The sequence below is a fragment of the Parabacteroides sp. ASF519 genome, assembly GCF_000364265.2.
GTDB lineage: Bacteria > Bacteroidota > Bacteroidia > Bacteroidales > Tannerellaceae > Parabacteroides > Parabacteroides goldsteinii.
Window position 1 is genome coordinate 2,076,173 of the sequence record NZ_AQFV02000006.1, and the last position, 57,671, is coordinate 2,133,843.

Below are 57,671 nucleotides of genomic sequence, written 5' to 3' on the forward strand. Positions count from 1 at the left end.
TGACTGAGAAAAAACTACGAAAGACGGAGGAAAGATATGCGATCTTTGAATGCATCTGTCGCTTCGCCGGTCATTTCGATATGTACTCCCTTCAGGAAAAGCTGGAAGAGGCGAATTTCCATGTGAGTAGGGCAACGCTTTACAACACGTTGGATGTGCTGGAAGACGGCGGCCTGATCGTGCGGCATCAACTCAACGCCCAGTCGGTTCAGTACGAACTGCGGGCATTGGCAGAAACGCACCTGCACCTGGTTTGCATGAAGTGCGGGGCCATTCGGGAAATGAAAGACAGCGTGCTGAAAAAGGAGGTCAACAATCTGAAGATATCCCGTTTCACACAGGAATTTCATGCGCTGTATATCTACGGGATATGCAGTAAATGCAAGTTCAAGCTTCAGCAGAAGAATAGTAAAAAAGAATATTAACAGCCTATTATAAAGATAAAATGAAAGTAGATGTTTTATTAGGATTGCAATGGGGTGACGAAGGCAAAGGAAAAGTTGTCGACGTGCTGACTCCTAACTACGATGTGATCACTCGTTTTCAAGGAGGTCCCAATGCAGGACACACACTGGAATTTAACGGAGAAAAGTATATCCTGCGTTCTATTCCGTCAGGTATTTTCCAGGGTGGAAAAGTGAATGTTATCGGTAATGGAGTCGTTCTCGACCCGTTATTGTTCAAACAGGAAGCCGAAGCGCTTGCTGCCAGTGGTCACGACCTGACCAAACAACTTTGTATTTCCAAGAAGGCACACCTGATCCTGCCTACCCACCGTATGCTGGATGCTGCCTACGAAGCTGCCAAAGGTTCCGGAAAGATCGGTACGACTGGTAAAGGTATCGGCCCGACATATACAGACAAGATCAGCCGTAACGGTCTCCGTGTAGGTGACTTGCTGCACAACTTCGATGAAAAGTATGCTGCCGCCAAGGCACGCCACGAAGCAATCCTGAAATCACTGAACTATTCGTATGATATCAAGGAACTCGAAGCCCAGTGGTTTGAAGCATTGGAATACTTGAAGCAATTCAACCTGATCGACAGCGAACATGTGGTAAACAACTTCCTGAAAGACGGTAAGTCTGTCCTGGCGGAAGGTGCACAGGGCACTATGCTGGACATCGACTTCGGTTCTTATCCGTTCGTGACATCTTCCAACACGATCTGTGCCGGATGCTGTACGGGACTGGGTGTCTCTCCGCGTAATATCGGTGAGGTATACGGTATCTTCAAGGCATATTGTACACGTGTCGGTAGCGGTCCGTTCCCGACAGAGTTGTTTGATGAAACAGGCGACAAACTGTGTACGGTAGGACATGAGTTCGGTTCCGTAACAGGACGTAAACGTCGTTGCGGCTGGATCGACCTGGTTGCCTTGAAATATGCCGTTATGATCAACGGTGTAAGCCAGCTGATCATGATGAAGAGTGACGTGCTCGACAGCTTCGAGACCATCAAGGCTTGCGTAGCCTACAAGATCAATGGCGAAGAAGTGACGGAATTCCCGTTCGAGATCGACGATACGATCGAACCTGTATACGTTGAACTGCCGGGTTGGAAGACTGACATGACAAAGATGCAGAGCGAAGACGAATTCCCCGAAGAGTTTAACGCATATCTCTCATTCCTTGAAGAAGAGCTGGGAGTACCTGTTAAAATCGTATCGGTAGGACCTGACCGCGAACAGACAATCATCCGGTATACAGAAGAATAAACCTCACATACTAATACAAAATGGCAGAAGACCACCTCTAATCAGGCTAATCTTCTGCCATTTTTGTTTTTGGCAGACTTTTTGTAAGAGATATCTTGTATAACAATTAATTATTTGGAACATTATGAGCATGTATTGGATCATATTTATTGGTTTTGCCTTGTTAAGCTGGCTGGTATCTTCCCGACTGAAGAACAAGTTTGAGAAGTATTCTAAGATTCCTATGCCTAACGGTATGACCGGAAAGGATGTGGCTGAAAAGATGTTGCGCGATAACGGCATCTACGACGTGAAGGTGATCTCTACTCCCGGACATTTGACAGACCATTACAATCCAGCCAATCAAACGGTGAATCTGAGCGAATCTGTATATTATAGTAATAGTATCGCTGCCGCCGCTGTAGCTGCCCATGAATGTGGTCACGCAGTACAGCATGCAACGTCTTATGCCCCGCTGAAGATGCGGTCGGCGTTGGTACCGGTGGTTAGCTTTGCTTCGAATATCATGACCTGGGTGTTGCTGGGCGGTATGTTGCTGATCAACCAGTTCCCGCAGTTGCTGTTGTTCGGTATCATCCTGTTTGCATCGACAACGTTGTTTAGTTTCATTACGTTGCCGGTCGAAATCAATGCCAGCCAGCGTGCGTTGGTATGGTTGAGCCGTGCCGGGATAACGAATGTCTCTACGCATGGTATGGCCGAAGATGCTTTGCGCTCTGCCGCTTATACTTATGTGGTGGCTGCCTTAGGTTCGCTGGCTACATTATTATATTATATAATGATCTTCCTGGGAGGAAGAAGCCGCGACTAAGCGAGTACCGTATCAGATAAAAAAAGCAGCCCGGGTCGTTCTGAATGACTCGGGCTGCTTTTTTATTTCTTCTTTTTCTTCGTTCTGTGAAATTTGCCTTCCATATAAAGTGCCCAGATTAAAAATCCGAGTCCCATTCCCATAAACAGTAAACAAACAAATATAAAATCAGGCATAACTAATCCTCCTTCAGTTTAATGAATAATAAGCCTAAAAACAAAAATCCTGAAACTAAAACAAATCCACCCGAATAAATAAGCGCATTATGTCCCTCAAGATCTTTTAATAATGTTGTGATGACAACTCCTGTTGCCATGTATTTGGCGAAGTCGATGCAAAAACTACCAAGTTCACCGTACAATACTTTCTTTTGTCTTGTCTTTTTCTTTCTCATAGCTATACGTTTTGTTAAATATGTTGCAAACATAACAAAAAGAAACAGACAAAACAATGAACCTATCCAATAAATAACGAATTTGAAACAAAATACCTACCTTTGCATTCCGAATAATAATTTAATATATAAAAGTCGGTTAGCTCCGACGATAAAGAAGAGCAAACAGTATATGCAGAAGCCGTCTATACCAAAAGGTACCAGAGATTTTTCGCCCGAAGAAATGGCGAAACGTAATTATATATTCAATACGATTCGTGAAGTATATCATCTGTACGGATTTCAGCAAATAGAAACTCCGGCCATGGAGAACCTGTCGACCTTGATGGGCAAGTATGGCGAAGAAGGTGATAAATTACTTTTCAAGATATTAAACTCGGGAGATTGTTTCTCAAGCATTACCGATGAAGAACTGCTGGAACGTAATCCGGTAAGATTCGGCGTGAAAGCCTGTGAGAAAGGATTGCGTTACGACCTGACCGTTCCTTTTGCCCGTTATGTGGTGCAGCACCGCAACGATATAACATTCCCTTTCAAACGTTATCAGATACAACCCGTATGGCGTGCCGACCGTCCGCAGAAAGGACGTTACCGTGAGTTCTACCAGTGCGACGGTGACGTGGTAGGCTCCGATTCACTGATTAACGAAGTGGAACTGATTCAGATTATGGATGAGGTGTTCCACCGTTTCGGTATCCGCGTTTGCATCAAGATGAACAACCGTAAGATATTGTCGGGTATTGCCGAAATTATCGGTGAAGCGGATAAGATTGTTGATATAACAGTGGCTATCGATAAATTGGATAAGATCGGCCTGGATAATGTAAATGAAGAGTTGCGTTCCAAAGGCCTTTCCGAAGAGGCGATTGCCCGTTTGCAACCGATCATCATGCTGTCGGGTAGCAATCGTGAAAAACTGGCCGTCCTGAAAGAACAGTTGGCAACTTCCGAAATAGCCGTGAAGGGTATCGAAGAAATGACCTTCATCCTCGACCGTATCGACCAGCTGCCTATGCATTCGGAACTGGAACTCGACCTGACACTGGCCCGCGGTCTGAACTATTATACCGGTGCCATCTTCGAAGTAAAAGCGCTGGATGTCCAGATAGGAAGTATCACCGGTGGCGGACGATATGACAACTTGACCGGCGTATTTGGCATGGATGGCGTTTCGGGTGTCGGTATCTCTTTTGGGGCAGACCGTATCTTCGACGTGCTGAATCAGTTGGACCTGTATCCGGCCGATTCGTTGAAGACAACACAGTTACTGTTTGTCAACTTCGGTGAGAAGGAAGAAAGTTATCTGTTACCGATTATCGCCCGGGTTCGTGCCGCCGGTATCCGTACCGAACTTTTCCCCGAATCCGCCAAGATGAAGAAGCAGATGGGGTATGCCGATACGAAGAAAATCCCGTATGTCGCTATCGTTGGCGAAACGGAGATGAGCGAAGGCAAGATTAACCTGAAGAATATGATTACAGGCGAACAAACACCTGTCACTGTAGAAGAACTGATTGCAAAGTTCTGATATAAATAAGCACCTTTGCGGCCCCGTGCTTGACACGGGGCCGCAAAGGTGCTGCCTGAATAAATAGGCATATGACCTGTTCTTTTGCGATCCCGTGTCAAGCACGGGAACGGGTTTGTGTCATCCTTAATATTAGTCTCATGAAAACATCTCTTTTAATTCTCGCATTCGCTTTAGTCCTCTCTTCCTGTTCTGTTCAGCCAAGAGCATCCTGGATAATAACTACGGAAAACGAACCGTGGCAGGAGCAATCCGACCTGGTCTCTGCCTCTTCGGATACGATTCCGACGATCGACGCGGTTATCCATACCCATAAGAAAGGACAGAAGATAGACGGTTTCGGTGCCTGCTTCAACGAGCTGGGCTGGATTTCCCTGAGCAAACTCGATCCGACAGTCCGCGAAGAGATCATGGAAGAACTCTTCTTTCCGGAGATAGGGGCGAATTTCACCATCTGCCGTATGCCGGTGGGTGCCAACGATTTCTCCCGTGACTGGTATTCCTATAATGAGACCGAAGGCGATTTCGAAATGGAATACTTCACCATCGCCAACGACCAGCAGACATTGATCCCCTTTATTAAAGGCGCACAGAAATACAATTCCGACCTGCGTATCTGGGCCTCTCCCTGGTGTCCTCCTGCCTGGATGAAATATAATAAGCATTATGCCTCCGCCTATACCGGCGAAGCCTACAACGAGAAGTACCGCAACGGCCTGCCTGCCGATAAGGTCGGTTATGAAGGAACGGATATGTTTATCCAGGACTCCCTTTACCTGCAATCGTATGCCCTTTACTTCTCCAAATTTATCGAAGCCTATCGTGAACAGGGCATCGACATCTTTGCCGTCATGCCGCAGAATGAGTTCAATTCGGCACAGATATTCCCTAGTTGTTGCTGGACGGCTGCTTCCCTGGCTAACTTCGTCGGCAACTATCTAGGTCCGGCTATGAAGGAACAGGACGTGAAAGTGATGTTCGGCACCATGGAACGTGCCAACGAAGCATTGGTGGATACCATCCTGACCGACCCGGTAAGCGGCAAGTATATCAGCGCAGTCGGTTTCCAATGGGCGGGAAAAGGAGCGATCAAAGGTATACACGAACGTTATCCCGATATGAAACTCTATCAGACCGAGCAGGAATGCGGAGACGGAAAGAATGACTGGAGCGGTGCCGTTTACTCCTGGAACCTGATGCGTCATTACCTGGATAATGGTGCGTCGGCCTATATGTATTGGAATATCTCGCTGGATAAAGGCGGTATCAGCCGTTGGGGATGGGCGCAAAACTCCCTTGTGGTTGTCGATCCCGATACAAAAACCTTCCATTACACTCCCGAATATTATGTAATGAAACATTTGAGCCATTACGTCCAGCCCGGTGCCCGTAAACTGGAAACCTCCGGCCAGTTCAGCAATCTCATGGCCTTCGTCAACCCCGACAAAAGTATTGTTGTCGCTTTGGCAAACGAAGGAAATGAGGACCGCCAGGTATCTGTTGAAATCGACGGTCGCGTCTACCAGCCTGTACTACCGGCTCATTCCATCGCAACACTGCTGATAGACTAATTTGAAATATACTATATATTAATGTAAGGGACGGCAGATTCTAACTCTTTCGTCCCTTATTTTTTTACTTTTGAGCATGCTCGGAATTGATTTTTAGCATGGTCGAAATCTATTTTTAGCTAGCTGAAAATTAAATTAAGGCATGCTCAAAAGAATAAAAGTTTAGGACTTATCAGTTAAAAGACCGTGACTTATGAACTACTTTCCCGTTACTTTTGTTCTAGTCGGGAAGCATGTGAGGCGGAATGTATAGTCATCCTGTCAGTCATGTCGGCGCATCTAAACGTCTGTTTATGCAAAATTGGCAGTCTTTTCCCTGCCAATTAATTTGGCACAGATTTCGCATAGGAATAAGCGTGAATTAGAAAAACACATGTAAACATAATATTATTAACAATTAAAAATATAGTAAGATGAACATTAGACCATTAGCAGACAGAGTGCTTATTAAGCCGGCTGCAGCAGAAGAAAAGACACTTGGCGGAATCATTATCCCGGATTCAGCAAAAGAAAAACCTTTAAAAGGTGAAGTTGTTGCCGTGGGTAACGGAACAAAGGATGAAGAAATGGTTGTGAAAGGTGGCGATACTGTACTGTACGGAAAATATGCAGGAACAGAAATCGAACTGGATGGTGAGAAATATCTTATCATGCGTCAGTCTGACATTTTAGCTATTATCTAATTCATTAAACGGAAATAATAAAACAATATAATCATGGCAAAAGAAATTAAGTACGATATGGATGCCCGCGACCTTTTGAAGAAAGGTGTGGACGAATTGGCAAATGCTGTAAAAGTAACATTAGGCCCGAAAGGCCGTAACGTGATCATCGAAAAGAAATTCGGTGCTCCTCACATCACTAAAGACGGTGTAACGGTAGCTAAAGAAGTGGAACTGGCTTGCCCGTTCGAAAACATGGGTGCTCAGCTGGTAAAGGAAGTGGCTTCCAAAACAAACGACAATGCAGGTGACGGTACAACTACTGCTACTGTATTGGCACAGTCTATCATCGGTGTTGGTTTGAAGAACGTTACAGCAGGTGCTAACCCGATGGACCTGAAACGCGGTATCGACAAAGCCGTTGCCAAAGTGGTTGAAAAGATCGCTGACCAGGCTGAAGAAGTAGGCGACCAGTTCGAAAAGATCGAACACGTAGCTAAGATCTCTGCTAACGGTGACGAAATGATCGGTAAACTGATTGCTGAAGCTATGCAGAAAGTGAAGAAAGAAGGCGTTATCACAGTGGAAGAAGCAAAAGGTACTGAAACTACAGTTGACGTAGTAGAAGGTATGCAGTTCGACCGTGGTTACATCTCTCCGTACTTCGTAACCAACACAGAAAAGATGGAATGCGAGATGGAAAATCCGTATATCCTGATCTACGACAAGAAGATCTCTGTATTGAAGGACTTGCTTCCTATCCTGGAACCGGCTGTTCAGAGCGGTCGTCCGCTGTTGATCATCGCAGAAGATATCGACAGCGAAGCATTGGCTACATTGGTTGTAAACCGTCTGCGTGGTTCTTTGAAGATCTGTGCAGTGAAGGCTCCGGGCTTCGGCGACCGTCGTAAAGCTATGTTGGAAGATATCGCAGTGCTGACTGGCGGTGTGGTTATCTCTGAAGAAAAAGGTTTGAAGCTGGAAGGTGCTACAATGGATATGCTGGGTACTGCCGAAAAGATCACTGTAGACAAAGATACTACAACTATCGTTAACGGTGCCGGCGACAAAGCTGCTATCCAGGCTCGTATCGGTCAGATCAAAACTCAGATCGAAAACACTACTTCTGACTACGACAAAGAAAAACTACAGGAACGTCTGGCTAAGATGGCTGGCGGTGTAGCTGTTCTTTACGTAGGTGCTCCTTCTGAAGTGGAAATGAAAGAAAAGAAAGACCGTGTGGATGATGCTTTGCATGCAACCCGCGCTGCTATCGAAGAAGGTACAGTTCCTGGTGGTGGTGTAGCTTACATCCGTGCTATCGAAGTACTGGAAGGCATGAAGGGTGAAAACGAAGACGAAACAACAGGTATCGAAATCGTAAAACGTGCTATCGAAGAACCGTTGCGTCAGATCGTTGCTAACGCAGGTAAGGAAGGTGCCGTTATCGTTCAGAAAGTAAAAGAAGGTAAAGGTGACTTCGGTTACAATGCTCGTACAGACAAGTATGAAAACCTGTGCGCTGCCGGTGTAATCGACCCTGCTAAGGTAACTCGTGTTGCTTTGGAAAACGCAGCTTCTATCGCTGGTATGTTCCTGACAACAGAATGTGTAATCGCAGAGAAGAAAGAAGATACTCCTGCTATGCCTCCGATGAACCCGGGTATGGGTGGCGGCATGGGTGGCATGATGTAATATCTTCCCATCAAGATAAAACCGGAAACGGCTGCTTCCTGAAAAGGAGGTGGCCGTTTTTTGTTATATATAATAATGTATAGGGAATATTGCAGGAAATGAAGTGCTAATGGTTGGATATGTCCTTAAAACCGTCCCCTTTGTACGATTTAAGGTAAGAATCGGATAAGAAAGCATGGTTAAAGGGAAAAAAATATAACAAAAAAATAGTGCAACAAAAAAAGATATGTATATTTGCATAAGAATTTAGGTGCAAGGTATGCACAGATGAATGCGACGGTAAGTAGTCGTCAGAACTTTATTTTGATAGAAAGATTTATTTGAACTTTATATTTTATTACTAATTAAATTATTTGATTATGAACAAAAAGTTTTCTACTTTGTTCGCCGCGTTCCTTGTGGCAAGCAGTAGTTTTTCAATTTTTGCTCAAAATGCGGTCCCAGCCTGGTACAAGACAGGTGATGCTTATAAGGCTGCATTTGAAGATCCTACTGAAGCACAATTGAAAGCCGCTGCGAAATTTAACCTTCTCGATGGAGATGCGTTAGTAAATAAAACTCATCCGGTTAATATTTGGAAGTATACTTTACCTTTGAATAAGGTGGCTGATGCTACTCTTCTTCCTGGTATGTTTGTTTCTTTCGATTCTGAGGCTAGCCCTGTTGCAGGAGGTGATTTCCTGTCAACTGGTGAGTTTTATGACAATGTCAATAAACCTCATTACGGTATTACAACAGTAAAGGATTTTAACTATCTGGGTGTTAGACCAACCAGAGAAGTTAAGAGTCGTGTTGAATTCGTATTTGATACAAGAGGCTTAACAGATGCAACAAGTTTCCATTTCTGGATTAGCCGTTTAGAAAACGCTAATGTAAACCGTAATCTGTTATGGAAGATTGAAACAGCTGAAGTTTTAGAACTGGATGGAACTACTCGTGGTGAACTTCCTTATGACGAAGTTTATGACGATGGTTTTAAAATTGACAAGAATGGTGTAACTGTAGGTGCTAATACAACACCGGAAGCTTACCAAGTTATGTTCAATGCAACTGGTGCAGGTAAAATTAATATTGATAATGCTATTATCCGTGTTGTTCTTGAATCAGAATACTCTAAAGCTGATGACAGCGAAACATCTGATACTTTGGAACCTGTAACTTTGTTCGGTGACATTAATCTTGATTTCATTCGTCCTCACGTAGAAATAGATTATGAAACAGAAAAAGAATTCCGTGTAGGTGTTAACCGTTCTACTGAATGCGAAGCATCTGAAATGGATGTTAAGATCTGGAAGTTCAATGATAAGATGGCTGGTGCTGAAACTCCTCATCATGTTCAGGCTACTTATTTGAAGCTGAATGTGAAAGCTCCTATCGTTCTTGAAAAGATTGGTAATGTTGCTGTAACTGAAGGTAACTTCTCTCAGGCAACAGAAGCTGACGGAAGTAGAAGTTTCTATGTACGTGCAGGTTTGTTCAATGAATACAATCCGGTTGACTGGTCAAATGTAAAGGTTGTTTATCATGTAGAGCCGGGTACTGTGAAAGACCAGTGGGCTTTGGCTGACTATGTATTTGCTACGACTACTGCATCCAGTACGGATACAGCGTTTGTAAGACATAGCGTAGATGCTCGCGGTACATTCAAATTCGGTGACGACTTAGTCTTTACAAAATACGAAGAAGTTCTTGAAACATCTATTGATTTCACATATCTGCCTAAGTTTATTTTAGATTGTGCAGAAGGTCCTGGCCCTGCACCTGCGAATGCTGTAAGAATGGCAATTGATAACTCTTGTGATGGTGGTGCATTAAATCTTGAATTATTAACTCCGGCTGATCCGGGTTCTACCGACAGATGGGAAGATAAGATTGAATTCTTGGGATTCAACTGGTACTTCGAAGGTGAATTAGTTGAAGGATTTAAACATACAAGATGTATTCCGGAAGCTGCTATCGATTGTTTAGGTAATCTGAATGAAGGTTGGACAGTGAAAGCTGCTTTCCACTTTGCATCAGGTAACATGAACATCGATCAGGATGGTGCTTATAATATCGAAGAAAAATGGGGCTTGTCAGCAACATTGAATACTCAGGATGATTGCGAAGGTTATTCAGGACAGGATTTGATCAATCTGGGTGAAGCTTATTATCCGGGTGTTCTGACTACATCTGCTCGTACTCAGCACGTATGGACTAACTGGAGAGGTATTGAAACAGATAAGGGTGTTGTTGGTTCTGTAACCGGAACATTGGCAAACATTATGAATATTTCTGCTGGTTTGATCTCTGCTGCTCAGGATTGCGAATGTCCTGTAGGTGAAGCTGTAAAGGGTGGTGCTGAAGTATTTGCAGCTCCTTACTTTACTAATAAGGATTCTTATGTATGGGGTATCGGTGGCTCTTCTCGTAACCATGTTGTTCATGTTTACGCAACAGGTTTGAAACCGGATGCTGACGACGCTAACTATACGACTATCCGTCTGTACAAACAGGCTATGAGAATTGGTGAAGCGAAAGTAAAACAGGATAAGAACTTTTATTTCTCAACAGAATATGCAAATGCTGTTTGGAATCGTGGTGATGTTGGTGGTCTTGAACCGCAACCTGGTTCTGTATGGCGTGGTGAAAGTGCTGGTGACACATTGTATATCCGTGTTCCCTACAAACAAGCTAATCTGGATGACCTGAAAAATAATGGTATTCCTGTTAAGGTTAGATATACACCTCAGTCCAGAACCGATTGGGTTCCGACAGAAGAAATCCTTACAGATATGGCTCAGTTCGGCCTGTTGACAAATGATTCAGGTGATGGTAAAGCTACTCACGAAGATTGGGAAAAAGAATTGACAGGTTTCAACCAATTCAACGTAGTTGGTACTGTATTCAAAGGTCTTATCTCTACATTGACAGGTGACAAACCGGTAGGTGCTTATACCAGCTTCCTGGGTAATATCCAGAATCTTGACCAATTTGAATGGGGCGAATATGACTCTAACGTATTCCGTGATCTGTATACTAAGAACTATGGTACTTATTACCTGGGTCAGGATCAGTGTTATGAAGTGAAAGATGGTACTTTCGTTATCGCAGGTTTGAACCTTGTAGCTCCGGTAACTGTAGAAACAAGCAAATCTAACAAGATTGGTGCATTCGATCACGATACAACTGTTGTTATCGGTACTTTGGACGGTGGCAAATTGATTCCTAACAAATACGGTGAGTTACTTGCTTACGTTAAGTCTACATTCAAACCGTCTGACAAGGCTGGTATCGTTCCTGATACAATTCATTCAGCAGTTGATAACAAAGACTTCATCTATAATTATGTAAATGACACGGTTCGTCTGTATCCGATGCAGATCAAAGACCAGATCAGCTGGACTTATGTATACGGTTTGGATGAAAAGTATGCTTACAAAGAAGTAGAAAACAATAATGGTCAGAGCAATGGCTATATCAGCCTGTTCGATATCTACGGAGCTTACCGTAATGATACAGTAGCTGCTAACATCTATGGTGATGTTAAACAACCTGAACTGTATTTCGCTGCAACTCCTGATACAAAAGCTGCTAAGTTGGCTAAGTTAGACTTCGGCGCTGTTACATTCATCGATGCAGACATTGCTGCAACGAAGGAAATCTATTTGATCGGTAAAGATCTGCCTTCAATCGATCCTACTGAAGAGGTATCTAAAGTAATTGCTATCTCTCCTGCTGGTGCATTGATCGCTTCTACTGAAGGTAAGAACCAGGCTGAATATGTAAGCGAAGCTATTATTCCGGTTTCTGTTGATCTGTTGGCTGATAAGAGCGATCATGATCTGGTTACGGATGTATTAGCAGCAAGCACATTGTGCAACTGTACAGTAGATCTTCCGGTTAATTATTCTCCGGTTCTGGCTGCTCCTGTAGTTGATACTAAATATTTGTCTGACAACATTAACGGTAGCAAGGCTGAATTCAGATGGTCTGCAGTTCCGGGTGCTCACTACTACAAAGTAGAACTTGGTCAGTACGAAAAGCAGAACACTTCTAAGAATATCTTTATCTCTGAAGTGAAAGCTGAAGAAGGTACAATCATGGTTGAATTGTTCAACGGAACAGGTGAAGTTATCAATCCGTTGCTGCACCACAACTATAAGCTGACTATCATGAAGAATGGCGCTGAATATAACACTATGGATGTTATTTCAACAAATACTCAGTTGAATGAGGCTTATAAGGCTGAAGCATTTAGCGTTGACGCTGATTTGAACCCGGCTAACACTTATACAGTTCTGTTGAAAGAAGGTGGCAAGCAGATCGATATCTTCGAATTCACTAACACAACTCGTTTGTCTCGTGACGAAAAAGACGGTCTTGAAGAAAACACTGGTGCATTCAATAAGAATGACTGGAATCCTGACTTCGGTTCTCTGCCGGTAGCTAGCTACATGGAAGAATCTGACAAATGGGACTTCCTCTTTGTTCAGGGTATTGAATCAGAAGAAGTAGGTCCTACTTCAACTTCAATCAGAGCAATCAACTTGCAGCCGAAGACTGAATATGCAGTACGCGTAACAGCTTATAGCTATTCTCCTTCAATTGTAAAATCTGCTTCATCTGACATCGCTGAGTTCGGTACTTCAATCTTTACTGAACCTGTTACAGGTGACATGCAGTTTGACGAAGATTCTTACAGTCCGCCAGTAGGCAACGAAGACATCACAGTTGATGGATTCAACGTATTCGGTGGCGTAGGTTCTGTAACAATCCAGGGTGCTGCTAATAAGACAGTTGTTGTAACAAATGTATTAGGACAGACAATCGCAAGAACAGTTCTTTCTTCTGACAATGCTACAATCTCTGCTCCGGCAGGTATCGTTGTAGTAGCTGTTGAAGGCGAAAGCGCAGTTAAAACTGTTGTTAAGTAAATAAGATACCCGAAAGACTGAAAAGTCCGAAAGTATTAAAGATAGAAACTCCGTCGGGAAACCGGCGGAGTTTTTTTGTATCTTCGCATCGTAAACCGATCGTAAGTTCCCGGTTAGAGAAAGCGAAGGTTTTCTTTATTGGAACAGGTCTTATGATTAAAGCCATGATAAAGATTAAGGAAGGATTCAAAGGAGAACGTTTTGTTTCCCTGCCGGACGAATTACTGGATTCGTACAGCAGCGAACCGCTTATCGGAAATTTGTATGTTAGGAAAATCGGTTTCTTTCCGAAGGTAAAGTATCATTATGTACAAAAGGACCAGGGCTCTAAATATGCGATGCTGATCTATTGTACGGAAGGGAAGGGTTGGTATACTATTTATGGAAAGACTTATACGGTCGTTGAAAACCAGTATATCATTATCCCCCCCGATGTTCCCTATTCGTTTGGAGCGGACGAGCATGATCCGTGGACCATCTATTTCCTTCATTTTAAAGGAAAACTGTGTAAAGAGTTTGTCCCGTCCTACAACATGCCCAAAGATATTTTGCCGGGAGAACATTCGCGGCTTCAGGACAGACTTCAGCTTTTTGAGGAGATTTACAGTTGTTTTTCAATGGGATATATAAAAGAATATATGACTTATTCTTCTATGTGTCTTTATATGCTCCTGAGTTCGTTCGTGTATCTGGAGCAGTTCCGTTATTATAACCTTACGACACATAAAGAGTATTCATTTTCTTCGAAAGTGATTCATTATATGCAGGAAAATGTGGAACGCAGTCTGTCTCTTGAGCAGTTGGCTAATTATTTTAAATATTCTCCTTCTCATTTCTCCATGCTTTTTCAAAAGGAGACGAAGATGTCGCCAATCAATTATTTTATCCGTCTGAAGATACAGAAAGCCTGTCAGTATATAGAACTTACCAGTTTAAAGGTTAATGAGATTGCGATGAAACTCGGGTTTGAGGAGGCAGCCTATTTTTCCCGTATTTTTACGCGGGTTATGGGAGTATCCCCTTCCGTTTACCGGAAGAAAGAATCGATAAAGAGAGACAGGCCCGAAATATGAAGGGTGGAATTTTGAAGAAATATTGTAAAAACAATACCTGAATATTTTGCAGTATAAAAAAAAACACTACCTTTGCACCGCAATCACGAGAGATTGCTTACCTGAAAGTAATGAAATGCCCAGGTGGCGGAATTGGTAGACGCGCACGTTTCAGGTGCGTGTGTCGCGAGGCGTGCAGGTTCGAGTCCTGTTCTGGGCACTTCCGAAAAGCGGACAACTGTAAAGTTGCCCGCTTTTTTTATATCCGTACTTTTTTGTATATTTGAGCCAAATATGGAGAGGATGCAGCAATATACGGAAGATGAAATCGTAGAACAACTACGGGATCCGGCCCGGCAAAGGGATGCTTTTGCCTGGGTGGTGAATCTTTATGGGGAAAAGTTATATTGGCAGATACGAAAGATGGTACTGAGCCATGACGATGCAAATGATCTTTTGCAGAATACTTTTCTGAAGGCCTGGACGAATATCGATTATTTCCGGGGAGAGGCGAAGTTGTCTACCTGGCTGTATAAGATTGCCATCAATGAATGTATTACTTTCCTGAACCGCCAGCGGAATATGAATAACGTCTCGATCGACGATACCGATGTCTTTTTGCTGGAACGTCTGAAGGGAGATGACTATTTTGACGGTGACGAGGCACAGCTGAAATTGCAGAATGCCATCCTCACTTTACCGGAGAAACAACGTTTGGTGTTTACCATGAAATACTTTGACGAGATGAAGTATGAAGATATGTCGGATATTCTGGGAACCTCTGTCGGCGCCCTCAAAGCCTCTTATCATCATGCAGTCAAAAAAGTCGAGGAGTTTTTAACAAAAGACATTTAAACCTTTTGGGGCGAAGCTCGTCAAAGGTGTATTAAAACGGAAGTGTATGGAAAAAGAACAAAACAATCTGGAACGTTTTAAAGGAAAGAATCCTTTTACTGTGCCCGACGGGTATATGAAGGATCTCACGGCTAATATAATGAGCCAGTTACCTGATAAACCGAAGGCTGAGGCGAAAAAGGTCTCCATGATGGACCGTGCCCGTCCGTGGTTGTATATGGCTGCTGTATTTGCCGGACTGGGGTTGTTCTTTAAAGCAATAGTCGGTTTCGACGGTGAAAAGAGCCAGTCTGATACATTGTTAGTACAGTCTAAAGATGCATCGGAAGTAAAAACTGCTATCATGGAAGCAGAGAATGAAGAATACCTGGAGTATCTGGAGGCCCAATATACGGATTATCTTTTAGCAGAAGAATTGGGCAATTACGAATAAATTGACGAAAAAAAGAAGTTATTAGCATATTTTTGTAATAATAGTTGTATGAGCAAAATATTTTTTATTACATTTGTGGCGATTTCAGTTTTGTTCTCTTCGAAAGTGTTGGCGCAGGGAGAAAAACAACAACATCGACATTTTGATAAGGAGGCCTTTCAGGCAAAGCGAAATGCTTTCATTACAGCTGAAGTAGGCTTGACACCGGAAGAAGCAGCAGCTTTTATACCGTTGTGTAATGAGTTACAACAAAAAATGTTCGAAGTTGGCCGTGAATGCCGTAAGCTGACGAAGGATCTGAAGCATAAGAATCCACCGACTGAATCCGATTATTCGAAAGTGAATGATGAATGTCTCGGAGTGAAGATGAAGGAAGCGGCTTTGGAAAAAGAATATTACGAGAAATTCAAAAAGATATTATCGCCTGAGAAACTTTATAAATACCGGCGGGCAGAATATAAGTTTGCACGGAATTTTATGAAAGGACCGGACGATAGGAAAGATGAAAACAAGAAAAAATAAAATATTATCATTATTTGTGTTTTTTGTTTAGATTTAGTTTTGGCGTTTAAGTTAAGGGAGGGGTGGCGACGTGATGTCGGTTCCCCTTTTGTTTTTTATAAACCTTTCGATTTGGCTTCATCCCATATCTTATCCATCTCTTCCAAAGACATTTCTTTCAGTGAACGTCCTTCTTTGATGGTATGATCTTCCAGATAGTTGAAACGGCGGATAAACTTCTGGTTCGTGCGTTCCAATGCGTTATCCGGGTTGATCTTATATAAGCGGGCGGCATTAATAAGGCTGAAGAACAGGTCTCCGAATTCACCTTCCATCTTATCTGCATCCATTTTGTCGATCTCGGCCTTCAGTTCGGTAAACTCTTCATGAACTTTATCCCATACCTGGTCGCGCTGTTCCCAATCGAAACCTACGTTGCGGGCTTTATCCTGGATACGGTGGGCTTTTACGACAGACGGGAGGGAAGCTGGGACGCCTTCCAGTACGGTTTTGTTGCCACCTTTTTCTTTCAGTTTTATCTGTTCCCAACTCTGTTCTACTTTCTGGGCCGTATCGGCGGATGCGTCACCAAATACATGCGGATGGCGGAAGATGAGCTTCTGGCAAAGGCTGTCGCATACGTCTTTGATGTCGAAGGCTTCTTTCTCTTCGCCTATTTTTGCATAGAAGACGATATGCAGGAGCAGGTCGCCTAACTCTTTTTTGATGTTGTTATTATCGTCTTTCATGATTGCGTCGCACAATTCGTATGTTTCTTCGATTGTGTTGGTGCGCAGACTTTCGTTTGTTTGCTTCCTGTCCCAGGGACATTTCACCCGGAGCTCGTCCAGAATGTCGAGCAGTTGCCCGAAGGCTTCCATTTTTTCTTGTTTCGTAGACATTGTAATAATATGCCAATAAGTTAATGTGCCGATATGCCAATGTGAAAATGAAGAAACTCTGTCGGTACAGGAGCTTTCTTAATTGGCACATTGGCATATCGGCACATTGATTAATTATTTATTTTGTTCTTTGAACGTTTTCAATCCGTTTTCAAGGAATTGTATGTATTTCGATACATCTTCGTTGAAGGCATAAGACGGGCCGAGCGGTTTGCCTTCGTCATTCAGCAGAATGTAGAAAGGCTGTGCGTTGGCTCCGAACTTACTGCGCTGGAGATAACTCCATTTATCGCCGATTGTTTTCAGTTTGCGGACTTTGCCATGTTCTTCGATTTCGATCGGATGCGGCAGTTTAGTCTTGTCGTCTACCATCAAGGTGATTAGTACATAATCGTTTTCGAGTATCTGTTTCACCTTCGGATCTGTCCAGACGGATGCTTCCATCTTGCGGCAGTTTACACAACCGAAGCCGGAAAAGTCGATCATCACCGGTTTATTTAGGAGTTTGGCTTTGGCCATGCCGCTTTCATAATCGTCGTAGGCTGCATGGACTTCGTCATCATACAGGCTGAAATCCTGTGTGTACAAAGGAGGAGCGAAGGCGCTGATCGATTTCAGCGGAGCACCCCAAAGCCCCGGAACCATATAAACGGCGAAGCCGAATGAAATGATTGCCATAAACAGACGCGGAACAGATACATATTTCACATCGCTGTCGTGGCTGAATTTGATTTTGCCCAGCAGATAGAAACCTAACAGAACGAATATCACAATCCATAACACGATAAATACTTCACGATCCAGCAAACGCCAGCCGTAAGCCAGGTCGGCTACGGAAAGGAACTTCAAAGCCAAAGCCAGTTCAAGGAAACCTAGTACTACTTTTACGGAGTTCAGCCAACCGCCTGATTTAGGCATACTTTGCAACATATTCGGGAAGATGGCGAACAGGCTGAACGGAATAGAGAGTGCCAATGCAAACCCGAACATTCCGATAGCCGGACCGACTGCCGTTCCCATGGATGCAGCCTGAACCAACAATGTTCCGATAATCGGACCGGTACAGGAGAAAGATACCAGTACCAGGGTGAACGACATAAAGAAGATACTCAATATACCAGTGGTAGAATCCGCTTTGCTATCCAGTTTCGTTGTCCATGAAGCAGGTAGAACCATTTCAAATGCTCCGAAGAACGAAATGGCAAATACAACCAGCAACAGGAAGAATATAATATTGAATATAGCGTTCGTCGATAAGTCATTCAGTGCGCTAGCCCCGAAAATACCCGTGATAAGTAATCCCATCACCAGGTAGATTACAATAATGGACAAGCCGTATGTCAGTGCATCGCGAATCGCTTTCTTCCGGTCTTTCGTACGTTTCAGGAAGAAACTAACCGTCATCGGGATCATCGGCCACACGCAAGGTGTCAGCAAGGCGATCAATCCGCCGAGGAATCCGGCGAAGAAGATGAACAGCCAGGAGGTATCGGTTGCCGTAACGGTCGTATCGCCAAAGGCCTTCAACTCGTCGATAACCGGTGTCCATAAAGCAGCATCGTTCGTTAATGCGTTGGTTATCTTTTCCGGATTGACGATTACTTTTTCTTCTTTTGCAACCGGGTCGGGTGTTGTCAGGGTTTTTCCTTCTTCCACTACGAGGTTCGTATCCGGCTGTTCTTTTGTAACATCCTCTTTTTCCACGACAGGCGCTTCGGCAGGCAATGTCAGTTTCGTGTTTTTACTGTCGAAAGCAAAACTCTCACGGTCGGGCGGTAAACAGGTTTCGTCGTTGCAGACCATGAATTCGACTTCCCCTTCGATTTTAAACTTCTTCGGGTCGAGTATTTTTACCTTTTGTGTAAAGGTTACGGCACCGGGGAACCAACGGAGGTCCATGGCAAACTGTTCGTCGTAAACGACGGTCGGCTTGATGTTGGATACCGGTTGTCCGATCAGTTCGGCCCCCTGGAGTGTCTCAAAAGTAAACGAGGTTGAAACAGGCCCTCCCTCGGGCAGGTTCATATCGTACAGATGCCAGCCTTTTTCAATGGTGGCGGTGAATACGATTTCTTTTTCGGCAGTTTTGGAGTCCTCCAGTTTTATTTTCCACTTGACAGGCTGATGAATTTGAGCCTGTACGGCCAGTGTTACGAACACCAGCAATAAGATACTAAAGAGTTTCTTCATACTATGTCTATATTTCTGTCTTAGTTTATTTAGCTAATGAAACGAAAGCATCCGGGATACGTGTTTCGAAACGCATTTCTTCCCCTGTCTCCGGATGAATAAAGAAGAGCCGTCGGGCATGAAGCATCAGCCGTCCGGCGGGATCAGTATCTGCGCCGTACTTATAATCGCCGGCGATGGGATGTCCGATAGATTCCATCTGGACACGTATCTGGTTTTTACGTCCTGTCTCCAGGTCGAGTTCCAGTAAAGAATAATGGCCGTTGCTGTGCAGCACATGGTAACGGGTGATGGCTTCCTTTCCGTCGCCTTCGGCTGTTACATATACCTGCATCTTGGCATTTTCAACCAGGTTCGAGACGATCAGGTCATGGTCTTTCTCTGGGCGGCCTTCTACTACGGCAACGTAAGAACGTTGGGTGATGGCCGAGTTCCAGTTCGACTGCAATGCTTTCTGCACCCGTTGGTTCTTGGCAAACATCATCAGTCCCGAAGTATCCCGGTCGAGCCGGTGGAGGACAAAAATCTTGCTCCGGGGATCATTCTTCTTGACGTAATCGCTGAGCAGATGATAAGCGGTACGTTCCTTTACACGGTCGCTGGAAACGGACATGAGCCCGCTTTTCTTATTGACAACGATCAGGTCGTCATCTTCCCAGACAATATGTAACAAGGGGTTGCTGAATTCCACCTTTCCCCGTTCGTAACTGATCTCGACTTCGTCTCCCGGCACTAAAGGAGCGTTGAACTGGGAGGTAACCTTCCCGTTTATCAAGATTTGTCCGTGGCTGAGTAAAGCCTTGACGGAACTTTTGCTCTGTTCACTTAGCAATGCGAACAGGAAAGGGAGCAATGTATTCTCTTCCTTCACCGTTACTTTGCGTCCGCGAGGGCTTTTTTGAGATTTGTGTCTTTGTAACCTGAGCGTCTTCCCATTTTATTTAATAAATAATTTACAAAGATACTGGCATTTGCGGAATGTTGCAAGCCGTGTTTGTATATCTTAGTTATTAATATGTAAGGGATACCTTATTTTGTGATTTTTTTCACAGTCAGCACGTGTTTGTTCGCGTCTTTCCTCCCGTCCTAAAATAAGTTGACAAAAAGATAAATAAGGCTGGACTTCTCTATTATAATACCAGATTTCCATTATTTGTGAATTTAATTTTAAAATATGTACATTTGTTTCACCAAACAAAATATTGACAATGATTACAAATGATGTTATTGGGATTTTTATAGAAGATACTAGTTTATGTTAACTTTATGAATATTATCTTTTCTACTGCGATAGCTAGGAAAGAATACCATGAATGCTAATTAGTTTGTAGTAAATAGAATGTAATTTGTTTCTACAGGTTAGTTATATAAAGAAAGGCGTTGCTTGTGAAAGCAGTGCCTTTTTTTAATAAAGAAGTGATAATAACTGAATGTTTGTAATGCTTAAAAATCAATATTTATGTGATGTGGTTGTTGTAATAATAATTTTACATATTTTAAATGTCGGGTTATGTATTATGTTAAGATTGTATTAGTTGTTATTTTATTTTTATTGGAAGGGATGTTTGCCCCTCTTATGTCGTAAGGTGTGGAACATGATGTATTGCTGGATAAGTTAGAGATTTCCCCACCATAGTGGGGACTTTTCCCCATACTGGTGGGGCATATTCCCCATGCTTGTGGGGAAAAATCCCCATAGGCATGGGAAAAGTGGGGAAATGCATATTTTCCACTCCTTTCTTTCGTAATCGTGCAATATATTCTCGCCTGGATAGCCAGGAACTCATCCCTCCTAAACTGGTATGATGCTCGTGACAAACATCTCCGTTTTTTCACCCCTCACTCTTCCTTCACTGCAATTTCCTGCTTTATAATATGTTATAGACGGTGAAAGGTGAAAGTAAATTTATAAAACTCCATTGGGAGATAGATTTTTCAAAAACGAGGGCTTTTCGGATCTCCAAAAGTCTTTGCTGTTGGCTTTTCAAACAATTTGGTGCGGTTGCCCCGAAATTTCAAGAGATAGAATATAATAAGGAATACCATAGTTCTGGTAGAACTATTTTTGTTTTCGGTGCAAATATATATATTATTTTTAAATATATCACATTTTAACCTTTCAAATATTTAAAAAATAAAATAGCAACAGAAGGTATATTTAAAAAGTAAAAATGAAATCAGCTTTTATAATAAAATCTAATCTTCTGTTTTTAAAGTAAATGAAACAGGCTTGTAAACTTTATGGGTATTGAAAAATAAGGACTGAGTTCTACCAGAACTAATATAAAAACAAATATAAATATGATTGGCGTCAAAGTTTATAATCTTTTGATTAACATAAGTTATTCCTTATAGTTAACCTAGTTTTAATAATTAAAAGTAATGCTATGCTAAAAAAAATGCAAACCGTTGGTGTTTTGTTGCTTTCGTTAGCCTTTTCTTATGGAGGGCAACTTCATGCTATGGAAGTGAGTGCAGCAACAACTATTACTCAACAAACAGACAAACTTACAGGGACTATTGAAGATGAGTTTGGGCCTGTAACCGGTGCTTCTGTTGTCGTAAAAGGAACTACAAATGGAACTGTTACGGACATGAATGGTAATTTTGAACTATCTCATGTTAAAAAAGGGGACTTGATCCAAATTTCTTTTATCGGTTATGTTACCCAAGAAGTGAAGTACACAGGACAAAGCCCTATTAAAATTGTACTTAAGGAAGATACACAAACACTTGATGAAGTGGTAGTTGTAGGTTTTGGTACACAGAAAAAGGTTAATTTAACTGGGTCGGTCAGTATGGTGGATGCAGAAGTGCTCGAATCTCGTCCGGTTCAGAATGTTTCGCAAGCTTTGCAAGGTGTAGTTCCCGGTTTGAACTTTTCTGTAAATTCAGGTGGTGGTACGCTTGATAATGAAATGAATTTCAATATTCGTGGTGCTGGTACTATCGGTGACGGTTCCGGTTCGAAACCATTAGTATTGATTGATGGTATTGAAGGTAATATGAATACTGTCAATCCGAATGATATCGAATCGGTTTCTGTTTTGAAAGACGCTGCAGCGTCTTCTATTTATGGTTCGCGTGCATCGTTTGGTGTGATTTTGATTAAGACAAAAGGTGGAAAAGCAGGTAAAACCAACGTAAGTTATTCTGGTAATGTTCGTTTCACAGATGCTTTGCAGATACCGGAAATGATGGATTCTTATCAGTTTGCACAATATTTTAATGCAGCAGCTGCCAATGCTGGTCAGAGTCCGGTATTTAGTGCTGATGTCATGCAGCGTATTCAGGATTATCAGGCTGGTAAGATAACAACCGTTTCTACTCCCAATTCTCAAAATAAGTGGGAAATGTATAGTGGGGCTAATGCTAATACAGACTGGTTTGCTGAAGTATATCGTAATTGGGCGCCTTCACACGAGCATAATTTAAGTGTAAGTGGCGGTACGGAAAAACTGACTTACCGTGTCAGTGGTAGTTTCTTGGATCAGAATGGTTTGATACGCCATGGATCGGATAATTTCCAGCGATACACATTGGATGCTAAAATAACAGCTCAATTGGCAAAATGGGTTACTTTAAATTATACAAGTAAATGGACACGTGAAGATTACGATCGTCCGACTTATATGACGGGATTGTTCTTCCATAATATTGCTCGCCGCTGGCCGACCTGTCCGGTATATGATGATAATGGACATTTAACCGAAGGTATGGAGTTGACCCAGATGGAAGAAGGTGGTGTACAGACACAGCAAAAGAATTATTACACTCAACAAATGGGTTTAAGATTCGAACCGATCAAAGATTGGACAATCAATATTGATGGGAATATGCGTACGCATACAAACAATCAGCACTGGGCAGTGTTGCCAGTTTATGCATACGATGCTAATAACCAACCTTATGCCATAAGCTGGGATGGCGGAGCTTCTTATTCACCGGGAGCCAGTCGCATTTCGGAAAGCAGGTATACAGAAGATTATTTTACAACAAATATTTATACGGATTACCAGAAAACAATCAATGATCACTTCTTCAAAGTGATGGTTGGGTTTAATGCCGAATTAACGAGAACAGATAATCTTTATGGACAAGGAGATAAGATCATCTCTCCGGAAGTACCTACAATAAATCAAACTACATCTGAACAAAAAGTGGGTGGCGGTAAGGCCGAAAATTCAGTTGCCGGTTTCTTCGGACGTATCAACTACAATTACAAAGATCGTTACATGGTTGAGTTGAACGGGCGTTATGACGGATCTTCCCGTTTTATCGGTGATCAGCGCTGGGGATTCTTCCCTTCTGTATCAGCCGGATGGAATATTGCCCGTGAAGAATTCTTTGGTGATCTGTCTGATATTTTCAGCACATTAAAAGTAAGAGGTTCTTGGGGACAGTTGGGTAATACGGATACAAATGATGCTTGGTATCCATTCTATCAAACTATGCCGGTTGGAACAGCCAATGGCCGTTGGTTGGTAAATGGTTTGAAACCGAATGTAGCCGGATTACCATCAATCGTAAGTTCATTGAAGACTTGGGAAACAGTTGAAACCTGGGACGTTGGTTTGGATTGGTCTTTACTGAATAACCGTTTGACCGGATCATTCGATTACTTTACACGTTATACGTATGATATGATCGGACCGGCTCCTGAATTACCAAGTGTTTTAGGGACAACTCCTCCGAAAATCAATAACTCAGATATGAAATCATACGGTTTTGAGCTGGAACTCTCATGGAGAGATCGTATAGGTGATGTTAGTTATGGAGCTAAATTTGTTTTGTCTGATGCAAGACAGAAGATAACTAGATATCCGAATGAATCAAGATCATTAGATATCGCTCATTACAGCGGTAAAATGTTGAATGAAATCTGGGGATATACGACTGTGGGTATTGCTCAAACTCAGGAACAGATGGATGCTCATTTGGCTAACAATAAACCGAGTTGGGGATCGAGCTGGAGCCCAGGTGATGTGATGTATAAAGATTTAAACGGTGATGGTGTTGTTAACACAGGCGGTAATACGGTAGATAATCCGGGTGACCGTTCTATCATCGGTAATAGTACACCACGTTACAATTTCGGTTTAACTTTGGATGCAGCTTGGAAAGGTTTTGACTTCTCTGTATTCTTCCAAGGTATCGGTAAACGTGATTATTGGTTGGATGGTCCGTATTTCTGGGGGGCAAACGGTGGTATGTGGCAATCAGCCGGTTTCAAAGAACACTGGGATTTCTGGCGTGGTGAAAATGATCCGTTGGGTGCTAATTTGAACGCTTATTATCCGCGTGCCAGCTTTGATGGAGGTAAGAACCAACAACGTCAAAGTGGATACTTACAGAATGCGGCTTATATCCGTATGAAAAATATACAGTTAGGTTATACATTACCTCAACAGTGGATTTCTAAGGCCGGTATGTCTTCTGTCAGATTATATATTTCAGGAGATAACTTACTGACTATTTCTGATATTACCGGTGTATTTGACCCTGAAACATTAGGTGGAGATTGGGGAGACGGTAAATTGTATCCGCTGTGTAAAACGATTTCTGTAGGTCTGAATGTTAATTTCTAAATAATGAGGATTATGAAACTGAATTTAAAAAAAATATATATTTTTCCTATAGTGGCAGCTTGCGGTATACTGACATCGTCATGTAACGATTTTTTGGATAGGGAACCGATTTCAAGCATTACTCCTGCACAATATTTTAATTCTGCTGAAGAATTGGGAGCTTATGCTATCAATTATTACACCTCTCTTATTGCAACAAATGATGCAGCCTATAATGCCGGACCTTTGAATGTTGACGGTGATACGGACAATATGGTAGTAGGTGAAGCCAACACAGGCTATTTTGCAGCAGATCGTTGGTTGGTTCCTTCTTCTGGTGGCCCTGATTTTAGTCTGATCCGTGCTATGAATTACTTCCTTGAACAAGTATTGCCGAAGAAGGAAGCTGGTGTTATCTCCGGTGCAACGGAAGATATCAACCATTATATAGGTGAAATTTATTTCTTGCGAGCTACTGCTTATTTCGACCGTCTGTGCACCTATGGTGACTTCCCCATCGTTACAACTGTACCGGAAGATAAAACAGAAGAACTGGTGGAATTCAGCAAACGTGCCCCCCGCAATGAAGTAGCCCGTTTTATTCTGGAAGATTTGGACAGAGCCATCTCTTTGTTAAAACCGGGTACGGCATTCAACAAGGTGCGTATCGGTAAAGAAATGGCACTTTTGGTGAAATCGCGCGTAGCTTTATACGAAGCGACATTCGAGAAATACCACAAAGGTACGCCGCGTGTACCGGGTGAATCCGGATGGCCGGGAGCGAACATGGCTTACAATGCAGGCAAAACATTTAACATCGACAGTGAAATCGACTTTTTCCTGACTGAAGCAATGAGTGCAGCGAAAGAAGTAGCAGACAATCATAGTCTGGTACAAAATACAAAAGTGTTGAATCCTGCAATCAATCAGATTTACGGTTGGAATCCTTATTTTGAAATGTTTTCAATGCCTGATCCAAGTTCTTTAGATGAAGTCTTGATGTGGCGTCAGTTTGATTCAGACTTAAGTATAACACATGGTTTCATGGCTTATATCATGGAAGGTGGTAATAACGGTATGACAAAAAGTTATGTAGATGCATTCCTGATGGAAAACGGTTTACCGATCTATGCTGTCAATTCCGGATATAAAGGTGACGTAACAATTGATTTGCAAAAAGAAGGACGCGACGGACGTTTACAGTTGTTCGTGTTTGGTGAATCAACTGTTGTAGTCAATGAAGATTCATTAAATCTTTTTGAAGCACCGACAGTTGTGGCATTGACCGAACACCGCGACCGTACTGGGTTCCGTCAGCGTAAACACTATTGCTATGATTTTTCACAGATTCGTAATGGCGTACGCGGAACTAACGGTATTGTAGTAGCTCGTGCTGCTGAAGCGTATTTGAACTATCTGGAAGCTTCTTATTTGAAAAACGGATCAATTGATGGGACGGCAGCATCTTATTGGAGACAGTTGCGTGAACGTGCTGGTATAGATCCTGATTTTAATAAGACTATTGCAGCAACCGATCTTTCAAAAGAACCGGACTGGGCAGTTTATTCCGGTTCCGAAAAAGTGGATGCGACTATGTATAACATTCGCCGTGAACGTCGTTGTGAATTTATCGGCGAAGGAAGAAGAAAGGGCGACTTGATCCGTTGGAGAGCATTTGATGCCTTATTCCCTGAAAATATGGGTAAATATATTCCTGAAGGTGTCAATTTCTGGACGCAAATGTATAAGGATGAAGCTTATTTGAAAGTCGATGAGAAAGGTAACGTGACTGACGAATCCGCCTTGATCGAACAGGCTGAAGGCAAGGGGGATGCCAATATCTCAAACAGAAAGGACAGCAAATACATCCGCCCATACCGTGTAATCAAAGAAAACAATGAAGTTTGGGATGGATATCAGTGGAGAAAAGCTTATTACTTATCACCATATTCTGTTCTTGAGTTGACATTAGCTTCTCCTGATTCAAAATTGGAAACGTCTAATTTGTATCAGAATCCTTACTGGCCGACAAAGGCAAGTGCACCGGCTTTGGAATAGTATATTCAACATAATTTAAATAGACCTTAATTACCCTGCAAGTATTCGGGAGAACTCTTGCAGGGTTTTCTTGCATTTAATTTAAAACTATATATCATGAAACATTTTACTTATTATCTGCTTTGTATACTTTTTTTTTCATGTGTGGAAGATTCAGACACTAGAGATTGTGTTAGTTTTTCACAAGTAGATCCTTTTCTAAAAGTATTTAGAGAATCAAACTTTTTTCCGGAATACAACGAAACAGAAGAAGTGGCGGCAGGCGAACATGCCACATTTCAGTTTGTTGTCCGTAGTTCTGAAACGTTGAAGGAGTTGTCAATCGAAGTGTCTCTTTTTACAAATGAGCAAGGAAAGACGTTGCCGGCTGTACGTTCAGGATTCGTTGATTATGTAAGGGTAAGCCGTCAGACTCCTGACCGGGCAAAAGATGCGCTAACCTCTTTTTCCCATTATTATCCGGATCCTATCATTGAAAAAGACCAATGGAATGTCGCACGGGATATAGCGCAACCTATCTGGCTGACAGCAAGTGTTCCGGCCAATACTACTCCCGGCAATTATAAGGCAACTTTTCGTTTAACCGGAAGGGCAGGGAACAAACGAATCAAATTGGAAAAAGAGATCCGGATAAAAGTGCATCCGGTCGTTTTGGAAGAACCCTCCTTGTGGGTAACCAATTGGTTTAGTACCTCTTCTGATAAAATGAAGGTATTTAATGGAGGAAAAGAAGTAGAACTTTATTCTCAAGAATACTGGAATATGGTTGAAAAATTAGCTTTGAAACTAAAAGAATGCTATTCAAATGTAATACTGATTTCTCCTTTACAATATATTGAATGTATAGAAAAAGATGGCATTTATTCATTTGACTATACGCAATTTGATAAAATAATTTCGATATTCAAAAAAGCAGGCGTATTAAAAATGATCGAAGGAGGACATATTGCAGGACGTTCCGGTAATTGGGATAGCCAGTTTGAACCCTATGTGCCTGAATATGAAGATGGGAAAAAAAAGATGATCCAATATCCGATTTCATCTAAAAATGCGCAAAATTTTTATAAGCAATTCATTCCTAGCTTGATGTCCCATTTAAAAGAACTGAAAGTAGGAGAAATATATGCACAACATATTGCAGACGAACCTATTAGTTCAAACATAAAAAGTTACGTAGAAATAGCTCGTTTTATTAAGCAGCTGGCTCCGGAAATTAAAATTATCGAAGCTTGCCATTCACATGATTTGGAAAATACGTTAGATATATGGGTCCCACAGTTGAATTTCTACAAAGACGGTTATGACTTTTATTGCGACCGTCAGAGGAAAGGTGACGAAGTATGGTTTTATACTTGCCTGGCTCCTCAGGGAGATTTTGTCAATCGCTTCTTGGAGCAGCCTCTCATTAAAACTCGTTTGATTCATTGGCTTAATTACAAATACGGAGCAACCGGTTATTTGCATTGGGGATTCAATCAGTGGTTTTCCGATAACGATCCTTATAAAGAAACAACTACAATGAATATGGAAAGCGGAAATACCTTACCAGGAGGAGACAGTTGGATTGTTTATCCGGATAACGGCAAACTGTATGGTTCAATTCGTCTGGAAGCCATGCGTGGTGGAATTGCAGATTATACTTTATTAAAGATGTTGGAAAAGAAAGATCCCGAACTGGCTAAAGAGCTTTGCCGTTTGACTGTATTCCATTGGACTCTTTATGACACCGATGGAGATCATTTTCGTAAAACCAGAAAACAAATATTGGAGGCATTGTCAAAGTAGTTAGAAACATTACAAAAATTATAGATCATGAAACTGTTGAAACTTATTTTCTCTCTGCTATTGTTGGTAATGGTGGCAGGGTGCGGTGAAGAAGAAGAGTGCCAAAATAAGGTATTACCTTTTTTTGATGGTGAAGAGTATGTGACAGAAACGTTGGTGGATCGAATTTGCTTTTACGAACGGACTTATTATTGTAAAGGGGAAGATGTGGAGTATTTGTTTTTTTGTTATTCGTATGATGCAGAAGAGTGGTTTAGTATTCCTGAATTAATTGAGGATAAAAATGGAGATGGCAAGATAAGTTCCGAAGAAAGTATTGCTTGTAATGATTATCTTAGAACATTGGTGGATAAAAATCAAGATGGAATAATTGATGCAGCCGAATCACAAAGGTTAAGTGATATTCAGCGCCATTATGCCGAATATACATTTGCAATCAATAAGGCTGATTATATTCGAATGGGAGGAAAAGATCTGAAGCAGGGACAAAAAGTTACAATGACTGTCGATTTGACGAATGTTAAAGGCTATTATAAGGTTGATTATTGTGGAGATGTGGCACCGACGATAGGTTATATGTTATGGTCGTCTCATTTAGGAATTTATGTGGGTTCTCATGTGAAAAAGGCTTATTTGAAAACAATCCATAAATAGCAAAAGATATGAAGAATTTAATTTTAATATTAGCCTTGTTACTGACATTACAAGGGTATGCTCAGCAACGTATTATTGGAGGAAATGAAATTAGTATAACAGAACGTCCTTTTCAGGTTCATATTGAAAAAAAAGATATTGAAAATACTTATTATGGTGGCGGTTGTATAATAGCTCCTCAATGGATTCTTACAGCTGCACATGTTGTCTGTTTTGATGATACTGAACAAAAGGTTGGAGTGGAAGATTTGAAAATTCGATATGGCTCAAGTAGATGGACAGAGGGTAATATAATGTTTGTTGATCAGATAATTATACATCCAGAATATAATAAAACATCATTGAAAAATGATATTGCTTTAGTTCATTTGTCTTCTCCTTTATCATTTTTTTCAACTTGCCAACCTATTGTAATGTCTGATGTCGTGGGATTAACTTCGGGAGAAGCTATTGTTTCTGGATGGGGAAATATTACTACAGTTGGAAATTCAGGTAGTTTATCATTAAAAGCGACAACTGTTTCTTTAATACCTTATACGCATAGCTCAATTAAATTTAAAGATATAATTCTTGGTCCTTGGCATTTGTTTGCTGCTGCATCTTTGACGATGCATGCAGGTGGAGATAGTGGTGGTCCTTTGACTGTATCTTCTGAAAAGTACGGAAGAATTCTTGCTGGAGTAGTGAGTTTCAGTGCTAAAACGGATCAGCAAAGTCACCCCAGTGGTTATGCCAATGTCGGTTATTATCGTGAATGGATTCGTCAACAAACAGGTATCGGTATGCCTACCATTACTGGAAATGATATTATTCATACAGAAGGGTATTATGGTTTTTCCGGATTATTTTGTCCGTCAATAAATGCTAGCTGGAATATTTCCAATAGAGGTATTGCAACGATTAATTCTTCCGGACAGGTAATTCGTCAAGGTACAGCTTCTGGACAGGTCAAACTGACTTCCGTAATAAATAATTTTGGTATCCCTATTACATTGACACGCGACATTCTTATCGGTCTTCCCCCTTTCGATATCTCCTGTTTGCAACAATCGGTAATGGAGAATTACCGGGTAGGAACTACCTATAACTTCTTTGCCGATCCGCAATGGGGAGATGGGATTTTGGCAAACAACAGACTTACGTACGATTGGGGATATTCGAAACTTAGCTCTACCGGGCAAGCCGGAGAATGGATTCGGGTAAATACTTATAATAACGCTTCTTTTGTTGATATGCAACCGGCTTTCAGGTTCACAGAACCGGGTACTTACCGCATCGAAATGTATGTACGCGATGGTTCTGTGACAAGCGGCATGAATTCCAAAACGATAACCGTTACAGGTAATTATTATTCGGTTTATATGAATCCGGCTTGTACGCAGTTGACTTTTACACCGCAAATACAAGATATGGAAAGTGAAATTCTACCATCCCTATTTTCAACCCTCTATTCATCGACTGTAAAGGTGCATATCTATAGCGATACTTCTTTGAAATTCTCGACAATACTTTCTGCAACGAATGATACAAATATCGACATCTCTTCTTTGGATAAAGGTATTTATTATCTGGTTATATTGAAAGATAATGCTGTCATCGAGCGGCATAAGATTTTAATTCGCAGATAAAAAATAAAGGCCCATTTTCACAAATGAGACCTTTACAAATTAACCAAAACCTTAACTATGAAAAAATTTATTTGTTTCATTTTGATATTGCAAATATCATGATTGTTTTTTTTATGTGCAAATATTTCTTGTGTTTTTTTTAATATTGTGAGTGAAACCATCTTCTTATACACACCACCTCTTCACTCCTTATAACAACCGCGAAAAAAATCGTGTTAAAATCGCATTAACATAGACTGCCGAAAAACGGCCCATTTGTTAAAGAATTACCTCCCTTTTACCTCCGATTGTAGGGAGTGGACCTTTAACGGAGGTTCAATGGAGCTAATACGGAGGTAAGACAAGGATATTTTGTGTTAAAATCGATAGGGATATTTGTGAATGTTTAACAGGCTTCGCGTGAACACTGTTTGGAGGTTGTCGGTATCATCAACTATTTTCTGTTTATGGTTGTTATTAAAAAAGGGCACGACCTGAAAGCTGGTGAGACGCTTGACTTTTTTTCTCATCAGCACTGCTACATAGGCAAATAGATATGATAAGGATAAATAAGTTACGTGTTGCTATTATTTTTTTTCTACCGTTATAAAGTCTTGCTTTCTATGTATAAAGCGAGCATTTCCACTCTTTTGGAATTTTTATTGCCTTCTGCTTCTAGAGGATTTGCCCAGCTTTTTTCGGCAATAGAGGCTAAATGTTTAAATAATAGTTTTCTGTCGTCCTTGGAATCGCTGATATTGGATTTCCGGATGATTTGTTCCACATAGAAAGGAAGATTGGATATAATGCCATCTGATCGCGTCATCCCGCTTGAAATCGTAATCTTTTTAGAATGGGCATATGAAGTCATGTTTTCTAATCCCTGCTGTATTTCCGGTGTTCTATCGTAAGGTTCTTGTATAAAATGAAGTCGGTTTATTTTTAACATGGCCATACAATCGATCAATTGTTCGAGATTATTCTTTGGGATGAGATTGAAAGGTGTGTGTAGTACTATTGTCCGATTGTTATATCGGGGACCGTCATGTATAGTCATTCCCGGAACATTCCATTGAATGTTTTTTACCGGTGTTTGGCTGTTTATTGCCGGAGGAAGCAGAAAGCGCAAAGTTTGTATCGCGTAAAAAAATCCTTTGTTTCCTGAAGCTTCTACCAGAATACAGGATGGACTGATGTTTAGTTTATAATGTTCTGCCGACAAACTCATGTCTGTACGGAATATGATATCAGCCTGTTTTTCTTGTATCGCTATTTGAGGACTGAATCCGGCTGCTTGATTAAATATACCGGTCAATTCTTGGGCAATCATAGCCTGTTTTTCATTTTCGACACTAATAAGGGTTGTTGGATCGAATATAAAATCCCCCTTATCTAATACACTCTGTTGAGGTAAAGGAATGATTTCCGGCTTTTCGTCCGGTAAGATGCATTTAACGAGCATCATAATCAAAAAAATAGAATATATACCAACTCTGAGTAACATAAAAAACTTTTAATAGTACACTTTTTGTTTAATTTTACCTGTTGCAAATCTATGCTTTTTGGGTATTTCCCTATGTTCGATATCGTTCTGGAAAATTCAGGAATCGTTTTTTATGCTATACAGGTATTGTATTTCGGATGATTTTGTATTTTTGTCGAACAATGGGTGATATATAGTTATGCAAATGTTAGGGAAGTATCTACAATTAAATCTATTATTGTTTTTTATATTCTTAACGGGGGAGCTTTGTGCAACCCCAAGGTATTATTTTAAACAGATTTCTTTACAGGACGGATTATCGCAGTCTTCTGTAAAGTGTGTATTGGTAGATGACAGGGGCGTTATATGGATCGGTACCCGCTTCGGGTTAAATCGTTTTGACAGGGAAAAGGTAACGGTTTATCAGGAAGAAAAAGACAATCCGCATTCTCTCCCTTATAATGACATCGTTTTTCTGGAAGAAGATGCGGAAAGACATATTTGGGTTGGAACCAGTCGCGGACTCGCTTATTTCGATCGTGATACCCAAAAATTTATATGTCAGGAAATAGATGGTGAACCGGTGGTTGTAACTTGTTGTTTTCTTATGCCGGATGGAATCTATTTTTTAGGAAAGAAAGGGGGATTTTGTTATTCCTATGCAGAAAAAAGGATTTTTAAATGTCCGGAAAAGGGGCAGTTACCTGATTTATTACCCAATTATGCTTTTTTGTATAATAAAGAGGATAGGAAGGTTTTGTTTTCTTCTTTGGGAAGTGGGCTTTGGTGGTATTATCTGGATACCGGAGAGATAGAGCAGGTCTCGTTTATTCAAGAAAAGAATATTTCTTCGATGTATCTGGATTCACAGCAGAGGATTTGGGTGGCAGTTTATAATAAAGGTGTATATTGCTATAGTTATGACGGAGAGCTATTGGAACATCTGGAAGCACCAGACAGGTTGACTCATAATATCGTACAGGATATGCGGGAAAAAGATGGTGAACTTTGGCTGGCGACAGATGGAGGAGGTATCAATATTTATAATTACAAGAATAAGTCTGTGAAAGCCATCATGCATCTGCCTGGCGATCATCACTCTCTTCCGGTAAATTCTTTTGCCAGTCTTTACATTGATGATGAAGATAACATATGGGCTGGTAGTATCCGGGGGGGGCTGATAGGAATCAAACCCGTTTTTATGACCACCTATCGGGATGCTCCTCCCGGCGTGTCTTATGGATTAAGTTTCCAGTCGGTTACTTCCATGTATGAAGATACGGACGGGAAAATCTGGATGGGAACAGATGGTGGTGGTCTTAATTTGTTTGATCCGGTAAAGGAAATGTTTCAGAAATATCCTAAAACATCGGATATGAAAATTGTTTCCATTATGCCCTATAGTGACTCGGAATTGTTGTTGTCTTTATTTGGTGTCGGCCTTTGTCTTTTTAATAAAACGACCGGAGAATGCCGGGAGTTTCGGTTAAACTGGGGGAATGTTCGAAATGATTTATTTCTGCTAGGGAATACGGTTCGTTTGTATCGTGTGGATGAAAACCGTTTTTACCTTTTAACAGATAATTATTTTTGTGTGTATGACACAAAAAAACAACAATTCGAATCTTTGCCGGAAGATATGGTACCTCATAATTTTTTAGCTCCTTGTTTTGTTTCTGGCGATTCGTGTTACATAAGTTCTTCTAAGGCTATATATGTATTGGACTTTCCGCATAAACAGTTACGTCCGCTATTCGTGACAAAGGAAGAATTCGGAACAATTATTTCGGTAAAACAAGATAAAAATAAACGTTTCTGGTTGGGGACTTCTTCCGGATTATATGTGTATGACCGCACTACACAAAAGATAGATACTGTTGATACGAAGCGTTTTATCGGGATTACGTCTTTAGCTTTCGATACTCATGATCGTCTTTGGGTGAGTACTCATGATGGGTTATATGCGTATGTTTCTCAGGAGGAACGTGTGATCGTTTTCGGAGAATCCGATGGTGTTTTTACACGTGAGTTTTTACCGCAGCTGGCTTTAAAAACCTCTTCCGGAGATATTTATATTGCAGGGGTGGATGGAGTTGTAAGAATACGACCTGATCAGGAATTCCAAAAGGAAGAAGATTTTTCCGTCAGTTTGATCAATCTGGCTTTGGATGGTTCGCCAATTCATCCGGACGGCATATTTGGAGAACAAGTCATTTCCATCCCATGGGATTATGCTTCTCTGGGACTGAGTGTCATCGTAAAAGAGAAGGATTTGATGCGGAAAAAATTGTTCCGTTTTGCCATTAAGGGGGATCGGGAGGAACTATTGGAGACTTCCAGCCATGCATTTTCGTTTCCGGCTCTTACTCCTGGTAATTATGAATTATGGGTTTCGTATGGGAAGAGGAACGGAGATTGGAGTGTACCATTGAAATTATTAACCGTTAATGTGGTTCCTCCTTTGTGGCAGCGGGTATGGTTTATAGCATTAATGATTGTCGTAGTTCTGATAATAACCGGATGGGGTATCCGTTTGATAATGGAGAAGAAGGAGCGCGAACTTGCTTGGGCGATGAAAGAACATGAACGTAAGTTCTATGAGGAGAAAGTTCGCTTTATGGTTAATATCAGTCATGAACTGCGTACGCCACTGACCTTGATTTATGCCCCACTTAAACGTTTGTTGAAATCCGGAAAAGTGACGGATGAAGATGTGTCTCGCCAATTGAACGGCTTGTTGTTGCAGACCAGCCGGATGCGGGAAATAGTAGATATGGTGCTCGATGCCCAAAAATCGGACACGAACGGTGATGTCATGGATATCTGTTTTTACAATCTCAATGATTGGATAGGGTCGGTAACAGATGATTTCATTCCGGAATTTGAAGCTCGTGGAATTTGCCTGGAATTCAAGTTGGATACTTCAGTGGAGAAAGTCCCCTTCGATGCTTCTAAATGTCGTGTCGTTTTATCTAACTTATTGATAAACGCGATGAAGTTCAGCGAACCGAATACTCTGTTAGTTATTTGTACAGAACGCATAGGAACAAATGTGCGTATTTCTCTTGCTGACCAAGGTATTGGATTGGAACATGTAGATATGGACCGTCTTTTTTCCCGTTTTTATCAAGGTGACCATGATCGTAAAGGTAGTGGAATCGGATTGGCTTATGCTCGTAAATTAGTGGAGTTGCATGGAGGTAATATTGGGGCTTATAATAATGAAGACGGTGGTGCGACTTTCTATTTCGATCTGCCGCTGGAACAGGCCTCTGTCTCGGGAGAGTCGAGTGAGGTAGTCGGTTTTGGTCTGGAGAATGCCGGTGTGACGGCAGAGAATGCTGGGGTAGGGCAAGCCGATATATCGCTTGCGAAATACACCTTACTAGTGGCCGAAGATGAAACAGATTTACGCAACTATCTGTCCGGTGTTTTGCAGGCTGAGTTTAAAGAAATTTATGTGGCAGCAGACGGAGAAGAAGCATGGGAACTTTTGGGGCAATATCAGCCGGATATTATAGTGAGTGATGTGATGATGCCTCGGACAGATGGCTATGAACTGTGTCGCCGGATCAAAAACGATGTGACAGTTAGTCATATACCTGTCGTTTTACTTACAGCCCGAGCAGATCAGGCGAGTTCGCTCGAAGGGTATAAGTCTGGTGCGGATATATACCTGGCAAAGCCGTTTGATGTAGATTCTTTGTTAGTAATTTTGCAGAATATATTGAAACAACGCGATCAGCTTCGTGCACGTTATCGGGAATCCGGTTGTCTGTTCTCTCCTAAAGAGGATGCTGTAAGTAATGCGGATGAACAGTTTATGCAAAAATTGAATACGTTGATTCGTGAGAATCTGACTAATCCGGATTTGAATGTAGCTTTTATTGCTTCAGGGATGGCTATGAGCCGTACGACGCTTTACAGCAAGTTTTGCCATTTGTCGGATATTTCAATTGGCGATTATGTGATCAGGTTCCGGATGGTCGAGGCAACCCGCCTGCTTTCCTCTCATAAAGAAATGAGTATTCAGGAGGTTGCAGATCGTGCCGGTTTTTCCAGCGCTCGTTATTTTAGTACGGCTTTTAAACAGAGTTACGGGATGACACCGACTGAATATCGTCGTAAAAATTAAGTCGGGTGTAGATAATCGGGATTTTTGCTTTTATTGTAATCATTTAGATTTAAAGTTTATATTTGTAGAAAAAACAGGGACAAATTGCTATTTTTCAGACGTAACATATCGAGTTATTCCGACAGTGAGTTGGTACGATTATATAAGGAAACCGGGGAAAGTGATTATTTCGGTGAATTGTATAACCGTTATATCCCGTTGATTTACGGTTTGTGTCTGAAATACTTGCAGGAAGAGGTCAAGGCACAGGATGCTGTGATGCAATTATTTGAAGACCTGTTGCCTAAACTGTCACGTTACGAGATACGGGAATTCAGAACCTGGATTTACAGTGTGGCGAAGAACCATTGTTTCCAGTTGCTCCGGAAAGAAAATCTGGAGATAGCAACTGATTTTGACCAACAATTTGTGGAAACGTACGATATTTTGCATCTATTAGATAAGGAAGAAACAAGCGACGATGCCCGTACGGCAGCCCTCAAACATTGCATGGAGAAATTGCCCGAACCGCAGCAGCGTTGTATCCTCTCTTTCTTTATGGAAGAAATGTCGTACGCTGATATCATGGAACAGACCGGATATCAGCTGAAAAGTGTAAAAAGTTATATTCAGAATGGCAAACGCAATCTGAAAAGTTGCATAGAAAAGAGAATGGCGCAATGAAAAGTCTGATGCAATACATACAAGGTTCACGAAAAGGCAAGGAAGCCCATCGCCTGGAAAAAGAGGCGATGAAAGATCCTTTCCTGTCGGATGCGCTCGACGGTTTCCAGGCCGTCAAGGGCAATCATGTGGAAAGTATTGAAGAGATGCGCCGCCGGATTTCCCACCGTACCCGTTCGCACCGCGACAGCATAACGAAATGGAGTATTGCCGCCAGCCTGTTGATTTGTTTAGGTTTCGGTAGTTATTTCTGGCTGGGCAGACAATTAGGTATGCCGGCACAGTCACCGCTGGCGGTTGTTATGGAGGAACAGGCGGCTCCGTTGCAACAAGTACCGTTGGCGGGTATTGCAGCCGACTCCATACAAGAACATGAAAGCGCTTCGGGAGCAGGGGAGACCAAAGCGAAGGTCTCTGAAGGCACCCCTCAGTCACCGGCTCCTGTTGTTGCAGAAACCTCTGTAGCCCAGGTAGCAGTTTATTCCGCACCTTGTGAAGATGTCGCTGTAGCCGATATAGTTGCGGAAGAGGAAGCTCCTGTAGCAGCTAAGGCCTTAACCCGTTCGATGCCCCGGCATATACTTCAGCCGGTAATCGGCGAAGAAGCTTATCGCGAATATCTGAAAAAGGAACTTATCCATCCGCAGGATTCCCTTTGCAAAGGAGTGAGCGGAACAGTCGTTGTTGAATTCCATATCAATGAAAAAGGACGCCCTGTCGATTTGAAAGTAAAACAAAGCCTGTGTGAATCGGCCGATAAGGAAGCCCTCCGCCTGATTGAAAAAGGACCGGACTGGCAGGTGGATACGGCTAAGGTGTTTGTCCCGGTTGTTTTTGCCCCGTAACTTCTATCATCTGTGTTTCTTTTCCCAGTTTAAATTCCCCATATTTTTTTATTACGTGGGGAATTTTCCCCATTGTAAAGGGGAACAATCCCCACTACAAAGGGGAATAATCCCCATTGCAGTGGGAAACAATCAGTAAAGTGACTAGGTTGTGTTGACAAAGTGTTCCTGAAATTCATATGGGAATGGAAAGAAAAGTGATAAATCTTGCCCGATTGTTTAAAAGTTAGAATAATATGTTACTTTTGCTAAAGTATAGAATTTGCAGAATTAGATATGGTTTATCCCCAAGATACATTTGAAAAAATATATAAGCTGTACTATCCGAAGATGTTTGCATTTGCTAAGAATTACATATCGGCAAATGAGGATGTGGAAAATATAGTGCAGGATGTCTTTTTGGTACTTTGGGAGAAAAAAGATGAACTTGAATTGTCCTGTACACTTACTACCTATTTGTTTACCCTGGTTAAAAACAGATGCCTGAATTTCCTGAGACATAAACTTATAGAAGAGGAATATAATGCTCAGATGAAAGAAGAATTGGGTTTCAAACTATATGCTTTGGAATCGATGGAGTATTCATATCATTCGGAAAAGGAGTTGCAGGAGATCATTCAGCGGGCTTTGGATACATTGCCGGAACGTTGCCGGGAGGTGTTTATAAAAAGCCGTATCGAGGGATTAAAGTATAAAGAAATATCAGAAGAGTTAGGAATATCTGTAAATACAGTTGAAAACCATATTGTTACAGCATTGAAAAAGCTACGTGTAGAACTGAAAGATTACTTGCCCTTGCTTTTGTTCTTGGTTAATTAATGTTTATTTTGAACTGCTTTATAGTGGTCTGTCTCCCGGTAAGGGTTTAACTTTATAAATGGAAGAAAATATGCATGATCTGTTATCTAAATATTTGACAGGAGATATTTCATCAGAAGAAAAGCAAACTCTTTTTCTGTTATTAAAAGAAAATACAGAACTAAAGAAAGAAGCAGCCGATATACAAAATCTGTCGGCACTTGTTTCTATAGTCCGGGAGGAGCATCCTGCTTCTGATATGCAATACCGGTCGTTTGTTCATTTGAGGAAAAAACGCACATTCTTATTTAATATGCGGAAAATAGCCGGTTATGCGGCTATCATGGTGTTCTCTGTTTTGTCAACTTATTTATTAATGACAAATATGGGAGGAAGAGGCGAAGAACTTGCCCGTTACCAGGAGTTTTCAACCCCGCCCGGTCAGCGTGCCAGGGTATTGCTGGCCGACGGTACGGAAGTTTGGTTGAATGCCAATTCAACATTGCGCTATCCCGAACGTTTTGATTTGAAGCAACGGGAGGTAGAGTTGCATGGAGAAGCCTTTTTTGAAGTAGAAAAGAATAAGGAGAAACCTTTTGTTGTCAGGACAAGCAAAATGGATATACAGGTAACCGGAACAAAATTCAATGTGAGCGCTTATGAGGCGGAAAAGTATTTTGTTACCTCTTTGGTTGAGGGAGCGGTTTCCATTTCTTGTGCAAACGACCGGAATCGTACTTTTTCACTACGTCCGCAACAGCAAATTATAGTGTCGGATTCTTCATCGGAAGTTGCCTTATTTGAGAATACCGATTTTCTGTCGTGGAGAGAGGGCGTATTTGTTTTTGATGATATGTCGTTAACAGATATTATTAAGAAACTGGAGTTGTTTTATGATGTGTCGATTGTTGTGAAAAACACGAAACTGGGTAACTACCGTTATACCGGAAAATTCAGACAAAGGGATGGAGTGGAAAGCGTTTTGCGGAAATTACAGATAGTATATCCGTTCACTTATACAAAGGATGATGAGCGTAATCTGATTGTTTTACAATAAATACTCTGATATCGAAAATATCTGTTACAGAGTCGTGGCATTGTCTATGACGGCCATTCGTATGACCTTAACAATACTTGTGTAATGCAAAACAAAGTCATGAAGAAGATCGGCGAGTAATCAAAGTTAAACGCTGGAAATATGGCTTGTTTGTTAAATTATGTTTAATTTGTTGCCGGTTATAGTGGCGTTTTTGATCTGATGGGTTTAACTTAATAGAATCTGAAAATATGTGTAACCTTAAAATAAGATGCCTATGATTTAAAAGAAATAAGAAGCCTTTTTTATATAAAAAAGCAGACAGGTGCTGGAACACCTGTCTGCTATACATCTAACACTCTTAGTCGAAAAAAGTATTAAACATTTAATTTTACAAAGGTATGGAAAAATATGCTTTGTCAATCTTTTTGTATCAAAGAAAACATTTAAAGAAGTTTTTAAATATTATGAGAATTTCTACATTATTACTGTTTGTCTGCATTTTTGCATCTTATGCGTCGGATTTAAGTTCGCAGACGGCAAAAGTAAATATTGCAAACACTCGTATGACGATCGGAGACTTTATCAAACAGGTTGAAAAGGAAACTGGTTATATGTTTGTTTATAATAAAGGGGAGATTGACGCAAACAGAACGGTTTCTTTAAAGAAAGGGAATAACACAGTCGGCGACTGTCTGAACAGAATATTCGATGGAACCGGCGTGTCATTTGTTTTTGATGACGGATATGTTGTTTTGACGAAACACTCACAAACACAAGCCGCAGTATCCCAGCAATCCGGTAAACTGGTCAAAGGGGCGGTAACCGATGAAAGTGGCTTGTCGGTAATCGGAGCCAATGTCTTTATTAAAGGTACAACAGTTGGTACGATCACGGATATGGAAGGTAACTTTAGTTTGGAAGTGCCTTCGGATAATGATATCTTAGTGATTTCATACATTGGTTATGTAGAACAGCAAATTCCGGTAAAAAATAGAAAAAACTGGTCCATTGTACTGAAAGAGGATGCACAGAACCTGGATGAAGTAGTGGTCGTGGGATACGGTACACAACGGAAGGGAAATATTGCTACGGCTGTGACAACGATTAAGTCGGATGTTCTTCAGAACCGTCCTGTCCAGACGGTCGGTGAAGCTCTGCAAGGGCAGATTCCGGGCTTGAGTGTAACGGCAAAAGGTGCCCCGGGTGAATCCCCTAAACTTCAACTGCGCGGATCTTCCGTTTTGAAGTCGGATAATTCTTCTGAACCTTTGGTGTTGGTCGATGGAGTTCCTGCCGATTTTAACTTCTTGAATCCGGAAGATATTGAGAGTATTAATGTACTGAAAGATGCAGCATCTTCGGCTATTTATGGTTCACGGGCCGCAAATGGTGTATTGCTGATAACCACAAAACGCGGTAAGATGGGTAAACCAACTTTCCGTTATAACGGCTCGGTGGGAGTTAATACGCCGATGTATATGCCGCAGTCGATCAGTTCAGCGGAATATGCAAGAATAAAGAATGAGGCGGAGAGAAATATGGGACGTGCTCCGATTTATACCGATGAAGATATTTCAAAGTTTGCCAACGGTACGGATCTGAATCGTTATCCGAACACAAACTGGTTGGATTTGGCGATACAGAACAGCGTTACGACGCGTCATGGTCTGGAGGCTTCCGGTGGTACGGAAAAAGTGAGATATCTGGTAAGTGCGGGTGTAGATCATCAGACTGGCATTTTCCCGAATACTCAACAGAATGTATTCAATGTGCGTTCGAGTACGGATATTTCGATCACCAAAAAGTTTGGTATCTCTTTTGATATACGTTATCAACTGAGGGATATGGATGCCTTGAATAATCAGGAAGATATTTATAAACAGTTGATTCAGGCCGATCCGACAATGGTTGCCTATTATACGGATGGTTCATACGGATATAATCCCGGATTCTTTACAAACCCATTGGTTCCCCTTTATGAAGGTGGGCAGAAATATACGAACAGGCATGAAGCTTCAGGTATTTTCAAGCTGGATTATGAAATTATTGACGGATTGAAGTTTACCGGAATAGCTAATGTGAAATATACTTTCAAAAATGAAGAATCCAGAGCCCGTAAAGTATTTTATAAAAACTATTTTACACAGGAGGTTTTTGAAAACGGAGAGAATAGTTTTTCAGATCGTCGCGATTATAATGCTTATTATAACTTGCAGGCATTGTTGAATTATAAGAAGAGTTTTGGTATTCATAATCTGGATATCCTGGCAGGTTATCAGCAGGAAAGTGAGAACAGCGACTGGCTGAAAGGTGCCCGTTCCGGTTATCCGACTGATATTATCTGGGAATTGAACCCAGGGCCGAAAGATAACTGGAGTAATGACGGAAATGGTGAACACTGGGCGTTGGCTTCGTTTATCGGTCGTATTAATTATGATTATGATAATAAATATATTTTGTCATTGAGTATGCGTTCGGATGCTTCTTCCCGTTTCGCCAAAGGAAGCCGTTGGTCCACTTTCCCTTCTGTGGCTGCTGCATGGAGAATTTCTCAGGAATCGTTTATGAAAGGTATACGTAGCTGGCTGGATGATCTAAAGATCAGGGCATCCTGGGGACAAACAGGTAGTGCGACCGGATTAGGACTTTATCCGAGTTATACATTGATTTCTACAGGAGGTCTGATACTGAACAATACTTATCAGCAGATTGCTTCTTTGAAGACGATCGGAAATCAGGAACTGACTTGGGAACATTCCGACATGTTAAACTTGGGTTTAGATGTAAAGGTGTTAAACAGCCGTTTGAATTTTACCGGTGAATATTATATCAAGAATACTAAAGATATTTTGTTGGAAATGCCTGTTCCGTTAGAATATGGATTCGGTAAACCGAATATGAATGTCGGTGAAGTCCGTAATAAAGGATGGGAACTGTCTCTGAGCTGGGATGATCGGATCAATGATTTCGGTTACAGTATTTCAGGTAATTTATCTGATAACCGGAATGAAGTTATTGATTTGGGAGGTACAGGGCCGTGGAAAGGTTCCAATACATACACGGATGTCGGATTACCGTTTAATTCGATCTATGGATATGAATCAATGGGACTGTTCCAGTCTGACGAAGAGGTAGCCAATGCTCCTTTCCAGAATTCCAATACGGCAGCCGGTGACATACGTTATAAAAACCAGAATGGAGATAATAAGATCGATGCTAACGACCGTGTTGTAATAGGTGATCCGAACCCGCATTTCTTGTATGGTGTGAATCTGGGATTTGATTACAAGAACTTTGATTTGAATATGTTCTTCCAAGGGATCGGGCAGAAAGATCGGGTTATAATGGATAATTTTGTCAGACCGTTTTATGATTCTTCTATCTTTGAACATCATTTGGATTACTGGACACCGGAAAATACAGGAGCCAAATATCCGCGTATTTTGAATAAGGACGATGGAACGCATAATTATCAGCAGTCTGATTACTGGATGATCAATGCCGGATATTTCCGTATGAAGAATTTACAGATCGGATATACTATTCCGCGTGAGATATTGAGACCGGCGGGTTTTGATAGAGTCCGTGTCTATTTTTCTGCTAATAATTTGTTTACTGTTTCTGATTTTGTGCCGGGTATGGATCCGGAGTCTGAAAAATCAGTGTCTTATCCGTTTGCCCGGACGTATTCTTTTGGTTTGAATGTTCAATTTTAATAAGCTGGAAAAATGAAATCAATAAAAATATATATATGTGCGGCCATGATGGCGCTAGGTGTTTCTTCATGCGACAGTTTCCTGACAACTCCTCCTTTGGATCAGATTTCAGAAGATCAATGGTGGAGCGATAAGAGCCAGACGGAAATGATGGTAAAGGGAGCTTATCAATATGTGTATGGACCCAACGAAGTAGTACTTCGTGATTGTATCAGTGATAATGCAACACATCGTGAAGCCAAATATAAAGAAGTGGGTAACGGTACTTATACTACTCAGAGTGCAGCAGTTAAGGATGAATGGAAGTATGCTTCCATAGCCAAGTTGAATTATATACTGGAAGGGATCGAGAAAGCGAAAGACCAGATATCGGAAGAAGAATATCTCCGTTTTAATGCGGAAGTACGTTTTATTCGTGCATTTGTTTATTATGATATGGTTTTCTTTTTTGGAGATGTACCTTTGATTACTAAGACTTTGAGTGTGGCTGAAGCTCGTGAGACATCACGTCAGCCTCGCCAGGAAGTTTTGGATTTTATATTGAAGGAGTTGGAAGATGGAGTTTTACCGAATATTGAGAAGGTTGCTATAACGGAAACCGGTCGTGTTAACAAGCAGGTAGTAAATGCATTTCTTTCCCGTATTTATCTACATGAAAAGAATTATGAAAAGGTTCTTTATTATACGAATGAGGTGATTAAAGCCGGAAAATACGAGCTTCATCCCAGTTATGAAGAATTATTCCGTCCACAGGCTGATGGCAGTAATAAGGAAGTGATTTTTGAACATCAATATAGCTCTCCGTTGGTTGTACATGAACTGAACCGTAACCTGTCTCCGGCCTCTTCCATTTATGCCGGTTGGTCCCATGTGTTGGGGTTGCAGGAGTTGGTGGACGATTATGAATGTGTGAACGGTCATCCGGTTTCCGAATGCGAATCTCTGGGGTGTGAATATTTCCAGAAAAGGAAAGATGCGGAAGCTGAAACGTATCGCGGAGAATATGATTTCCGCGATCCTCGTCTGGCAGCTACGATCATGTGGCCGTATTGGGAGTGGAAAGTGGGTGGAAATGTTCTTTCACGCTATGGTGTTGACGATCCGGACAGTAAGGATTATGTAAAGAAAGAAACTCATATGACCGGCTTTCTGGTCACGAAGTGGGTGGATTTGCAGGGAGAATATGCAGACCGTACACGTGGTCAGAAGAATTTGACTATTTTGCGTTATGGAGATGTCCTTTTGATGCGGGCGGAGGCTTTGATCGAATCCGGTCAGGATTTGGGTGAAGCGGTTACGTTGATTAACCAAATCCGTCAACGGGCGGGGATGCCTGATATTGTAATTGCTTCCCAATCTGTACTGCGTGAAAAGTTACGCCATGAAAGACGGATAGAAACGGCCTTTGAAGGTTTGCGTTATTATGATATTATTCGTTGGCGTATTGCAGATAAGGTGAAATCCGGCAAAGTATACGGTGCACGTTTGAAAGCGATTAGTGAAGCTATGGATAATAAGTTTGTGGAAGAACGTTTCTGGAATGATAAGATGTATTTGTTCCCGGTTCCTCAGGAAGCCATAGATAATAATTCAAATCTGGTGCAGAATAAAGATTGGTAATACTGATTACTAATTAGGTTGGAGAACCCCGGATCTTAATTTGCGGATGAAGATGCGGGGTTTCCTTTTGAAAGTAAAAGTGATTGATTCTAATAACAGACTATTTTATGAAAAAGAATATTTTAGCGTTACTCTTTCTCTTATTGACATTCAATCTGTCAGCCTCAAACTTGCCGGAGTTCTCGACTGCCGGTTTTTATGAGTTGCCTAATACCGGACGTGAGGTTTATTCCATGAATCTGGCATGGAGATTTATTAAAGGTGACGTGCCGGGGATGCCCTATACTGTGAATTTTGATGACTCCGGTTGGGAGGTGGTCTCTGTTCCGCATGGATTGGAGTATCTGCCGGAGGAAGCCAGTGGTTGTGCTAATTATCAGGGCATTGCCTGGTATCGTAAACATTTTACTCCGGATGAACGGTTGAAAGGAAAACAAATGTTTATACATTTTGAAGCGATAATGGGGAAAAGTGAAGTCTATGTGAATGGGCAATTATTGAAAAAGCATTATGGTGGATATTTACCTGTTATTTTAGATGTAACTAATCTCCTGAAGTGGGGAGAAGAAAATGTAATAGCAGTAAAGGCAGATAATAGTGATGACCCTTCTTATCCGGTCGGTAAACCGCAAAATATGCTGGACTTTACTTATTTCGGAGGCATTTACCGTGATTGCTGGCTGATTGCACATAATGATGTGTTTATAACCAATGCAAATTATGAAAATGAAGTTGCGGGGGGCGGCCTGTTTGTTTCTTATGCGGATGTGTCTGAAAAAAGTGCCCTTGTCAATCTAAAAGCCCATATCCGGAATAGTTCGGTAAGCGATAAGAATGTTACGGTTACTTTTGAGTTGAAAAGGAAATCTGGTGAACTTGTCAAGCGTGTATCGAAGAAGTTGACAGTGAAGAGGGGAAATGCTTCGTATGCTGTTGGTTCGATGAAAATTAACGCACCTTCTTTATGGAGTCCCGATCATCCTTATTTATATGATTTGGAAGTGATGGTCAAAGGTGCTAATGACCGGATTGTGGATGGCTATCGTCAGAGAATCGGTATCAGAAGTATCGAATTTAAACAAACGGAAGGTTTATGGATAAACGGAAAACCTTACGAAGGAAAGATCATGGGAACAAACCGGCACCAGGATTTTGCTGTTTTGGGTAATGTTTTGCCGAATTCAATGCAATGGCGGGATGCCAAAAAACTGCGTGATGCGGGGTTGAAGGTTATTCGTACCCATTATGTGATAGACCCGGCTTTTATGGATGCTTGTGATGAATTAGGTTTGTTTGCACTGGTAGAAGTTCCGGGTTGGCAGTTCTGGAATAAAGAACCGGTTTTTGGAGAGCGTGTTTATTCGGATATACGGAATATGATCCGTATACATCGTAATCATGCCTCTTTGTTCTTCTGGGAACCAATCCTGAATGAGACGCATTATCCGGAGGACTTTGCCAAAAAGGCATTGGATATTTGCCGGGAAGAATACCCGTATCCCTATAGTATTGCGGCCTGTGACGACGGGGCGGAAGGTGATCATTACTACTCCTTGTTACTGCGTCCGATCGAATCGAAATTACGGACAGATAAAACCTATTTCATTCGTGAATGGGGAGATAATGTCGACGATTGGAACGCCCAGAACTCGGATAGCCGTGTGGCACGGGGATGGGGAGAAGTACCGATGCTGCTTCAGGCGGAGCATTATGCGAATCCGTCTTATGTAAAGGATTATCCGGTTTTATGTTATGAAACGATCTGCAATAAGCCCGGTCAGATAGTCGGTGCCTGTTTCTGGCATTCGTTCGATCATCAGCGCGGTTATCATGCCGATCCTTTTTATGGCGGAATTATGGATGCTTTTCGCCAGCCGAAAGCGTCTTATTATATGTTTATGTCGCAGCGTTCTCCGGAAAAAAGCGATTTGATTGCGGATAATGGACCGATGATCTATATAGCACATGAACTTACACCTTTTTCACCGAAAGATGTGACTGTGTATTCCAATTGTGATGAAGTACGTTTAACAGTCTTCAAGAATGGGAAAGAGTATATTTATAAGAAAGACCCTGATCATAAAGGTATGCCTTCTCCTATAATAACTTTTGCGGATGCATTTCATTTTATGGAATGGAAAGCGATGGCACGTTCGGGAAGGCAGGATGATGCGTATCTGCTGGCCGAGGGATTGATAGACGGGAAAGTCGTAGTGAGCGATAAACGCTATCCGTCCGGTCAGGCAGACCATATTTCTCTTCGTCTGGACAATGAGCAGGTTCCTTTGAAAGCGGATGGCTCCGATGTGGTAACTATCATTGCCGAAATCGTAGATAAGCGTGGAACGGTGAAACGTTTGAATAATTCAGTTGTCCGGTTTGAGATAGAAGGTGAGGGACGTTTGCTGGGAGAGGCTTCCGTGGGTACGAATCCGTGTCCGGTCGTTTGGGGGACTGCTCCGGTCCTGGTACAATCGACAACAAAGTCGGGTAAAATAAAAATCAGTGCTTCCATGCAAAATCCGGGCCAGTCACGTCCGTTGGAGGGGATACTGGAGTTTGAAAGTGTAGCAAATGATCAAAAAGAAGTTTTCTCACAGAAAGAGTTATCCTTATCCGGACAATCCCGCTCTGTAGTTAATCTTTCCACTAACAAAAGTGATCTGGAAAGGGAGAACGAACGTTTACGTAAAGAATTAAATCAATTGAAAGTGAAAGATGTTGAAAGGCAACAGACGCAGTTCGGTGTAGGGATCAATGACTGATGTATCCTGATTTTATAGGCGGAACATGCTATATGATAATATTTTTTGTACCTTTGCAACTCAAAAATAACAGGCTGACTGGCCTGTGTTTAATAAGGATATAATTAGAACAAAACAATATGGAAATTGCAAGTAAGTACAACCCCGCCGAAGTAGAGGGAAAGTGGTATCAGTATTGGTTGGATAACGGCTTCTTCAAGTCGAAACCAGACGGCCGTGAGCCGTACACAATCGTCATTCCGCCCCCTAACGTCACCGGCGTACTTCATATGGGACACATGCTTAACAATACCATTCAGGATATCCTGATCCGCCGTGCCCGCATGCTTGGAAAGAATGCTTGCTGGGTGCCGGGCACCGACCATGCTTCTATCGCTACTGAAGCGAAGGTTGTAAACAGGCTGGCACAGCAGGGTATTAAGAAAACAGACCTGACCCGCGACGAATTCCTGAAACATGCCTGGGAATGGAAAGAAGAGCACGGAGGTATCATCCTGAAACAGTTACGTAAACTGGGTGCATCCTGCGATTGGGACCGTACGGCTTTTACGATGGATGAAAAACGTTCGGAAAGCGTATTGAAAGTATTCGTAGACCTGTTTGAAAAAGGACTGATCTACCGTGGTGTACGTATGGTGAACTGGGACCCGAAGGCCCTGACCGCTCTTTCCGATGAAGAAGTAATTTATAAGGAAGAACATAGCAAACTGTTTTACCTCCGTTATAAAATCGAAGGCGAGGATGGTTACGCCGTAGTGGCAACCACCCGTCCGGAAACGATCATGGGCGATACTGCCATGTGTATCAATCCGAACGACCCGAAGAACCAGCACCTGAGGGGTAAGAAGGTGATCGTTCCGCTGGTAAACCGTGTGATTCCGGTTATCGAAGACGATTATGTAGATATCGAATTCGGTACAGGTTGTCTGAAAGTGACTCCGGCGCATGACGTAAATGACTATATGCTGGGTGAGAAATACAACTTGCCATCCATCGATATTTTCAACGATAACGGTACATTGAGCGAAGCAGCCGGTTTATATATCGGTATGGATCGTTTCGATGTTCGTGAACAGATCGAGAAAGACCTGGAAGCAGCCGGCTTGCTGGAAAAAGTAGAAGCCTACGAAAACAAGGTCGGTTATTCCGAACGTACAAACGTTCCTATCGAACCGAAGTTGTCTATGCAGTGGTTCCTGAAAATGGAACATCTGGCCCAGATCGCTTTGGAACCGGTTATGAATGACGAACTTAAATTCTATCCGCCTAAGTTCAAGAATACGTACCGTCACTGGATGGAAAACATCAAGGACTGGTGTATCAGCCGCCAGTTATGGTGGGGACACCGCATCCCGGCTTATTATCTGCCGGAAGGTGGCTATGTAGTAGCTGAGACAGCAGAAAAAGCATTGGAACTGGCAAAAGAGAAGAATCCGGCGTTGACAATGGCCGACCTTCGTCAGGACGACGACTGTCTGGATACCTGGTTCTCTTCCTGGTTGTGGCCGATCTCTTTGTTCGACGGTATCAATAATCCGGATAACGAAGAAATCAATTACTACTATCCGACCAGCGACCTGGTGACAGGACCGGATATCATCTTCTTCTGGGTTGCCCGTATGATCATGGCCGGTTATGAGTACCGTAAAGATATGCCGTTCAAGAATGTGTACTTTACCGGTATCGTTCGCGACAAGCTGGGACGTAAGATGTCCAAGTCATTGGGGAACTCTCCCGATCCGCTGCTGCTGATCGAACAGTATGGAGCCGATGGGGTCCGTATGGGACTGATGATGGCTGCACCTGCCGGAAACGATATTCCTTTCGATGAGGCATTGTGTGAACAGGGACGTAACTTCAACAATAAGATATGGAATGCCTTTCGTCTGATCAAAGGTTGGACGGTAGATGATACGATCCCACAGCCGGAAGCATCGGCAACTGCTGTTAAGTGGTTTAAGATGCAGTTGGACAAGACGATTGCCGAAGTGGACGACCTGTTCAGCAAATACCGTCTGAGTGAGGCTATGATGATGATCTATAAATTGTTCTGGGACGAGTTTTCTTCCTGGTATCTGGAAATGATCAAGCCGGGTTATCAGCTGCCGATCGACAAGGCGACTTACGATGCGACACTTGGTTTCTTTGATGGCTTGCTTCGTTTGCTTCACCCGTTCATGCCGTTCATTACGGAAGAATTGTGGCAGGCATTGGAACCGCGCAAGGAAGGTGAAAGTTTGATGGTGGCGTTGATGCCGGAAGTAGCTCCGGTCGATAGCGCCTATCTGGATGCTTTTGAAGTAGTGAAAGAAATTGTTAGTGGTGTCCGTACTATTCGTTTGCAAAAAAATATTCCGAACAAGGATACATTGGCTTTACAGGTTTTAGGCGATCATAATGATGTTTTCAATCCGGTTATTGCCAAGATGTGTAACCTGTCTGAAATTACAAAGACTGACGATAAAGCGGCCGGTGCTGTTTCTTTCCTGGTTCGTACAACTGAATATGCTGTTCCTCTGGGCAATATGATCAATGTGGAAGAAGAATTGGCAAAACTGGCTGAAGAACTGAAATACCAGCAGGGTTTCCTTGCTTCCGTACAGAAGAAGCTAAGTAACGAAAGTTTTGTAAGCAAAGCTCCGGCTAAAGTGATCGAAATGGAACGTAAGAAACAGGCGGATGCCGAAAGTAAGATCAAGTCGATCGAAGAAAGTATTGCCGCTCTGAAGAAGTAAAAAGCTATTTTTATCCTGTTATAGGTCCCATATTTGTTCTGAATCAGACAAATATGGGACTTTTTATTTTTATCTTTTATTAAAAAGGTATAATCTATTTAATTTTTGCTAACTTGCAGGCCTTGATCTATATGCAAGGTTTGTAAGAAATGAGGGTATTAAGGGGAATACTGTTTATCAGTTTTTGTTTTCTTTGGGGATATTGTACCCCGGAAACATTAAACGCCGCTGAAAAGAATAAAGAAACGTTGTCGCTCGACACTCTTTATACTTTAGCTCGGGAACATGTCCAGCAACAGGTTGGCTTTATGTATACAACTCGTTTGCTGGAAGAGGCACGACGCCAGAAAAATAGCTATCAGGAGGCGAATGCGATGTTCTGTTATGTGCGGTATTATTATTCAAAGAATCCCGACAGTCTGTATTTCTGGATGCAAAAAGCGTTGCCTTTATTTTTGGAACAGAACAGGCTGGTTAAATATTTCAGGATGAAAGCCTGGTATATTTATGTGTTGACTCGTAGTAAGAAGAATGAAGAGGCGCTGAAATATGTCACCTGTTTGAAAGAGGAAGCCGTAACTTTGAAATTCCCGGAAGGAATGGAGATGGCGAATCAGGCCTTAGCAGATTTTTATTTATCTAATAACCTGGAAGAGGAAGGTGTAGCTTTGTATGAGGAAGTTATAAACAGTATGGAGATGAGAAATGCTCCGCTAATCAAGCGTGTCAATATTATCCGGCAGTTGATGAATAAATCTACGAATCTGGAGAAGAAAATGAAGTATACCCATCGGTTGGAAGAGTATATCAAGATTTGTAAAGAGAAAGGAATCGAATGGCTGGATAATGAAAACCCCCTCTATTATTTGGAATATGTGGTGCATCGTCATTATGCAATACTGTATATCGCAGAAGATAAACTCCCGGAAGCTCTGAAACATTTAAAGAAAGCGGAAGAATATATCCGGGAGCATGAGATGTATAGTTATTCAAGTGAATTGCAGACTATTTACGGGGCATATTATAAACAAAGTAAGCAGTATAACAGAGCCTTGGCTGTTTATGATTCTTTATTACCTGTCTGGCGTGAGCGGAGGACGATGCAGGGGTATCTTGAAATGTTGCAGGATAAGGCAGACGTTTTATTTGAAAGCGGAAGGGATAGGGCTGCCTCGTTGGCTTATAAAGAATATGCCTTTTTGAATGACTCCTTGTCCCAGGTTCGTTTCTATCAGGAGCTGGCGGAAATGAAAACACAACATGAGGTGGATAAGTTGGAGTTGAAAAACAGGCAGATGGATCTGGAAGTAGCGCAGGCTCATTCTCATCTACTCCAAATGGGAGGCGGGGCCGCTTTCCTGTTAATTCTGTGTTGTCTGTTGGGATATATATCGTATAGCCGCCATCGGTATGGTCAACAATTGAAGTTGGCAAAAGAGAAGGCGGAAGAGGCCGACCGGATGAAGTCTGCTTTCCTGGCGAATATGAATCACGAAATACGTACTCCGTTGAATACTATTGTCGGTTTTTCGCAGGTATTGGTAGATGAGGATGATTTGGAAACCCGCCAGGAATATGCCGATATTATCCAAAGTAATAATGAACTGCTTCAGCGCCTGATCACGGATGTCCTTGATATTTCCAAGATTGAATCCAATACTATGACGCTCAGTTATGCCGATCATAATTTGCCTGTCCTGATGAAAGAGATATATAATGTAATACAACTCAGGATGCCGGAGAACGTTAAATTGGAATTAAATGAGTGCCCGCCACAACTTTTTTATACCGATCGTAACCGTCTTACGCAAATTCTTACTAACTTGCTGACCAATGCGATTAAGCATACGGAAAAAGGTTTTATCCGGTTTGGTTATGAGGTGACGGAGACTGATGTTATCTTCTCGGTGGAAGATTCGGGTGAAGGTATTCCTGATGATAAACTGGAGCAGATATTCAGCCGCTTCGTTCAACTGAATGACTGGAGTAAAGGGGTAGGACTGGGGTTAGCAATTTGTAAAGGTCTTATTACGCAAATGGGCGGGACGATCAGTGTCTCTTCCGTGTTTGGCGAAGGCTCTGTTTTTACGGTTGTGTTGCCATTGAAAAAGCCGTAACATATTATTTACATAATTATACCATGGAGAATTCTAGAAGAAAATTTTTTAGACAAGGACTTGCCGGTGCATTATTGTTAGGATCGGCAGGCGTAGTAAAAGCCGGTTTGCCGGACCGGATCATTCCAAAGGCGGCGAAGTCAATAAACCCTTGGCGTTTGGGGATGGCTGGTTATACATTTGTTAATTTTGATTTGGATACTACTCTGAAGACATTGCAGAGACTCGATATTCATTATCTTTGCATTAAGGATTTCCATCTGCCGCTGGATAGTAACGAAGAACAGATCAAGGCATTTCATGAGAAATGTGCTGCTCATAATGTTACCGGCTATGCCGTTGGTCCTATATATATGAAGAGTGAAGCGGAGATTGACCGTGGTTTCGAGTATGCGAAACGCGTAGGGGTGAAGTTGATTGTGGGCGTACCCAATTACGAATTGCTTCCTTATGTGGATAAGAAAGTGAAAGAGTATGACTTCCACTATGCGATCCATTTGCATGGACCCGATATTAAAACATATCCGGATGCAACAGATGTATGGGAACATACGAAAGACCTGGATCCGCGTATCGGAATGTGTCTGGATATCGGTCATGACCTGCGTAACGGATGTAATCCGGTCGCCGACCTGAAAAAATATCATACCCGTGTGTTTGATATGCATATCAAGGACGTGACGGATTCGTCGAAAGCAGGTGTCGGTATAGAAATCGGTCGTGGAAAGATTGATTTCCCTGCGCTGATGAAAATGATGCGTGAGGTGAACTATACCGGAATGTGTAGCCTTGAATATGAAAAGGATATGAAAGATCCTTTCCTGGGTATAGCTGAATCGATCGGCTATTTCAAGGCGGTGAGTGATATTGTATAATTAGAGGCGCAATCTTTTGCGCCTCCTTCTAATAGTGAAAAGTGATGAGAGTTGCGTATTGTTTATTGAGTGTTTGCTTATTGGCATCCTGTAGTTCTGTTAGCTATGTGGGTATTGATACTTACAACCCTGCCGAAATAACATTTCCGAAAAGTGTAGGAAAGATTCTTGTTGTGAATAACGCTGTACCTCAGCCGGATGATGTCGGGTGTGAGTTCAGTCTGTTTGGTGACAAGGTGGATACTTGTAAGGTGAAAGCCGACAGTGCTCTGTTTGACGTATGTCGCGGCTTGGGCAGGTCGATGGCAGATATGTCCTATTTTAATGACGTTCTTCTCTATCACGATGCAGTCCGCAAAGATGATGTTTATTACGAGGATAAAAAATTGACTCAGGATCAGGTACAGGCATTATGTGACGAAACCGGATCGGATGCTGTGATTTCCCTGGATCGGATGTTGTTTGAGTCCAAGAAAAATGTGGTGGCTTTTGCTGAGGGTTATGTGGAAGGAGAGATCCAGGTGAAAATGTCCGGTGTTGTGCGTGGTTATCTTCCCAACAGGCCGAATCCCTTAGCTACTGTCTATGTGGCTGACAGCCTTTTCTTTATGGAAGACGCACCGAATCTGATCCTTCTCGACAGATATTTACCTTCATCCGAGAATGCTTTACGTGCTTCTGCCGAATACATTGGAGCGAAGGCCAGTCCTAATTTTGTACCTCACTGGAATAGCGAAACGCGCTGGTATTATAATGCTATGGGATCCCGTTGGAAAGAGGCTTCTGCCTATGCGCAATCAGAAAAATGGGATAAGGCTGCTGAACACTGGATGCATCTCTATGAAAAATCAAGTAGTCCGAAAGCCAAAGCCAAAGCTGCTTCCAATCTGGCGTTGGGTAATGAAATGAAGACCAACCTGGACGAGGCCTATGAATGGGCAAATAAATCGTACGAATTATTTAAGAAAAGCGAAGGCGAGGACGGCAAGAATACTAAACTGTTAGCACTTTATGTAGAAGTGTTGCGCAACCGTATCCGTTCCGATAAAAAACTTAACATGCAATTCGGAGAATAATATCATATATTCTCCGAATTATTATTACTTTTGACAGACGATTCGAAAAAAGAATAAAAAGAGAGTTATGAGTGCAAATAATGCAAAGATTCAGTCTGTCCTGGAGACAACATTTACTTCTGCTATCGGTAAGCTGACAGCTGAAGATTCTAACGGCTATTACAGCGATTTATATGTTCAGGCGGATGCTGAAAGCGGAGAACTGCAAATCTATGATGAAGATGAACGGTTACTGGATAAGGTTATCGTTTTTGATTGGGTAGGTTGTCCTTGTGAAGAAGAGCAATTCAATAAACAGGTAGCCAACACCGTAAAATCTGTGCTGACTCTTTTAGTTGCGAAAACTGTTTTTGAAAGTCCCCATATCATGAAACCTTTCTCTGTCAGTCTGACGGATGAGGATTTTGTTGTAATAGAGGAACTTCTCTTCCTCGATGATGAAGTATTACGAGTAGATGATCCGCTGTTGAAAGATTTGGATGCAGATTTAGATGATTTTTTAGCCAAACTTCTTTCAGATGTCGATTAGACTTTTTATCTTTGTGCCCGGATTGAAAAACAAGTAGCAAAGTAATATATAAAGTTGCCGAAATAGCTCAGTTGGTAGAGCAATTCATTCGTAATGAATAGGTCACGAGTTCGAGTCTCGTTTTCGGCTCTCTTCTTGATTGTGGAAATACATCATTTATGGATAGTTTTCCCGGCGAAATAAGAAAAACTTCGCCGGGAATAATTTTAATCACCTGCAAGTGGTATTACGGTTACTTCTTTGCTGATTTTTTTTCAGAAGTTGAACACTTGCGTTCTTTTGTTTGGGTTTCTTTTTTTGTCCCTTTTGTTTCTACCTGTTTTTTTTCATTCTTCTTGTTCATAATACGGTAATTTTTTAAATGAATAAATATATATTGGGCAACAGCATCTTTCCTGTTACCTTTATTTATCTTGATAACTACACCAACTCATGGCTCCTTCGGGCAAGGATGAAAGAACCTCTTTGCTGCGCTCCTTCGCTAGTTTCTTGTCCATTTGTTGTACCTCTTTCTCCGTGCGGTGTGTACCTTTAGGTTTACGGTCGACGAGTCCATTTGTACTTCTTACTTCTTGCAAGGAATCGTCTATGTATTGCCATTCTTCCTTTAAACGTGTACTTTCGCCTTCATTCCATGGTCCACGAGCATCTTTACCTTTGGACAGGTTGAAATACAAATTACTGTATTTGGGGGAGGTTTGAAACACTCCGGGAGGAAAGTTGGGTTGAATTGTCTCCAATGCTGCTTCGAATTGTTGAAAATGGGTTACCTCGCGTGTCATAAGAAACATGAGTGTTTCTTTCACATAGGGGTCATCCGTTAGCGGAATGAGGTTTTCGTATCCTATTTTTGCACGGCATTCTCCTGCCATATTGGAGCGAAGATCTACTGTAAGATCCGCATTAGCGGATACGTAGGTAGCGCACCACGGGTTGCCATTACTGTCTGTCAGTGTTGGGCTGCCAGGAGAGGAGACTAGAAATTGCGGATTGGTGAAAGCTTGATGGATGAAATTTTCTTTGGCAGCTTTGCCGTCCATCATCTTATTGATTTCCATGTTTTCTGCCACATCTTTCATTTTGCCGTTTACCGGTCCGAGGAGCATTTGGATGGTTGCACCGACAATTTCGAGATGTCCCAGTTCTTCTGTTGCAATGTCCATCAACATATCATATTTGTCGGGGTGAGGATTATGGCAACTAAAAGCCTGTACGAAATATTGCATTGCCGATTTTAACTCTCCGTTGGCCCCTCCGAATGCTTCAAGGAGGACTCGGGCGAAACGTGGATCCGGAGCGGAAACACGAGCATTGTATTGCAAATCTTTTACATGATAAAACATAATTCAAAAGTTTTAATTATACATATAAATATTAGAAGATATACATCTAATAAAAAAATAAGAAGTAGTTTATTTTAGTTGATATAACCTTTTATGAATAGGGAGAATCAACTATGAATAAATAGGATTTTGAATCAATATTGATAGGTGTTGTTTAATGTGTTTTAGATACTTTCTTGTTTCAAAAATAGGAATTATTTTTTTGCGTTATCGGCAAAGTTATGCACTTTATTTTTGATTTCATCTGCTTTTTCAGCGATCTTGAAAGTGTCGTTGGATACTTTGTCTGCTACTTTTGTTCCCGCATTCATTACTTTCTCTTTTGCGGAATCAATGACATCTTCAGATTTGCTTCCTATTTGATGAAGGTAGCGAGATGCTTTTTCTTTTAATTCTTTTCCTTTTGAAGAACAACTAAAACGGTATGCTATTACACCGATGATTGAACCTAAACCCAGGCCCATCCAAAATTTTGAACGATTTGCTTCCATAAATTTAATAGTTTTAAAAGATGAATAAATAATAGATTAAATATCTGTTTTATGTGGGTCTTTGAACAATGAAACGATCCACAATAACAAGACTGCTCCGACAACCGAAGTGATCAGACTACCCATAATACCGGCAGTTGCAATGCCCAGCAGACCGAAAAACCAGCCTCCCAACAGACCGCCGATAATACCAACCAACAAATTAATGAGGATGCCGAATCCTCCTCCTCTCATGATCTTGCCGGCAATAAAACCGGATAAGATTCCGATAAGAATATACCATATAAAATACATGTGAATGAATTTTTTTTGTACGTTAATATGAAAAGAACTATAAAGTGAATTATCAGTATTGGTACCGTGTCTGACTCACATATTAAAAACACTTCGTATAAAAAAATAGTTCGAGGTAAAAATGTGAAATTAACAACTTTTTAATGATTTAATAATGATGTACAGTTATAGCTGTTTTGAATGTTTTTATCATTGCATACCACCTCTTCACTTCTTATAACAACAGCGAAAAAAATCGTGTTAAAATCG

The 57,671-nt window shown here is 41.7% G+C and carries 38 protein-coding genes and 2 tRNA genes (1 of these 40 cut by a window edge); 32 read left to right on the top strand and 8 right to left on the bottom strand.

Annotation, left to right across the window (positions count from 1 at the left end; genetic code table 11):
- From C825_RS07960 to C825_RS07970, 3 genes are all read left to right on the top strand, one after another.
- Window positions 1-425: the 3' portion of a Fur family transcriptional regulator gene (locus C825_RS07960; RefSeq protein ID WP_007654655.1), read on the top strand. It extends 49 nt beyond the left edge of the window; the window shows 425 of its 474 coding nt (coding positions 50-474); its start codon lies beyond the left edge, outside the window; it ends in the stop codon at window positions 423-425.
- A 20-nt stretch (window positions 426-445) separates the two neighbouring features.
- A complete protein-coding gene (locus tag C825_RS07965; protein WP_010802093.1) occupies window positions 446-1,717 on the top strand; it encodes an adenylosuccinate synthase in 1,272 nt (423 codons plus the stop codon).
- A gap of 124 nt (window positions 1,718-1,841) precedes the next feature.
- A complete protein-coding gene (locus tag C825_RS07970) occupies window positions 1,842-2,528 on the top strand; it encodes a zinc metallopeptidase (RefSeq protein ID WP_010802094.1) in 687 nt (228 codons plus the stop codon).
- Window positions 2,529-2,706: 178 nt separating this feature from the next.
- Here C825_RS07970 and C825_RS07975 read toward each other — a convergent pair whose 3' ends face one another.
- A complete protein-coding gene (locus C825_RS07975; RefSeq protein WP_010802095.1) occupies window positions 2,707-2,922 on the bottom strand; it encodes a DUF6722 family protein in 216 nt (71 codons plus the stop codon).
- 172 nt (window positions 2,923-3,094) lie between these two features.
- On the opposite strand from C825_RS07975, the gene hisS reads away from it, so the two are divergent.
- From hisS to C825_RS08025, 10 genes are all read left to right on the top strand, one after another.
- Window positions 3,095-4,450 carry a histidine--tRNA ligase gene (hisS, locus tag C825_RS07980; protein WP_044214873.1) on the top strand — a complete coding sequence of 452 codons (1,356 nt, stop codon included), beginning with the start codon at window positions 3,095-3,097 and terminating at the stop codon, window positions 4,448-4,450.
- A 140-nt stretch (window positions 4,451-4,590) separates the two neighbouring features.
- Window positions 4,591-6,021 carry a glycoside hydrolase family 30 protein gene (locus C825_RS07985; protein ID WP_044214872.1) on the top strand — a complete coding sequence of 477 codons (1,431 nt, stop codon included), beginning with the start codon at window positions 4,591-4,593 and terminating at the stop codon, window positions 6,019-6,021.
- Between the two features lie 413 nt (window positions 6,022-6,434).
- Entirely contained in the window at window positions 6,435-6,704 is a 270-nt protein-coding gene (locus tag C825_RS07990) for a co-chaperone GroES (RefSeq protein ID WP_007654644.1), read from the top strand.
- Window positions 6,705-6,737: 33 nt separating this feature from the next.
- Complete coding sequence (gene groL, locus C825_RS07995; RefSeq protein ID WP_010802098.1) at window positions 6,738-8,378, top strand: chaperonin GroEL; 1,641 nt, start codon at window positions 6,738-6,740, stop codon at window positions 8,376-8,378.
- A 359-nt stretch (window positions 8,379-8,737) separates the two neighbouring features.
- On the top strand, window positions 8,738-13,294 hold the full coding sequence (locus tag C825_RS08000) for a DUF6383 domain-containing protein (RefSeq protein ID WP_010802099.1): 4,557 nt from the start codon (window positions 8,738-8,740) through the stop codon (window positions 13,292-13,294).
- Between the two features lie 164 nt (window positions 13,295-13,458).
- Window positions 13,459-14,367, top strand: coding sequence for an AraC family transcriptional regulator (locus C825_RS08005; RefSeq protein WP_010802100.1), 909 nt, complete (start codon window positions 13,459-13,461; stop codon window positions 14,365-14,367).
- A 117-nt stretch (window positions 14,368-14,484) separates the two neighbouring features.
- Window positions 14,485-14,566 (top strand) — tRNA-Leu (locus C825_RS08010).
- A gap of 83 nt (window positions 14,567-14,649) precedes the next feature.
- The gene (locus C825_RS08015; protein WP_044214784.1) at window positions 14,650-15,201 is read left to right on the top strand and encodes an RNA polymerase sigma factor; all 552 of its coding nucleotides are present in this window, start codon (window positions 14,650-14,652) and stop codon (window positions 15,199-15,201) included.
- Window positions 15,202-15,247: 46 nt separating this feature from the next.
- Complete coding sequence (locus tag C825_RS08020; protein WP_007654632.1) at window positions 15,248-15,634, top strand: hypothetical protein; 387 nt, start codon at window positions 15,248-15,250, stop codon at window positions 15,632-15,634.
- Between the two features lie 48 nt (window positions 15,635-15,682).
- On the top strand, window positions 15,683-16,156 hold the full coding sequence (locus C825_RS08025; RefSeq protein WP_007654630.1) for a hypothetical protein: 474 nt from the start codon (window positions 15,683-15,685) through the stop codon (window positions 16,154-16,156).
- A gap of 95 nt (window positions 16,157-16,251) precedes the next feature.
- On the opposite strand, the gene mazG is transcribed toward C825_RS08025, so the two are convergent.
- The 3 genes from mazG to C825_RS08040 form a co-directional block, all read right to left on the bottom strand.
- On the bottom strand, window positions 16,252-17,037 hold the full coding sequence (gene mazG / locus C825_RS08030; protein WP_044214783.1) for a nucleoside triphosphate pyrophosphohydrolase: 786 nt from the start codon (window positions 17,035-17,037) through the stop codon (window positions 16,252-16,254).
- A gap of 114 nt (window positions 17,038-17,151) precedes the next feature.
- Entirely contained in the window at window positions 17,152-19,227 is a 2,076-nt protein-coding gene (locus C825_RS08035; RefSeq protein ID WP_010802101.1) for a protein-disulfide reductase DsbD family protein, read from the bottom strand.
- Between the two features lie 25 nt (window positions 19,228-19,252).
- Complete coding sequence (locus tag C825_RS08040) at window positions 19,253-20,098, bottom strand: RluA family pseudouridine synthase (protein ID WP_250690574.1); 846 nt, start codon at window positions 20,096-20,098, stop codon at window positions 19,253-19,255.
- A gap of 1,516 nt (window positions 20,099-21,614) precedes the next feature.
- Here C825_RS08040 and C825_RS08045 point away from each other — a divergent pair.
- From C825_RS08045 to C825_RS08065, 5 genes are all read left to right on the top strand, one after another.
- Window positions 21,615-24,815, top strand: coding sequence for a SusC/RagA family TonB-linked outer membrane protein (locus C825_RS08045; RefSeq protein ID WP_010802102.1), 3,201 nt, complete (start codon window positions 21,615-21,617; stop codon window positions 24,813-24,815).
- Window positions 24,816-24,827: 12 nt separating this feature from the next.
- Entirely contained in the window at window positions 24,828-26,852 is a 2,025-nt protein-coding gene (locus tag C825_RS08050; RefSeq protein WP_010802103.1) for a RagB/SusD family nutrient uptake outer membrane protein, read from the top strand.
- A gap of 96 nt (window positions 26,853-26,948) precedes the next feature.
- On the top strand, window positions 26,949-28,637 hold the full coding sequence (locus C825_RS08055) for a DUF4091 domain-containing protein (RefSeq protein ID WP_010802104.1): 1,689 nt from the start codon (window positions 26,949-26,951) through the stop codon (window positions 28,635-28,637).
- 27 nt (window positions 28,638-28,664) lie between these two features.
- Window positions 28,665-29,291, top strand: coding sequence for an EF-hand domain-containing protein (locus tag C825_RS08060; protein WP_010802105.1), 627 nt, complete (start codon window positions 28,665-28,667; stop codon window positions 29,289-29,291).
- 8 nt (window positions 29,292-29,299) lie between these two features.
- Entirely contained in the window at window positions 29,300-30,919 is a 1,620-nt protein-coding gene (locus tag C825_RS08065; RefSeq protein WP_010802106.1) for a trypsin-like serine protease, read from the top strand.
- A 583-nt stretch (window positions 30,920-31,502) separates the two neighbouring features.
- Here C825_RS08065 and C825_RS08070 read toward each other — a convergent pair.
- Window positions 31,503-32,402: a glycoside hydrolase family 20 zincin-like fold domain-containing protein gene (locus C825_RS08070; RefSeq protein WP_010802107.1), complete on the bottom strand. Its 900-nt coding sequence runs from the start codon at window positions 32,400-32,402 to the stop codon at window positions 31,503-31,505.
- Window positions 32,403-32,580: 178 nt separating this feature from the next.
- Here C825_RS08070 and C825_RS08075 point away from each other — a divergent pair, with 178 nt between their 5' ends.
- From C825_RS08075 to C825_RS08140, 14 genes are all read left to right on the top strand, one after another.
- A complete protein-coding gene (locus tag C825_RS08075) occupies window positions 32,581-36,516 on the top strand; it encodes a hybrid sensor histidine kinase/response regulator transcription factor (protein WP_010802108.1) in 3,936 nt (1,311 codons plus the stop codon).
- Window positions 36,517-36,600: 84 nt separating this feature from the next.
- On the top strand, window positions 36,601-37,179 hold the full coding sequence (locus C825_RS08080) for an RNA polymerase sigma factor (protein WP_010802109.1): 579 nt from the start codon (window positions 36,601-36,603) through the stop codon (window positions 37,177-37,179).
- Window positions 37,176-38,024, top strand: a complete 849-nt coding sequence (locus C825_RS08085) for a TonB family protein (protein ID WP_010802110.1) — start codon at window positions 37,176-37,178, stop codon at window positions 38,022-38,024. The genes C825_RS08080 and C825_RS08085 overlap by 4 nt, the downstream gene beginning before the upstream one ends.
- 276 nt (window positions 38,025-38,300) lie before the next feature.
- Window positions 38,301-38,843 (top strand): RNA polymerase sigma-70 factor, encoded by a 543-nt coding sequence (locus C825_RS08090; protein ID WP_007654600.1) that lies wholly within the window; start codon window positions 38,301-38,303, stop codon window positions 38,841-38,843.
- 70 nt (window positions 38,844-38,913) lie between these two features.
- Window positions 38,914-39,879 (top strand): FecR family protein, encoded by a 966-nt coding sequence (locus tag C825_RS08095; RefSeq protein WP_010802111.1) that lies wholly within the window; start codon window positions 38,914-38,916, stop codon window positions 39,877-39,879.
- 446 nt (window positions 39,880-40,325) lie between these two features.
- Entirely contained in the window at window positions 40,326-43,577 is a 3,252-nt protein-coding gene (locus tag C825_RS08100) for a TonB-dependent receptor (RefSeq protein WP_228100081.1), read from the top strand.
- Window positions 43,578-43,589: 12 nt separating this feature from the next.
- On the top strand, window positions 43,590-45,197 hold the full coding sequence (locus tag C825_RS08105; RefSeq protein ID WP_010802113.1) for a RagB/SusD family nutrient uptake outer membrane protein: 1,608 nt from the start codon (window positions 43,590-43,592) through the stop codon (window positions 45,195-45,197).
- 107 nt (window positions 45,198-45,304) lie between these two features.
- Window positions 45,305-47,962, top strand: coding sequence for a glycoside hydrolase family 2 (locus C825_RS08110; RefSeq protein WP_010802114.1), 2,658 nt, complete (start codon window positions 45,305-45,307; stop codon window positions 47,960-47,962).
- A 119-nt stretch (window positions 47,963-48,081) separates the two neighbouring features.
- Window positions 48,082-50,697, top strand: a complete 2,616-nt coding sequence (locus C825_RS08115) for a valine--tRNA ligase (protein ID WP_010802115.1) — start codon at window positions 48,082-48,084, stop codon at window positions 50,695-50,697.
- Between the two features lie 149 nt (window positions 50,698-50,846).
- On the top strand, window positions 50,847-52,814 hold the full coding sequence (locus C825_RS08120; protein ID WP_010802116.1) for a tetratricopeptide repeat-containing sensor histidine kinase: 1,968 nt from the start codon (window positions 50,847-50,849) through the stop codon (window positions 52,812-52,814).
- A 23-nt stretch (window positions 52,815-52,837) separates the two neighbouring features.
- Window positions 52,838-53,689 carry a sugar phosphate isomerase/epimerase family protein gene (locus C825_RS08125; protein ID WP_010802117.1) on the top strand — a complete coding sequence of 284 codons (852 nt, stop codon included), beginning with the start codon at window positions 52,838-52,840 and terminating at the stop codon, window positions 53,687-53,689.
- Window positions 53,690-53,733: 44 nt separating this feature from the next.
- Window positions 53,734-54,765, top strand: coding sequence for a DUF6340 family protein (locus C825_RS08130; protein WP_007654585.1), 1,032 nt, complete (start codon window positions 53,734-53,736; stop codon window positions 54,763-54,765).
- 67 nt (window positions 54,766-54,832) lie between these two features.
- Window positions 54,833-55,294: a hypothetical protein gene (locus tag C825_RS08135; protein WP_010802118.1), complete on the top strand. Its 462-nt coding sequence runs from the start codon at window positions 54,833-54,835 to the stop codon at window positions 55,292-55,294.
- Between the two features lie 56 nt (window positions 55,295-55,350).
- Window positions 55,351-55,423 (top strand) — tRNA-Thr (locus C825_RS08140).
- Between the two features lie 275 nt (window positions 55,424-55,698).
- Here C825_RS08140 and C825_RS08145 read toward each other — a convergent pair.
- The 3 genes from C825_RS08145 to C825_RS08155 form a co-directional block, all read right to left on the bottom strand.
- Window positions 55,699-56,637, bottom strand: coding sequence for a manganese catalase family protein (locus C825_RS08145; RefSeq protein ID WP_010802120.1), 939 nt, complete (start codon window positions 56,635-56,637; stop codon window positions 55,699-55,701).
- A 194-nt stretch (window positions 56,638-56,831) separates the two neighbouring features.
- Window positions 56,832-57,128 (bottom strand): YtxH domain-containing protein, encoded by a 297-nt coding sequence (locus C825_RS08150; RefSeq protein ID WP_010802121.1) that lies wholly within the window; start codon window positions 57,126-57,128, stop codon window positions 56,832-56,834.
- 36 nt (window positions 57,129-57,164) lie between these two features.
- The gene (locus C825_RS08155) at window positions 57,165-57,422 is read right to left on the bottom strand and encodes a GlsB/YeaQ/YmgE family stress response membrane protein (RefSeq protein WP_010802122.1); all 258 of its coding nucleotides are present in this window, start codon (window positions 57,420-57,422) and stop codon (window positions 57,165-57,167) included.
- Between the last annotated feature and the right edge of the window lie 249 nt (window positions 57,423-57,671).

What these genes read in the sequence shown, in the direction of transcription:
- C825_RS07965 (WP_010802093.1), top strand. Translation starts at nt 446, where the DNA reads ATGAAAGTAGATGTTTTATTAGGATTGCAATGGGGTGACGAAGGCAAA.
- C825_RS07970 (WP_010802094.1), top strand. Translation starts at nt 1,842, where the DNA reads ATGAGCATGTATTGGATCATATTTATTGGTTTTGCCTTGTTAAGCTGG.
- C825_RS07975 (WP_010802095.1), bottom strand. Translation starts at nt 2,922, where the DNA reads ATGAGAAAGAAAAAGACAAGACAAAAGAAAGTATTGTACGGTGAACTT.
- hisS (WP_044214873.1), top strand. Translation starts at nt 3,095, where the DNA reads ATGCAGAAGCCGTCTATACCAAAAGGTACCAGAGATTTTTCGCCCGAA.
- C825_RS07985 (WP_044214872.1), top strand. Translation starts at nt 4,591, where the DNA reads ATGAAAACATCTCTTTTAATTCTCGCATTCGCTTTAGTCCTCTCTTCC.
- C825_RS07990 (WP_007654644.1), top strand. Translation starts at nt 6,435, where the DNA reads ATGAACATTAGACCATTAGCAGACAGAGTGCTTATTAAGCCGGCTGCA.
- groL (WP_010802098.1), top strand. Translation starts at nt 6,738, where the DNA reads ATGGCAAAAGAAATTAAGTACGATATGGATGCCCGCGACCTTTTGAAG.
- C825_RS08000 (WP_010802099.1), top strand. Translation starts at nt 8,738, where the DNA reads ATGAACAAAAAGTTTTCTACTTTGTTCGCCGCGTTCCTTGTGGCAAGC.
- C825_RS08005 (WP_010802100.1), top strand. Translation starts at nt 13,459, where the DNA reads ATGATAAAGATTAAGGAAGGATTCAAAGGAGAACGTTTTGTTTCCCTG.
- C825_RS08015 (WP_044214784.1), top strand. Translation starts at nt 14,650, where the DNA reads ATGCAGCAATATACGGAAGATGAAATCGTAGAACAACTACGGGATCCG.
- C825_RS08020 (WP_007654632.1), top strand. Translation starts at nt 15,248, where the DNA reads ATGGAAAAAGAACAAAACAATCTGGAACGTTTTAAAGGAAAGAATCCT.
- C825_RS08025 (WP_007654630.1), top strand. Translation starts at nt 15,683, where the DNA reads ATGAGCAAAATATTTTTTATTACATTTGTGGCGATTTCAGTTTTGTTC.
- mazG (WP_044214783.1), bottom strand. Translation starts at nt 17,037, where the DNA reads ATGTCTACGAAACAAGAAAAAATGGAAGCCTTCGGGCAACTGCTCGAC.
- C825_RS08035 (WP_010802101.1), bottom strand. Translation starts at nt 19,227, where the DNA reads ATGAAGAAACTCTTTAGTATCTTATTGCTGGTGTTCGTAACACTGGCC.
- C825_RS08045 (WP_010802102.1), top strand. Translation starts at nt 21,615, where the DNA reads ATGCTAAAAAAAATGCAAACCGTTGGTGTTTTGTTGCTTTCGTTAGCC.
- C825_RS08050 (WP_010802103.1), top strand. Translation starts at nt 24,828, where the DNA reads ATGAAACTGAATTTAAAAAAAATATATATTTTTCCTATAGTGGCAGCT.
- C825_RS08055 (WP_010802104.1), top strand. Translation starts at nt 26,949, where the DNA reads ATGAAACATTTTACTTATTATCTGCTTTGTATACTTTTTTTTTCATGT.
- C825_RS08060 (WP_010802105.1), top strand. Translation starts at nt 28,665, where the DNA reads ATGAAACTGTTGAAACTTATTTTCTCTCTGCTATTGTTGGTAATGGTG.
- C825_RS08065 (WP_010802106.1), top strand. Translation starts at nt 29,300, where the DNA reads ATGAAGAATTTAATTTTAATATTAGCCTTGTTACTGACATTACAAGGG.
- C825_RS08070 (WP_010802107.1), bottom strand. Translation starts at nt 32,402, where the DNA reads ATGTTACTCAGAGTTGGTATATATTCTATTTTTTTGATTATGATGCTC.
- C825_RS08075 (WP_010802108.1), top strand. Translation starts at nt 32,581, where the DNA reads ATGCAAATGTTAGGGAAGTATCTACAATTAAATCTATTATTGTTTTTT.
- C825_RS08085 (WP_010802110.1), top strand. Translation starts at nt 37,176, where the DNA reads ATGAAAAGTCTGATGCAATACATACAAGGTTCACGAAAAGGCAAGGAA.
- C825_RS08090 (WP_007654600.1), top strand. Translation starts at nt 38,301, where the DNA reads ATGGTTTATCCCCAAGATACATTTGAAAAAATATATAAGCTGTACTAT.
- C825_RS08095 (WP_010802111.1), top strand. Translation starts at nt 38,914, where the DNA reads ATGCATGATCTGTTATCTAAATATTTGACAGGAGATATTTCATCAGAA.
- C825_RS08100 (WP_228100081.1), top strand. Translation starts at nt 40,326, where the DNA reads ATGAGAATTTCTACATTATTACTGTTTGTCTGCATTTTTGCATCTTAT.
- C825_RS08105 (WP_010802113.1), top strand. Translation starts at nt 43,590, where the DNA reads ATGAAATCAATAAAAATATATATATGTGCGGCCATGATGGCGCTAGGT.
- C825_RS08110 (WP_010802114.1), top strand. Translation starts at nt 45,305, where the DNA reads ATGAAAAAGAATATTTTAGCGTTACTCTTTCTCTTATTGACATTCAAT.
- C825_RS08115 (WP_010802115.1), top strand. Translation starts at nt 48,082, where the DNA reads ATGGAAATTGCAAGTAAGTACAACCCCGCCGAAGTAGAGGGAAAGTGG.
- C825_RS08120 (WP_010802116.1), top strand. Translation starts at nt 50,847, where the DNA reads ATGAGGGTATTAAGGGGAATACTGTTTATCAGTTTTTGTTTTCTTTGG.
- C825_RS08125 (WP_010802117.1), top strand. Translation starts at nt 52,838, where the DNA reads ATGGAGAATTCTAGAAGAAAATTTTTTAGACAAGGACTTGCCGGTGCA.
- C825_RS08130 (WP_007654585.1), top strand. Translation starts at nt 53,734, where the DNA reads ATGAGAGTTGCGTATTGTTTATTGAGTGTTTGCTTATTGGCATCCTGT.
- C825_RS08135 (WP_010802118.1), top strand. Translation starts at nt 54,833, where the DNA reads ATGAGTGCAAATAATGCAAAGATTCAGTCTGTCCTGGAGACAACATTT.
- C825_RS08145 (WP_010802120.1), bottom strand. Translation starts at nt 56,637, where the DNA reads ATGTTTTATCATGTAAAAGATTTGCAATACAATGCTCGTGTTTCCGCT.
- C825_RS08150 (WP_010802121.1), bottom strand. Translation starts at nt 57,128, where the DNA reads ATGGAAGCAAATCGTTCAAAATTTTGGATGGGCCTGGGTTTAGGTTCA.
- C825_RS08155 (WP_010802122.1), bottom strand. Translation starts at nt 57,422, where the DNA reads ATGTATTTTATATGGTATATTCTTATCGGAATCTTATCCGGTTTTATT.